The organism is Candidatus Binataceae bacterium (genome assembly GCA_036495685.1).
In the GTDB taxonomy this organism is placed as follows: Bacteria; Desulfobacterota; Binatia; order Binatales; family Binataceae; genus JAFAHS01.
The window spans coordinates 1-55,194 of sequence record DASXMJ010000029.1 but is presented as its reverse complement, the minus strand read 5'-3'; the positions used below and the strand labels follow the sequence as shown (position 1 = coordinate 55,194).

46 protein-coding genes and 1 pseudogene are annotated in these 55,194 nt (G+C 61.4%); 24 read left to right on the top strand and 23 right to left on the bottom strand.

Annotation, left to right across the window (positions count from 1 at the left end; genetic code table 11):
* Window positions 1-213: hypothetical protein (locus VGI36_03395; GenBank protein ID HEY2484163.1), on the top strand; the 213-nt coding region annotated here is incomplete at its 5' end.
* 427 nt (window positions 214-640) lie between these two features.
* On the opposite strand, the gene VGI36_03390 is transcribed toward VGI36_03395, so the two are convergent.
* A complete protein-coding gene (locus VGI36_03390; GenBank protein HEY2484162.1) occupies window positions 641-1,543 on the bottom strand; it encodes a crotonase/enoyl-CoA hydratase family protein in 903 nt (300 codons plus the stop codon).
* 134 nt (window positions 1,544-1,677) lie between these two features.
* Between VGI36_03390 and VGI36_03385 the strand changes: the two genes are divergently transcribed.
* Genes VGI36_03385 through VGI36_03375 form a run of 3 tightly spaced genes read left to right on the top strand, consistent with a single transcriptional unit; the run spans window position 1,678 to window position 4,374 of the window.
* A complete protein-coding gene (locus tag VGI36_03385) occupies window positions 1,678-2,955 on the top strand; it encodes an acyl-CoA dehydrogenase family protein (protein ID HEY2484161.1) in 1,278 nt (425 codons plus the stop codon).
* Window positions 2,956-2,994: 39 nt separating this feature from the next.
* Complete coding sequence (locus VGI36_03380) at window positions 2,995-4,002, top strand: phosphotransferase family protein (GenBank protein ID HEY2484160.1); 1,008 nt, start codon at window positions 2,995-2,997, stop codon at window positions 4,000-4,002.
* A 15-nt stretch (window positions 4,003-4,017) separates the two neighbouring features.
* Window positions 4,018-4,374, top strand: coding sequence for a DUF6285 domain-containing protein (locus VGI36_03375; protein HEY2484159.1), 357 nt, complete (start codon window positions 4,018-4,020; stop codon window positions 4,372-4,374).
* A gap of 76 nt (window positions 4,375-4,450) precedes the next feature.
* Here VGI36_03375 and VGI36_03370 read toward each other — a convergent pair whose 3' ends face one another.
* Complete coding sequence (locus VGI36_03370; GenBank protein HEY2484158.1) at window positions 4,451-4,627, bottom strand: glutaredoxin family protein; 177 nt, start codon at window positions 4,625-4,627, stop codon at window positions 4,451-4,453.
* A gap of 41 nt (window positions 4,628-4,668) precedes the next feature.
* Window positions 4,669-5,061 carry a heavy metal-responsive transcriptional regulator gene (locus VGI36_03365; GenBank protein HEY2484157.1) on the bottom strand — a complete coding sequence of 131 codons (393 nt, stop codon included), beginning with the start codon at window positions 5,059-5,061 and terminating at the stop codon, window positions 4,669-4,671.
* A gap of 165 nt (window positions 5,062-5,226) precedes the next feature.
* Here VGI36_03365 and VGI36_03360 point away from each other — a divergent pair, with 165 nt between their 5' ends.
* From VGI36_03360 to VGI36_03345, 4 genes are read left to right on the top strand one after another with little or no spacing between them, the layout of a single operon-like run.
* Entirely contained in the window at window positions 5,227-6,375 is a 1,149-nt protein-coding gene (locus tag VGI36_03360; GenBank protein HEY2484156.1) for an ABC transporter permease, read from the top strand.
* 3 nt (window positions 6,376-6,378) lie between these two features.
* Window positions 6,379-7,188, top strand: a complete 810-nt coding sequence (locus VGI36_03355; GenBank protein HEY2484155.1) for an ATP-binding cassette domain-containing protein — start codon at window positions 6,379-6,381, stop codon at window positions 7,186-7,188.
* Entirely contained in the window at window positions 7,189-8,166 is a 978-nt protein-coding gene (locus tag VGI36_03350; GenBank protein HEY2484154.1) for an MlaD family protein, read from the top strand.
* Window positions 8,163-8,810 carry a PqiC family protein gene (locus VGI36_03345; protein ID HEY2484153.1) on the top strand — a complete coding sequence of 216 codons (648 nt, stop codon included), beginning with the start codon at window positions 8,163-8,165 and terminating at the stop codon, window positions 8,808-8,810. Before VGI36_03350 ends, VGI36_03345 begins: the two co-directional genes overlap by 4 nt.
* On the opposite strand, the gene VGI36_03340 is transcribed toward VGI36_03345, so the two are convergent.
* Genes VGI36_03340 through VGI36_03330 form a run of 3 tightly spaced genes read right to left on the bottom strand, consistent with a single transcriptional unit; the run spans window position 8,786 to window position 10,937 of the window.
* On the bottom strand, window positions 8,786-9,934 hold the full coding sequence (locus VGI36_03340) for a serine hydrolase domain-containing protein (protein ID HEY2484152.1): 1,149 nt from the start codon (window positions 9,932-9,934) through the stop codon (window positions 8,786-8,788). The two genes, VGI36_03345 and VGI36_03340, sit on opposite strands and share 25 nt — an antisense overlap.
* A complete protein-coding gene (locus VGI36_03335) occupies window positions 9,895-10,263 on the bottom strand; it encodes a VOC family protein (GenBank protein HEY2484151.1) in 369 nt (122 codons plus the stop codon). Before VGI36_03335 ends, VGI36_03340 begins: the two co-directional genes overlap by 40 nt.
* Window positions 10,264-10,292: 29 nt before the next feature.
* Window positions 10,293-10,937 carry a GNAT family N-acetyltransferase gene (locus tag VGI36_03330; protein HEY2484150.1) on the bottom strand — a complete coding sequence of 215 codons (645 nt, stop codon included), beginning with the start codon at window positions 10,935-10,937 and terminating at the stop codon, window positions 10,293-10,295.
* A gap of 164 nt (window positions 10,938-11,101) precedes the next feature.
* Between VGI36_03330 and VGI36_03325 the strand changes: the two genes are divergently transcribed.
* Genes VGI36_03325 through VGI36_03310 form a run of 4 tightly spaced genes read left to right on the top strand, consistent with a single transcriptional unit; the run spans window position 11,102 to window position 21,063 of the window.
* A complete protein-coding gene (locus tag VGI36_03325; GenBank protein ID HEY2484149.1) occupies window positions 11,102-11,905 on the top strand; it encodes an enoyl-CoA hydratase/isomerase family protein in 804 nt (267 codons plus the stop codon).
* A 29-nt stretch (window positions 11,906-11,934) separates the two neighbouring features.
* Window positions 11,935-15,504 (top strand): exodeoxyribonuclease V subunit gamma, encoded by a 3,570-nt coding sequence (locus VGI36_03320; GenBank protein ID HEY2484148.1) that lies wholly within the window; start codon window positions 11,935-11,937, stop codon window positions 15,502-15,504.
* Entirely contained in the window at window positions 15,504-18,956 is a 3,453-nt protein-coding gene (locus VGI36_03315) for a UvrD-helicase domain-containing protein (GenBank protein HEY2484147.1), read from the top strand. The genes VGI36_03320 and VGI36_03315 overlap by 1 nt, the downstream gene beginning before the upstream one ends.
* Before the next feature lie 7 nt (window positions 18,957-18,963).
* A complete protein-coding gene (locus VGI36_03310) occupies window positions 18,964-21,063 on the top strand; it encodes an AAA family ATPase (protein HEY2484146.1) in 2,100 nt (699 codons plus the stop codon).
* A 332-nt stretch (window positions 21,064-21,395) separates the two neighbouring features.
* Here the strand turns inward: VGI36_03310 and VGI36_03305 are convergent, their stop codons facing one another.
* A complete protein-coding gene (locus VGI36_03305; GenBank protein ID HEY2484145.1) occupies window positions 21,396-22,199 on the bottom strand; it encodes a sigma-70 family RNA polymerase sigma factor in 804 nt (267 codons plus the stop codon).
* Between the two features lie 437 nt (window positions 22,200-22,636).
* Here VGI36_03305 and tkt point away from each other — a divergent pair, with 437 nt between their 5' ends.
* The 4 genes from tkt to glk all read left to right on the top strand — a co-directional run bounded on the left by tkt (window position 22,637) and on the right by glk (window position 28,478).
* The gene (tkt, locus tag VGI36_03300) at window positions 22,637-24,703 is read left to right on the top strand and encodes a transketolase (GenBank protein HEY2484144.1); all 2,067 of its coding nucleotides are present in this window, start codon (window positions 22,637-22,639) and stop codon (window positions 24,701-24,703) included.
* A 62-nt stretch (window positions 24,704-24,765) separates the two neighbouring features.
* Window positions 24,766-25,782, top strand: coding sequence for a decarboxylating 6-phosphogluconate dehydrogenase (gnd, locus tag VGI36_03295; protein HEY2484143.1), 1,017 nt, complete (start codon window positions 24,766-24,768; stop codon window positions 25,780-25,782).
* Between the two features lie 149 nt (window positions 25,783-25,931).
* Window positions 25,932-27,491 carry a glucose-6-phosphate dehydrogenase gene (zwf, locus tag VGI36_03290; protein ID HEY2484142.1) on the top strand — a complete coding sequence of 520 codons (1,560 nt, stop codon included), beginning with the start codon at window positions 25,932-25,934 and terminating at the stop codon, window positions 27,489-27,491.
* Window positions 27,492-28,478, top strand: coding sequence for a glucokinase (glk, locus tag VGI36_03285; protein HEY2484141.1), 987 nt, complete (start codon window positions 27,492-27,494; stop codon window positions 28,476-28,478).
* Window positions 28,479-28,634: 156 nt separating this feature from the next.
* On the opposite strand, the gene VGI36_03280 is transcribed toward glk, so the two are convergent.
* From VGI36_03280 to VGI36_03270, 3 genes are all read right to left on the bottom strand, one after another.
* A complete protein-coding gene (locus VGI36_03280; GenBank protein HEY2484140.1) occupies window positions 28,635-30,416 on the bottom strand; it encodes an MFS transporter in 1,782 nt (593 codons plus the stop codon).
* Between the two features lie 140 nt (window positions 30,417-30,556).
* On the bottom strand, window positions 30,557-31,960 hold the full coding sequence (locus VGI36_03275) for an amidase (GenBank protein ID HEY2484139.1): 1,404 nt from the start codon (window positions 31,958-31,960) through the stop codon (window positions 30,557-30,559).
* Window positions 31,961-31,963: 3 nt separating this feature from the next.
* Complete coding sequence (locus VGI36_03270) at window positions 31,964-32,728, bottom strand: glucose 1-dehydrogenase (GenBank protein HEY2484138.1); 765 nt, start codon at window positions 32,726-32,728, stop codon at window positions 31,964-31,966.
* A 188-nt stretch (window positions 32,729-32,916) separates the two neighbouring features.
* Here VGI36_03270 and VGI36_03265 point away from each other — a divergent pair, with 188 nt between their 5' ends.
* The 4 genes from VGI36_03265 to VGI36_03250 all read left to right on the top strand — a co-directional run bounded on the left by VGI36_03265 (window position 32,917) and on the right by VGI36_03250 (window position 36,233).
* Window positions 32,917-33,702, top strand: coding sequence for a DUF2092 domain-containing protein (locus tag VGI36_03265; GenBank protein ID HEY2484137.1), 786 nt, complete (start codon window positions 32,917-32,919; stop codon window positions 33,700-33,702).
* Complete coding sequence (locus tag VGI36_03260) at window positions 33,699-34,532, top strand: hypothetical protein (protein HEY2484136.1); 834 nt, start codon at window positions 33,699-33,701, stop codon at window positions 34,530-34,532. The genes VGI36_03265 and VGI36_03260 overlap by 4 nt, the downstream gene beginning before the upstream one ends.
* Window positions 34,519-35,682, top strand: coding sequence for a cobalamin-independent methionine synthase II family protein (locus tag VGI36_03255; protein HEY2484135.1), 1,164 nt, complete (start codon window positions 34,519-34,521; stop codon window positions 35,680-35,682). The genes VGI36_03260 and VGI36_03255 overlap by 14 nt, the downstream gene beginning before the upstream one ends.
* An 80-nt stretch (window positions 35,683-35,762) precedes the next feature.
* On the top strand, window positions 35,763-36,233 hold the full coding sequence (locus tag VGI36_03250; GenBank protein ID HEY2484134.1) for a hypothetical protein: 471 nt from the start codon (window positions 35,763-35,765) through the stop codon (window positions 36,231-36,233).
* Window positions 36,234-36,242: 9 nt separating this feature from the next.
* On the opposite strand, the gene VGI36_03245 is transcribed toward VGI36_03250, so the two are convergent.
* The 12 genes and pseudogenes from VGI36_03245 to VGI36_03190 all read right to left on the bottom strand — a co-directional run bounded on the left by VGI36_03245 (window position 36,243) and on the right by VGI36_03190 (window position 49,007).
* On the bottom strand, window positions 36,243-36,722 hold the full coding sequence (locus VGI36_03245; GenBank protein ID HEY2484133.1) for an MmcQ/YjbR family DNA-binding protein: 480 nt from the start codon (window positions 36,720-36,722) through the stop codon (window positions 36,243-36,245).
* A 16-nt stretch (window positions 36,723-36,738) separates the two neighbouring features.
* Window positions 36,739-38,304, bottom strand: a complete 1,566-nt coding sequence (locus VGI36_03240) for an alpha/beta fold hydrolase (GenBank protein ID HEY2484132.1) — start codon at window positions 38,302-38,304, stop codon at window positions 36,739-36,741.
* A 103-nt stretch (window positions 38,305-38,407) separates the two neighbouring features.
* A complete protein-coding gene (locus VGI36_03235) occupies window positions 38,408-39,463 on the bottom strand; it encodes a methyltransferase (GenBank protein ID HEY2484131.1) in 1,056 nt (351 codons plus the stop codon).
* Window positions 39,464-39,487: 24 nt separating this feature from the next.
* Entirely contained in the window at window positions 39,488-39,958 is a 471-nt protein-coding gene (locus tag VGI36_03230) for a VOC family protein (GenBank protein ID HEY2484130.1), read from the bottom strand.
* A 53-nt stretch (window positions 39,959-40,011) separates the two neighbouring features.
* Entirely contained in the window at window positions 40,012-40,557 is a 546-nt protein-coding gene (locus tag VGI36_03225; GenBank protein ID HEY2484129.1) for a VOC family protein, read from the bottom strand.
* Window positions 40,558-40,561: 4 nt separating this feature from the next.
* Window positions 40,562-42,409, bottom strand: coding sequence for a VOC family protein (locus VGI36_03220; GenBank protein ID HEY2484128.1), 1,848 nt, complete (start codon window positions 42,407-42,409; stop codon window positions 40,562-40,564).
* A 79-nt stretch (window positions 42,410-42,488) separates the two neighbouring features.
* Window positions 42,489-43,046 carry a sigma-70 family RNA polymerase sigma factor gene (locus VGI36_03215; GenBank protein HEY2484127.1) on the bottom strand — a complete coding sequence of 186 codons (558 nt, stop codon included), beginning with the start codon at window positions 43,044-43,046 and terminating at the stop codon, window positions 42,489-42,491.
* A gap of 251 nt (window positions 43,047-43,297) precedes the next feature.
* Window positions 43,298-44,383, bottom strand: a complete 1,086-nt coding sequence (locus VGI36_03210; protein HEY2484126.1) for a zinc-binding dehydrogenase — start codon at window positions 44,381-44,383, stop codon at window positions 43,298-43,300.
* 328 nt (window positions 44,384-44,711) lie between these two features.
* On the bottom strand, window positions 44,712-45,365 hold the full coding sequence (locus VGI36_03205) for a nitroreductase family protein (protein HEY2484125.1): 654 nt from the start codon (window positions 45,363-45,365) through the stop codon (window positions 44,712-44,714).
* 179 nt (window positions 45,366-45,544) lie between these two features.
* A pseudogene (selD, locus tag VGI36_03200) lies at window positions 45,545-46,534 on the bottom strand (selenide, water dikinase SelD).
* A gap of 118 nt (window positions 46,535-46,652) precedes the next feature.
* A complete protein-coding gene (gene selB, locus VGI36_03195; GenBank protein ID HEY2484124.1) occupies window positions 46,653-48,584 on the bottom strand; it encodes a selenocysteine-specific translation elongation factor in 1,932 nt (643 codons plus the stop codon).
* 198 nt (window positions 48,585-48,782) lie between these two features.
* Window positions 48,783-49,007 carry a DNA-directed RNA polymerase subunit alpha C-terminal domain-containing protein gene (locus VGI36_03190; protein ID HEY2484123.1) on the bottom strand — a complete coding sequence of 75 codons (225 nt, stop codon included), beginning with the start codon at window positions 49,005-49,007 and terminating at the stop codon, window positions 48,783-48,785.
* A 120-nt stretch (window positions 49,008-49,127) separates the two neighbouring features.
* Between VGI36_03190 and VGI36_03185 the strand changes: the two genes are divergently transcribed.
* The 3 genes from VGI36_03185 (at window position 49,128) to VGI36_03175 (ending at window position 53,349) form a co-directional block, all read left to right on the top strand.
* Window positions 49,128-50,174, top strand: a complete 1,047-nt coding sequence (locus VGI36_03185; protein HEY2484122.1) for a DUF933 domain-containing protein — start codon at window positions 49,128-49,130, stop codon at window positions 50,172-50,174.
* A gap of 180 nt (window positions 50,175-50,354) precedes the next feature.
* A complete protein-coding gene (locus tag VGI36_03180; GenBank protein HEY2484121.1) occupies window positions 50,355-52,460 on the top strand; it encodes a (Fe-S)-binding protein in 2,106 nt (701 codons plus the stop codon).
* Window positions 52,461-52,533: 73 nt separating this feature from the next.
* Entirely contained in the window at window positions 52,534-53,349 is an 816-nt protein-coding gene (locus tag VGI36_03175) for a phytanoyl-CoA dioxygenase family protein (GenBank protein HEY2484120.1), read from the top strand.
* A gap of 63 nt (window positions 53,350-53,412) precedes the next feature.
* On the opposite strand, the gene VGI36_03170 is transcribed toward VGI36_03175, so the two are convergent.
* Window positions 53,413-54,375: an alpha/beta hydrolase gene (locus VGI36_03170; protein HEY2484119.1), complete on the bottom strand. Its 963-nt coding sequence runs from the start codon at window positions 54,373-54,375 to the stop codon at window positions 53,413-53,415.
* A 302-nt stretch (window positions 54,376-54,677) separates the two neighbouring features.
* On the opposite strand from VGI36_03170, the gene VGI36_03165 reads away from it, so the two are divergent.
* Window positions 54,678-55,194: hypothetical protein (locus VGI36_03165; GenBank protein ID HEY2484118.1), on the top strand; the 517-nt coding region annotated here is incomplete at its 3' end.

Genomic DNA, 55,194 nt, shown 5'->3' with positions numbered 1-55,194 from the left:
AACCGTGCGGGGAGCGGGCAGACCGTGCGGGTATCGACGGGCGACTACGGCATACTTCACCTCACTACCCCGGACGGTATAACCGAAGCCGCCAACTCGCAGCTCGTGTCACAGTGCCAGGGTAAGCTTACCAACGCACAGACCCAGCTCTATATGCGCGAGTGGATTCTAATTCAGTGGTATACGGTTGACGCCGTTGCCGTGTGCCAGTAGAGCAAGCGCCGTAAGGCCGTTTGGCCGATGGCCCTCGGTGCAGCGAAGGACGTGCGTGGCACGACGCGCGGACAGGCATGCGAGCTTATCGTCCCTCCCGTGTGTAGCCGCGAAGCCGTCACGACGTCCCGCGTTGGCGCCCGTCCAACCCAATGGCTTCGCCCAATTCTGGCGAGCGGAGTCGGTCGTTCACCTTTTTACGAAATCGGTACCGGAGCCGCGATCATGAAGCGGCTATACCTAGTCTGTTAGAAACGGGGAGCAAATCCCGCGCAGTGCACTGATGCTGATGCGCTTACCCGGGTGCCGCTGTTTATGCTTTGCCCCTTTGAGGAGCTCGCGCGCGCAACCGGCAAGGTGTCACGGAGAAGACGAAGATGCTGCAAAGCCTGGTGGCACCGCGCAGCACCCTCCCCTGGTGGATTACTCAGCTAAACTTGCGCTCGGTCCACCACGGGAAATAGGCGGGCATTCCGGTCGATACGCGATCGGAGAAATGGGGCGCTCGTTTCTCCAGAAATGACATGACCCCTTCGCGCGCGTCGGCCGATGAGCCGCGCGCGTAGATGCCACGGCTATCGATCTTGTGTCCCTCCATCGGATGGTCCGCGCCGAGCATTTTCCAGAACATCTGGCGGATCAGCGCGACCGAGATCTGCGAGGTGTTGTCGGCGATCTCTCGGGCCAACGCGCGGGTGGCCGGGAGCAGTTCGTCGGGCTTGTAAAGTTTTTTCACCAGTCCACCTTCGAGCGCTTCCTGCGCGGAAAACACGCGTCCGCTAAACGCCCATTCGAGGGCCTGCGAAATTCCGACGATGCGTGGCAGAAACCAACTTGAACACGCTTCCGGGACCAAACCGCGGCGCGCGAACACGAAGCCGAACCGCGCGTTCTCCGAGGCCAGCCGGATGTCCATCGCAAGCTGCATGGTTACCCCCACCCCGACCGCGGGACCGTTCACCGCCGCGATGACCGGTTTCAGACAATCGAAGATCCGCAACGTCAGCAGGCCGCCGCCGTCGCGAATCGATTCGTGGCTCCAATCGACGGTGCCATCGGGCTTCAGGTGCGGTTTGCGATCCGGGCGATCTTCGCGAGCTTCGTAGTTGAAGGTGTTGGCCCCGGCCGACAGGTCGGCACCGGCGCAGAAGCCGCGCCCCGCGCCAGTTACGATGATCGCGCGGACGTTGTCGTCCGCGTCGGCCCGGCCAAATGCGTCGATCATCTCATTCATCATCACGCCGGTGAATGCGTTTAGCTTCTCGGGGCGATTGAGAGTGATAGTCAGGGTATTGTCTGCGACCTCATAGAGGATGGTTTGATAAGGCATTAATGCTTCTCCCGCAGCGGACTCTATCACGTCCCCCGTTACCGTTAACTCTTGCGCTTCTGCTAGATTTGCCCTTTTGTTAAACGCCCGTTTAGCTCGTATCAAGGACTCTGCGGAAGCAAAGGAGAACCACCGTGGATTTCGAAATTCCCGCCGATATCCAGGCCTACCTGAAGGAACTCGACGCCTTCATCGAAAAGGAAATCAAACCGCTTGAGCGCGAGAACGACAACATCCGCTTCTTCGACCACCGCCGCGAGTATGCGCGCACCGATTTCGAGCGCGATGGGCTTCCGCGCCACGAATGGGAAGCGCTCCTGGTCGAGATGCGCAAGCGAGCCGACAAGGCGGGGCATTGGCGCTACGCCTTGCCCAAGGAATACGGGGGCAAGGACGGAACCAACCTTGGAATGGCAATTATCCGCGAATACCTGGCCGCCAAGGGGCTCGGCTTGCACAACGACCTGCAAAACGAAAGCTCCATCGTCGGCAACCTGCCGACGGTACTGATGTTTCGCGACTTCGGCACCGAGGAGCAAAAGAAGAAGTTCATCCCCGGTATTCTGGATGGCTCGATTCGAATCGCTTTCGGACTGACCGAGCCGAATCACGGCTCGGATGCGACCTGGATGGAAACGCGCGGGACTCGCGACGGCGATGGGTGGCGAATCAACGGCGCCAAAATGTGGAACACCGGATTGCACGTGGCAACTCACGACTTCATTTTCGCGCGCACCTCGGGCAAGGACGGGAGTCCGCGCGGCATCACCTGTTTCATCGTTCCGACCAAGAGCGAGGGCTTCAAGATCGAAGAGTATCTGTGGACCTTCAATATGCCGACCGACCATCCGCGCGTGTCGTTCAAGGACATTTACGTGCCCGCGGGCGAGCATCTGGGCGATCCGGAAAACGGACTTGCGGTCGCGCAGCACTTCGTGCATGAAAACCGCATCCGGCAGGCGGCCTCGTCGCTGGGCGCCGCGCAATTTTGCATCAACGAGTCGGTGAAATACGCCAAGGAGCGCAAGCCGTTTGGCAAGGCACTCGCGGTCAACCAGGCGATCCAGTGGCCGCTGGTCGAGCTGCATACCGAAGCCGAGATGCTGCGGACGCTCATCCACAAGACCGCGTGGCAGATGGACCGGATGCCCAAACCCGAGGTGGCGCTCAGAATCTCTGACAAGGTGGCGATGTGCAACTACCGGGCGAACCGGCTGGTGTGTAACGCGGCGGATCGCGCGATGCAGGTTCATGGCGCGATCGGATACTCGCGCCACAAGCCCTTCGAGCACATCTTCCGACATCATCGCCGCTATCGAATTACCGAAGGCTCCGAGGAAATCCAGATGCGGCGGGTGGCGCAGTACCTGTTCGGGTTCTTTAAAGACGGGCGGGTCCCTGCGGAGGGTTGAGCGTCTTCGTCTTGGTGAAGGAGCAATCAACGATCATCGATGGGTAACGATTCCACCGCAACTTTGCTCCAGCGCGCGATAGCGCGTCACATGGGCGCGCCCGGGACCGTTTATGATTTGCAGCAGTTGACCGGAGGCGCGAACCGAACCACCTGGTCGTTTGATGCCGATGTCGGCGGCAGCCGGCAGAGACTGATCATGCAGCTGTCGGCGGCCGCGCCGGAAGATGTTCCGCATCCGCTCGCCGAAATCTCGCCGCATCCGACCGCAGAGGAAGGCGCGTGGCTGATGATCGCGGCGGTGAAGGCCGGCGTGCCCGCGCCCAAGATCCGCGCGATTCTGGAGACCTCGGATGGGCTGGGGCCCGGCTACATAACCGAGCGAGTCGACGGCGAGACCCTGGCGCCCAAAATTCTGCGCGAGGCGACATTCGCGCCGGCGCGCGCGAAAATGACGCAACAGGCGGGAGAGATCCTCGCCCGGATTCACAGCATCCCGCTTTCTGAAGTCCCGTTTCTCAAGGGCCAAACCGCCGAAGAGATGATCGACGCGCAGCGTAAGGTGGTCGACTTCTACGACCTGCATCTCCCGGCGATCGAGTGGGGCCTACGATGGGCGGCGGACAATGTGCCTAGGCAAGCGCGGCGCACGGTAGTGCACGGAGATTTCCGCATCGGCAACATGATCGTGGGCGAGAACGACGGCATCCGGCTGGTTCTGGATTGGGAAATCGGCCAAGCCAGCGATCCGATGCAGGATCTCGGGTGGCTGTGCGTCAAGACCTGGCGCTTTGGCGGCAAGTATCCGGTGGGTGGATTCGGCAGGCGCGAGGATCTGTTCGCGGCTTACGAGAAGGCCGGCGGCCAAAGTGTCGACCCGGCACATGTCCGCTTCTGGGAAGCGTTCGGCAGCGTCAAATGGGCCGCGGGATGCCTTCGCCTGGGCATGCGCGGAGTCGAGGAGATGGGAGTCGAGCGCTGTGCGATCGGAAGACGGATCGAAGAACCACTGTGGGATTTTTACGAACTACTCGAGGGCCGCGATTAGCCACGGCAATTTCTCATGCCACTAAGTACACCGAAAGCGACCATTCTGCTCCAGGCCGCGATCAAATATCTGGAAGAAGAGTTGATGCCAACCTTGACCGGCTACCATCGATTCAAAACCCGGGTGACCGCGAACGTGCTCAACACGGTTCGGCGCGAGTTGGAACTGCGCGGCGCGCAAGCCTCCGCCGAGCGGAAACGGCTCGGCGCCTTGCTCGGTCACGATGGCGAGGTCGAGGAGCTCAGCCGCGAGCTCGCCCAGAAGATTCGCGACGGCGCGGTCACCCTAGTTGATCCGAAACTGCGCACTCATATCAGCCAATCACTGCACGATGCGCTGGCGATCAACAACCCGAAGTGGTTTGACCGGTAGATCGAATCCCGGCAGGAAAACACCGCTGCAACGGGAGGGGGACCACTCGGAACAAGAGCTCGGCCAAGACCGCAGGTCAGATACCGAGCAGCTTGCGCAGTTGGACCGGACTGAACCCGACCACCGATTGGTCGCCTACCTGAATTACCGGGACGGCGCGGAATCCGGCGTTGTTAAGCTCGTCGTGGGCTGCGGGATCGTCACCGATGTTCCGTTCCACGAACGGAATGCCGTGCTGCGAGAGAAGGCTCATCGCCGCGTGGCACGCCGATCAGCCGTGGTTGGTGAAAATCGTTACTTGTTGCATATAAGTCCTCGGTTGGCACGGCGACCTGGATCGATGCATCCGTGGCAGTCGCGGATCATTTTGCACAGCGTGCGCCGCAGCCGTTGCAGGCGCGCGATTTCTTCCATCATTTGGGAAAGCTTGGCCTCCGCCTTGCGGGTAATGGGTCCGCATTCCCGGGTCGATTTTACTCGCAGCATGAGCAGTTCCTGGATCTCACGCAGAGAGAAGCCCAACCCTTTCGCGTCCTTCACAAAGCGCAGCCGGTCAATCACGTCGTCCGAGTAGTTTCGATAGCCGGATAGCATGCGCCGCGGCTGCACTATCAAGCCTTTGCGCTCGTAGAAGCGCAGGGTATCGACGCTGACACCTGTCCTGCGCGCTAGCCGTCCGATGGTCATTGGTTTACAACCATAAACCTTGGAGTATAGTCCCGGGTCAAGATCAAAAAACTCCCTGATAGCCTCTTCTGACCATAATTGGCGTGGTATAAAGTCAAGGGATTGAGGGCGGTGGCCCGGCAGTCCGCGAATTTTTGGCAAAAGAGGGGAACTCCCACGGGTTGAATGGAAGCTGAAGCAGCCACAGAACAGGTGACGGACCTGAGCTTCGAGCTCTCGCGAGATTCGTCACTGATCATCCACCTCGTCGGAAGCTGGCGGATGCATCACGGGCTTCCATCGGTGGGGCGGGTGCTGCACGAAGTCAATCAGACTAAACCCCGAAGCATTGGGTTCGAGACGAGCCGGCTGGGTGCCTGGGATAGCGGCCTGCTCACGTTTGTGGCTCGCACCACCGAACTGGGCCGATCGCGCAACATTCCCGTCGCCCTTGACGGCCTGCCTGAGGGGCTGGTGCGGCTGGTCGAGCTGGCCGAAGCGGTACCCGAGAAAAAGGACGCGCGGGTAAAGGCGCAATCTGCGCCACTGCTCCAGCGGGTTGGGACCGCGACCATCAACTACGCCGAGGGCAGCGAAGATTTCCTCGCCTTTCTGGGTAGCGTGGTGATCGCGATCGGACGGATGTTCAAAGGCCAGGCCCGCTTTCGGAACAGCGACCTGATGATCGAAATCCAGGACGCCGGCGTCAACGCCCTCGGCATCGTGGCGCTGATCAGCTTCCTGGTTGGAACCATCCTGGCATTCATGGGCGCGGTACAACTCCAGCAATTCGGCGCACAAATCTACGTGGCGGACCTGGTTGCGATAGGCATGGTGCGGGAGATGGGCGCGATGATGACCGCGATCATTATGGCCGGCCGGACCGGGGCCGCCTACGCGGCGGCGCTCGGGACCATGAAGGTAACCAAGGAAATCGACGCGCTCACGACCATGGGAATTTCGCCGATGGAATTTCTGGTGCTGCCGCGCATAGTCGCACTCATCCTGATGATGCCGCTGCTGTGCGTGTTCGCGAATGTCTTTGGGGTGATGGGAGGAGCCTTCGTCGGAGTGGCAATGCTCAAGCTCGCACTGTCGACCTTCTTGCGCGAAGCTTGGAACGCATTGACTCTCGGCAATCTGTTTGGCGGTCTCTTCAAGGCGATGGTCTATGGCGTAATAGTCGCAATCTCGGGATGCCTGCGGGGTTTCCAAAGCGGCAGCAGCTCCTCGGCGGTCGGCGACGCTGCCACCCGGGCGGTGGTGACCGGAATCGTGTGGAACGTCGTTGCCTGCGGCATTATGGCCTTCCTATTCAACCTGCTGGGGATCTGACCAGTGAGCACGAACACAACCCGCTCCGCGGTAACCCCTGGGGTAGTGGGCGAGCCGCACATAATCGTGCGGGACCTCACGATGGCATTCGGCGATTTCGTGCTGATGCGCAATCTCAACTTCACGGTGAAGCGGGGCGACGTGTTCGTGATCATGGGCGGCAGCGGCTGCGGCAAGAGCACACTGCTCAATCATCTGATTGGACTGCTGGAACCCGCCACCGGTGAGATTTTCTACGAAAATTTTAACTTCACCAAAGCGCCGCCCGAGGCCCGCGAGCGGATGTTGCGACGGTTTGGCGTGCTCTATCAGGGGGGTGCGCTGTGGAGCTCCATGACGCTGGCGCAAAACGTCGGTCTTCCGCTCGAAGAGTTCACCGATCTGTCGCCCAGGGAGATTAATGCGATCGCCTCGATCAAGCTGGCGCTGGTCGGGCTGCGCGGGTTCGAAGACTATTATCCAAGCCAGATAAGTGGCGGCATGCAGAAGCGTGCCGGGCTGGCGCGCGCCATGGCGCTCGATCCGGAGGTGCTGTTCTTCGATGAACCGTCGGCTGGCCTCGACCCGATTAGCTCGCGCCTGCTTGACGATCTGATCCTGGAATTGCGTGACGGACTCGGGGCGACGGTAGTGGTAGTTACGCACGAACTTCCGAGCATTTTCACCATCGCGAATAACAGCATCTTTCTCGATGCCGAGACACGGACCATGATAGCCAGTGGTAACCCCAAGGAGTTGTTGGCGCATTCGCCGGACCCGAAGGTACATCGCTTCCTGACGCGCGCTGCCGAAGACGAACATCCAGGTGAGTGAATGGGCAAACGAGCCAATCCAACTATGGTCGGGGCCTTCGTACTGGGCGCCCTCGCAATCGTAATCGCCATCGTCATCGGGCTGGGATCAAGCCACCTGTTCACGCGTCAACATAAGTTCGTCATGTTTTTCAGCAGCGACGTGAACGGCCTCAGCATTGGAGCCCCGGTCAAGTTTCGCGGGGTTGAAGTCGGATCGGTAACCAACATCCTGTTGAGCCTCGGCGGCCTCGGTGCTGGCGGTATTCAGCAGAGCGCGCAGATACGAATCCCGGTTATAATTCAGCTTGACTCGCGAAAACTGTTCGCGCGCGGCGCCGAACTAGATCTAGACGATCCCAAGCAGATCTCCGCTGCCATCCAACTGGGCTTGCGCGGCGAACTTAAGACCGAAAGCATGCTGACCGGGATCGCCTTCATCGACCTCGACATGCATCCCGACACGCCGGTCAAGTTCTACCTTGGGCGCAACTCCCCCTATCCGGAAATTCCGACGGTCCCGACCCCGCTCGAGCAGGCACAGACCGCGATCATCCGGATCATGGCCGCGCTTGAAAAAGTTGACTTCGAAGCGCTGACAAAGAGCCTCACCCAGACCTCAACTTCGATCAACGACCTGGTGAAGTCCCGTCAGGTCCGCGAGACCATCGCATCCCTGGACCAGGCCGCGACCAGCTTGAACGGGACCGCGCAAAGCATCAAAAAAACAAGTGATGACCTGAACAAGCAGGTCGGGCCAGCGGCGGAAGATCTGCGCAAGACCACGGCGTCAGCACGGGCCGCCCTGGAACAGGCCCAGGAGACGCTGGTCGCGGTGCGAAGCGTGCTGGGACCCGGCTCTCCAGTGGACTATCAACTCACCGAAACCCTCGAGCAGACCAGTGATGCCGCCCGCTCGCTGCGCCAGCTGACCGACTACCTGCAGCGCAATCCAAGCTCGGTGATACGCGGCCGCTACGAAGGAGACGGCGGCCAATGAGACAACACATAATAGTCCTTGCACTGTGCACGATTACGATCGCGGGTTGCCTCTCGCCCCGGCGCGACGACTCGAAGTTTTTCGTGCTCTCTCCGGTGGGTGCCGACCCGGCGAGCGCAGGTTCGCGCCAGATCCTGGTCGGACTCGGCCCGATTAAGATGCCCGCGTACCTCGATCGACAGGAGGTCGTCACCCGCGTCGCACCGAACCGGCTCGAATTGTCGCGCCAGGACCGCTGGGCCGAGCCCTTGGACTCCGATTTTACCCGGGTACTCGCCCAGAACCTTTCTTCCGACCTGGGAACTCAGCGCATAACGTTTTACCCCTGGTACAACACCACGCTCGTGGACTACCAGATCAAGGTCAACGTGTACCGGTTCGAGAGCGACAAAGACGGCAAGGTTGATCTGACTGCTCATTGGCAGGTGCTGAACGGAACCGGAAAGCTGTTGATCGTACGTGATTCCACCTACACGGAGACGGCCAAGCCGGGTGACACCTCTGATTCCGCTGCGGCGATGAGCCGGGCGCTCGGGCGCCTGTCGCGGGACATCGCCTCGGCAATCGAAGCCACTCCCGCAAACACGGCGGGCGGGGTGGGCGTGAAGCCGGAAACCAATCAGCCGAGTTTCAGGTCCTCGTAGACAGCATCGATGGCGGCGCTGATTCTCGCGTCGTGCCTCGCCGGCGCCGCATCCAGCATGCCGTTGAAGACCAGGACGATCGCAAGACCATATTCGGGATCGGCAAAGCCTACCGAGGATACGTAGCCCGCATGGCCGAAGGCGCGCGCCGAGCAACGGCTTCCGTACCAGGCGGCTGCGGGGCCGTATTGTTTGGAATCGATTACGAACCCCAATCCGCGGTCGAGCGGAAAATTAAAAATTCGATCTTTGAGTCCAACTGTATGGCGGGCGGTCAGAGTTTCGATCGTCTCCCTGCTTATGATGTTGCGGCCTCCCTCGAGCAACGCTTCATAGAAACGGCCCAACTCACGAATCGGGCCGCGGCCGTTCCCCCCGGGGCGGCAATTCGCCAACGCCTCAGGAGCGTCGCGAAAGTATTTGTACATGTGAGGGATGGGTAGCGCGTTGCCATCGGCAAAGTGCATCGGCACGATGCGCTCGCTGAAATCATCGTAACGATCAACGGGCAGGCCCAGCCACGAGTCGTTCATGCCCAGCGGTTCGAAAATCGCTTCCCGCACGTAGCGATGATAAGGGCGCCCATCGAGTCGGCGAACAATTTCGCCCAGCACATACCAACCTGAGGCGACGTGATACCCGCAATCGCGACCGGGTATCCATCCGGGTTCCAGCGGGGCATCGCAGATCTCCGCGATGATCTTCTCCCAGGGATCATACCTCCACGGGCCGACCGCTCTCGGAAATCCGCCGGTGTGGGTCAGGACGTGGCGGATAGTGATCGGCCCCTTGCCTTTGATTGCGAACTCGGGAATGTACTTCGCGACCCGGTCATCGAATGCGAGCCAGCCTTTATCCCGCATCTGGCCAATCGCCACCGCGGTTACCGGTTTGGTCGCTGACATCCACAGCGTCAGGTGGTCGGGGCGCATCGGTACTCCGTGGCGCGCCTCGCCGAGAGCAAGATCCGCAATCGTCCGACCGTTGCGCGATACGTAGAGCTGCGCGCCGAGATGCAGGTTCGCGGCGATCCCGTTCTCGATGCTCTGGACGGTGCGGGTCAGGTTGGGCTGGGTTGCGATGGTTAGCTCCCGCTCTTGGTGCGCATGCTGACTTTGTCCCACAAATTGATCTGGTAGCCGTCGGGGTCGGTCAGCTCGGCGCCGTATCCCCACATCAGCTTCTGCGGGGCATTCATGAACTTGATGCCCTTGCGCACAAGTTCGCGATGTTTGCGATCAACATCCTTGACCTGAATGACCAGGGTGCATTTTGCCCCTGCAATCTTGTCTGCAACCTGGTTCAGGAAAATCGTGAATCCCGCTTGATCCTGGATGGCGATGGTTTTGGTCTTGGGATTTTCGAACTCGACTTTGAATCCCAGAGTTTTCAGATACCAATCGCGAGACCTTTTGCAGTTCGCCACCGGCAGCGCCAGGTGATCGAATTTCAACATCTTGGCTCCTGGTTTCTGCGCACGGCTCACAGCTTGCGCGTGAATCGGCGCAGACCGGGTGACCCACAGGCCGCTTCATGATCCGGATGACGCTTTTCGGCCTCGAAGGTAAATCCGGCTTTTGCATACGCGCGCTCGGCCGGGTCGTTGCCGATGAGAAAGGTAATTTGAGCCTCGCTGAATCCTCGCCTGCGCCCTTCGACGAGCGCGTGTTCTATGAGGATGCCGACGAGTCCCCGGCCCCGAAACTCCGGCAGCGTCGCGACATTCTCGATGGTCCAGCGGTTGTCGTCCCCTGGCAGGATGCAGGTGAAAGCATAGGCGCCCCGCTGCCACATCGCCTTGAGTTCCGCCTCGCTCCATTGGTAACTGGCAACCACTTCCGTCATCGCTTTCTCGGACAAAGGATATCCTTCGCCGGCTCTAAACCGGCACAGCGCCGACGCCGGCTTGCCATCGACTTCCGCGATCAAGAACAGTGAGTGGTGCCACCATGAAGGGGTCTTGGCGAGAACCAGCCGGCGAACAAACTCGAGACACTCCGCTTCGGGCCGCGCCAGCAGGATGTCAAACCAACCTTTCTTAAGGTGGGAGCGCATGGCCGCCTGAATGGTCCATGCGACGAACTCCACGTCTCCCGCGATTGCCGGTCGAATTGTTGTCTCGCTCATCCCAGGGCACCTCCGTCCAAAGGCTCGGGGGCAAGCGTACAATGGGGACCGGACGACGTCATCACGTAAGCTAACCGCGCAAAGGGGCGGAAGGTTATGGTGGGCGGTTGTACCTGGTCGCGGGGGCGCATATTTAGAGAAAACCATTCATCCAAAGGTACATGATGGATACTCACGAATTTCAGACGATTAAAGCCGAGGTCGAAGGCCCCCTCGGGCGGCTCACGCTCAATCGACCGGACCGATTGAATGCGATCGGCGCCGCGATGCTTCAGGAACTGGCCGAGGCGGCCCGCTGGTTCGATACCCATCACGATCTGCGGGTCGTCATCATGAGCGGTGTGGGGCGCGCATTCTGCGCCGGCGCGGATCTAAAAGATCCGCCCGCGGCTGGGCAGCTGGGCAGCGAGAAGAGTTGGTTGTTTAGGCGCGAGGCCGGGCAATATGGACTGCGCGCCGCCGACGCGCTCGAGCAGATGCGCGCGGTAACCATCGCTCAGGTGCAAGGCTACGCGGTCGGCGGTGGCGTGGTGCTCACCGCGGTATGCGATCTTCGCGTAGTGGCGGAAGACGCGTGGTTCTTCATTCCGGAAATCGATCTCGGGCTGCCGCTTTCGTGGGGTGGAATTCCACGCCTGGTGCGGGAAATCGGGCCGGCCATGACCAAAGAATTGGTCATGACGTGCCGGCGCTTCGGCGCGGCGGAGGCAAAGGCTTTGGGGTTCGTCAATCGCGTGGTCCCGCTGGCCCGGCTCGTGACTGAGGTCGAAGAGCTAGCCCGCGAATTGATCGCCAAACCTTCCGTGCCGGTGGCGATAACCAAGGAACACGTGAACGCGGTGACCCGCGCGGCGAGCGCCGGTCTCACTCCGTACGCCGACGGCGACGTGCTGATGTCGACCCTGGGCGAGGAGGAATCGCGCGCGGCCGCCCGTGCCTACCGCGAAAGGATTCTCGGCAAACGCTAGACCGTCGCGGCCGCGCGACGGATGCGACGATGCTTCAGCTCCACTACGCGAATTGCTTTGAAAATCTGCTTGGGCCGCTGGCGCGGGCGGTTGAGCTTCATCAGCGGCGGGATCCGCTCGCGACGCTGCCAATTATGGTTCCCAGCCGCGCGATCGAGCAATTCGCGAAATATGGCATCGCGGAGCGGCTCGGAGTCGCGGCAAACCTCGCGTTCCCATTCCTGCGCCGTTATCTGGCCAGCATTGCAGAGCAGGCCGACCCAAGTATTCGGGTGCTCGAAGTTCCGCAGCTGCAGGTCGCCCTATTCGAGTGCCTGCGCAGCGAAGCGCAGCGCGACGACGACGCCTTGCGAGCGGTTCGCGAGTACCTTGCGGCGGCCAACCCCGCCAATGACGCTTTAGGGGAACTGCGGCTCTTCGAGCTGGCCGGCCGGGTAGCGCACCTGTTCCAGGAGTATTCGATTTCGCGAAGCGGGATGCTCCGCGCTTGGAACTCGGGCAGTTCGCCCGCAAGGTCGGACGAAGAGCTCTGGGAGCGAACGCTGTGGACCATAGTGTTCGACCGCGAGGGAGCCGCGCGCGCCCCCTGGGCCTTTGACGCCGCGCATCGGTGGATGCTTCTCCCGCAGGCGCTCGCGGCGATACCCGATAATCGCCTGCGGGACGTGCTTCCGCCCGCACTGCAGATTTTCGGTCTGGCATCGCCGGGCCGTGTTTTCCTGGAAATCTTCGCGCGCATGGGCAGACTCACCGACCTTTTGGTGTATGCGGTGAACCCGTGCATGGAGTTTTGGGAAGACGTCGATGATTCTGCGGCGGCCCGTGCTTCGACCTGGCATCACCGCGCGGAGAAAGTCAGTACCGCGCTCGAGGATGGCGACGACCCCTTTGAGCTCGCAACGCCGAGCGACTCGCGGGCGCTTCAGCTGTGGGGACGGCCGGGTCGCGAATACATCCGGATGCTCAACGAACTGACGCAATGCGATTTTCAGCCGCACTTTACCCATGCCACGGGCGCATCACTTCTTGCACGTTTGCAAGAAGACATTTTGGTCCGCGCGGGTAGCGACCCCGACCACCGAAAGACGAGGTCAGAACTCCGGCCCAAGAGTATTCGCTTCATCGGCGCGCCCGGGCTCCGGCGCGAAGTAGAAATCATCGCCAACGAAATTCTCCGGCTGGTTTCCGATGCGGAAGGAACGGCCAACTCGCCGGTGCGGTTCCACGAGACGGCGGTTCTGGTTCCGGATGCGGTGGCCGATGCTTATCTGCCGCAGATCGAAAGCGTGTTCGCGTCGCAGTTCGCGATTCCAGTTGAAGTAGCCGGGCGGCGTTCTTACCAAAGCCGCGCGGCGGAGGCGATCGCGCTGCTGCTTAAGTTCCCGCTCGGGCGAGCGACGCGCGCGGAAATCCTGCGCCTCCTGACTCACCCTGTGATTGCCGGCGCCCAAGGCGAGCTGGATATCGATCGCCTGAGCGCGTGGTGCGAGGAGCTGGGAGTTTTCTTCGGGGTGGATGCGAGCGATCTTGCCGACACTTATGTGCCGGCCAACCTCTTTCAATGGGATCAGGCCCTGACGCGTATTACTTTGGGCGCCTTTATGGAGGGCAGCCTGGGCGAAGGTCACAATCTATATCAAAGCGAGTCGGGTGCTTTGCTGCCGTTAACGCTGCTGCAGGAGGAGGTCCCGGCGGCGGCGCGCTTTCTCAAGACCGCACGGACCCTTTTGGCCGACACCCGCGAGATCCGATCGCATCGCCTCTCGCTGTCGGATTGGGCGGTACTGCTCGCCGAACTCATCGGCACGTATGTTCGGGCCAGCGCTCCCGAAGATCAGTCGTTTCGCGACCAATGTCTGGAAATTCTCCAGGCGATGCGCTGCCTTAGGACCGATCGGGTCGGCTATGAGGTCGCCCATTCGTTCGTAAGCGCATCGCTCTCCGAGCGCGCCGCCCGGCAAGGCGGGTTTTCGGGTCGTGGTGTCGCAGCCGGCTCGCTTGGGACGCTTCGGGCCCTGCCGTTTCGGGCGATCTTCGTAGTGGGCATGAACGAGGCGACCTTTCCGGAGCGAGATCGTCGCGATCCGAGCGACCTGCGGCTTGCGCGCCGCCACCCGGGTGACATCAGTCCGCCAGAGCGCGATCGTTATTTATTCCTCGAATCGATTCTGGCGGCACGCGAGCGAATTGTTTTTTCATGGGTCGAGCGCGATCCACAGACGGGAGACCGACTCGAGCGTTCCACCACGGTGCGTGAACTTCAATCTATCCTGCAGGGCTACCTGGACGGTCCAGAGCAACTCGGCGAGCTGACGACCTCTCATCCCGTAAGCAGCAACGACCCCGACTACTTTCCCGACCTGGCGCCCGTCGCGCGGCCGGATTCCGGTGCGCCTCGCGACCTCGTGAGTTTCGATCCGGCAGCACGCTGCGGTGCCCGGATGCGTCGACTGCGCGAGCACTTGGCCCTAGGTTCTCGCGACCAAATCCTGCCCCCCCGAGATGCGCTCCTGGAAAGACTTGGCCCGGGCGTACGCGCACGTCTGGCAGGGAGTCTGGGATTGTTCGAATTGCCGGTTAAATCCGCACCCAACGCCGACGAGCTCGACTTACCCCTGGCCGCGGTACGGCGTTTCCTCGAGTGCCCCCTCCAGGGCGCGGCAAGGTATGCCTTGGGTATGGTCGAGGACGACGGTCCGCCAGAAGATGCGAGCGACGAGCCAATCGCGTTGTCGAGACTCGATCATGCCCTGATTCTGCGCGAAGCATTCTGGACTGCCCGGGGTAAACCGGAACTCTTCATAGACGCATACCGAGGAGCAATCGCCACGGCGCAAATGAAGGGCGCCGCTCCGGCCGGGCCCTTCGCCGACGCTGCGATCGAGGCAGATTGCGAGCGTTTCGCGCGATGGTGCCGCGAACTAGATGCCGAGCGCCGCGACCTGGGCGAATGGCGAGTTTTCAGGATGGGCCGCGGCACCGAATCTTCCCGGGCGGACCGGGTCTTGTCGCCGTTACGTCTTGATGTTTGCGCCACCGCTCGCGGGGGGAGCGTGTTGGTCCGCAAAGTAAATCTGCATGGATCGCTGGGTGCATTTTCGCCGGCGCTCGACTGTTCGCTACGCCTGGTCACGCGCTCCAAGCCGAAACCGCAAGACTTTCTCGAGCTGTTCATCGCGGCAATCGCGCTGCGCGCCGCCGGGGAGCCGGTCGCGAAGAAGTTCAAGGCGCTGGTGCTCGGCGATCCTGCACGAACTTCAAGTAAGGCGGCTTTTTGGAGCAGGGAGCTGCGCATGCCGGAGCCCGACGCGGCACGCGAGTATCTCGTGCAACTAGTCGGCGAAATGATAACCCGTGCTCACGACTATTTCCTCCCTATCGAGGCGGTCGCAGAGGCTCGCCGCGCGATCCGGGGCGGCAAGGACGCGCTCGACCGAATCGACAATGTCCGCGAAGGGCTCGGTTCCTGCGCCTCGGACTACGGCCCGGTCCGCAACGCTCGCGACTATGAACCGCCGGATGAACGCGAGGTCGTCGCCATCATTGGACGGCGTTTCGGTCCAGTCGAGGCGATTTTCGAAGACCGGGACGACGGGTGATGAACCGCTACTACTGGCGTCCCGATATCGTCGAGCAGGTTCCCCTGGACGGCCATTGCGTCATTGAGGCCAGCGCCGGGACCGGAAAAACCTTCGCCATCGAACACCTGGTGGTCGAGATTCTGCTCAACTCGGACACTCGTCTCGACCAAATCCTGGCGGTGACCTTCACCGAGAAAGCGGCCAGCGAATTGCGCGCGCGCATCCGCGCGACAATCGAGAAACCGCTCCGTGCTGAAGTGGAGGCGGATTTAGGAGCATGGGTACCGCTCGATCTCGAGAAGGCGGGACGGCTGGAGCGGGCGCTCTTTTCCTTCGAACGCGCACCGATTCACACGATCCATGGCTTTTGCCATCGGACGCTGGCCGATTTTGCGCTTCTGAGCGGTACCCGTCTGCAGCTCGAAGTTGCGGATGCGCGAACGATGTTTCACGAGGCGTTCCGCTCCGAGCTGCGCGAACACTTCGCGGCGGACGAGTGGATAGGCCCGCTGCTCGAGGAATGGCTGGCCGACGATCGCGGCAGCGATCGGTTGGAAGCCCTGCTGTTCGATGCCAATGAGCGCCACTATCTCGATTCGGGCGCGTCGGTGCGAAACTCCGCCGCTGCCGACGAACTCGTGGCAAGTTTCGATTATTCGCGGCTCAGGCACGAATTGCGCCCCCGGGCGAAAGGCGCGGCGTCCTTGGATCTCGAAACGATCGCCGAGGCGATCAAACGTTCAGCCCACGATACGTCGCGTCTGCGCCGCGACCTTGATGCTCAGGCGCTCAGGCGGATTGCCGCGTTGGAGCACTCGCCCGGTCTGTCGCCGGAGACCCGGCGACTCCTCAATGCCCTTGGGCGGATGCAGTTCGCTGTGCCCCTTGAAGCGCGCATCATCGATTGTTTTCTTCCTCCGGTCGCGCGGCGGCTCGATCGCATCAAGCGCGAACGCGGAGTCATCGACTTCGGCGATATGCCGCGCTGGCTATGGTCGGCGCTCGATGGACCCCACGGTGCCCGGCTGGCGACGATCCTACGCGAACGATTCCGCGTCGGACTGGTCGATGAATTCCAGGACACCGACGATCTTCAATGGCGCATCTTTCGCAGGATCTTCGTCGAAGGTGTCGGCACTCGGTTGCTGGTAGTTGGCGATCCGAAGCAGGCAATCTATGGTTTTCGCGATGCGGACGTTTTTACCTACCTGAAAGCGAAAACCGAGTTGCTGGAAAAGCACGGCGCCGCTTTCGTTCCATTGGTTGAGAACTTCCGCTCGACGGCCGACGCGATAGATGCTGTTAATCTGATTTTTGAGCCCACTCCCGCGCCGGCTTTCTTTGTCGACGGCGACATCCGCTACGACCGTCCGGTCACGTGCGGTTCCTCTCCGACGGGCGGACACCCACCTCCTATAAAACCGATCTCGATCTTCATCCTGCCTCCGGGCGCGAAGCTGGCGGCGCGACGTTACCGTGCAATGCTCGGCAGAAAAATCGCTGCGAGTTTGAAGAATCTGTTCGACGAAACGCCACCTGAGGGCACTGGCCAGACTCCCCAAAGCGCGCCCGATGTTTTCGTGCTGACCCGCACCTTGATGGAAAGCCGCGAGATTGCCGGGTACCTGCGCGAGGCCGGTGTCCCATACGCATTCTACAAGCAGGATGGTCTATTCAAGACCCGCGAGGCGGGGCACATTCTCGACGTGCTGCGCGCCGTCGCGGAACCGCACCGGCGCTCCCATCGGCTCAAGGCTTGGTCGACACCGTTTTTCGGCGTGGCGCTGCGCGATCTGCCGGGTCTCGAAGAAGTAGACCCGGCTCATCCGCTGATGGCGCGGTTGCTGCAATGGAAAACGCTCGGGGATGAGCGACGGTTCGCGGAGCTCTTCAGCGCAATGCTCCATGAGAGCGGTATGGCAGCGCGCGAGTTGCTGCTGGCGGATTCCCAGAGAGAGCTGACCAATTACGAGCATGTTTTCGAAATCCTTGTGGAGAGAGCGCTCTTAGCCGCACCCGACCTTTTCGACCTGATTCAGATGCTCGCGAGCTGGGTCGATGGGGACGATCTACCGCCCGGCGAAAGTCCCGGCGTTCAGCGGCTCGAAAGCGAGCGCGATGCTGTCCAGATAGTGACGGTGCACAAAGCTAAGGGCCTCCAAGCCGACATCGTGGTGCTGTTCGGCGGATATGCGCACGCGCCGCCACAACGTGACCGGGTGTCGGTCTTCCACACCAATGGGGAAAGACAGGTAATTGCCGGACCGTCTGCCCGAAATGCAGCAAAGGAGCAGCTCGCAAATGAAGAACGCGCCGAAAACGAAAGGCTGCTCTATGTCGCTCTAACTCGCGCGAGAAAGAAACTTTACCTGGCAATGTTTCCGCCGGATGCGACTCTGCGCAAGCTTGACGGCTACTATCGCAAGTTGAACGAGCGACTTATCACGCTCGCCGGCGCTGAGGGCGAATCTGGCAGCCGGTTTGCGAAGCTGGTCGAGATAGTTCCGCTGCGCGCGGGCGGTGCGCAACAAACGGATGAGGAGTTGGCGAACAGCAACGGCGCCGGCTTCCAGGGGGTACCCGAGAGGTTACTGAGCGACGACCAGGATCATCGGCTGGCGCGATCGCTTCGCGAGATCGTAGCTCGTCACCGCGCACTTTCTATTGATTCCTACACCTCCCTGCAGCGGCGGGCCACACTCGCTTACCAGGCCGATCCATCGATTTTCAAATATGACGTCGACCCGGCGGCGGCCGAGCCCCCGTTTCGTGACGACCTGGCGAGCGGTCGAGCGGTGGGAATTTTTCTGCACGAAGTAATCGAACAGCTCGACCTGCGCGCGCTGGCCAACGCGCCCGACCTCGAGACCTGGATGGCGACGACTGAGGTGCGAGAGACAATCGCCGCGACTGCGCGCCGCCATCAGGTGTCGCAGGCCGAGGCCGGGCTCGCTCGGGGAGCGCAGATTGTATTTAACGCGTTGCGCTCGCCGCTGGCGCTGGGCAACGAAACCGTTCCGGCGTTGGTGAATTGCGAGGGCGCTCGCGAGATGGAGTTTACCTTTCCGATTCCGGCACCAGACCATCCGCTACTGGGTCTCGGCAGCCGCGGCGAGTGGACCATCGAGCGCGGGTTGCTGGTCGGATTCGTGGACTTCGTCTTCCGCTTTCGCGATCGGACCTATTTTGCGGATTGGAAGAGCGACCTCCTGCCTTCCTACGATCCGGCGACCATCGCGGCCCACGTCTCCGATCACTATTTGCTTCAGGCACGCATCTACACGGTGGGAATTGTCCGCTTGCTGCGGATTCGCGAGCGCAGCGAGTACGAAGAGCGGTTTGGCGGCCTGGTCTATGTCTTTCTGCGTGGCCTGAAGCCGGATGGCGACGGCCGCGCGGGGGCTTATTTTCATCGGCCGAGCTGGGAGGAGATCCTCCACTACGAGCGCGATCTGATGACGGCGGGGTAGCTTTCGCATGGAGGCTGCGCACGACAAATACCAACGACTTGCCTTGCGCGGCGCGTGGCGCCGGTTTGAGATTTCAGGCGGCGGGCGAACCGGCGACCTCGAGAACCGGCTGCGCGCGCTGGAGGAAAAGGTCGGAGACCTCAACCTCGAGCGCGACGCGGTTCATCTGGCGTCGGAATTGGCAGCGCTGGAGCCGCACCTCGACGATGACGCGCGCTTCGCGTTGATCGTCTTGACCATGGTGACCCTGGCCGCACTTGCCCAGGGCAGCACCCGTTTTCCGGTCACCGGTGAGACCGCTCGCGAGCCGATGCATCACCTACTCGGTGCACTGGTCGGGACCGACGCGGCCGCAGGCGAGAAAGTCCGTCGTTCGATAGAAGACCTGCTTCTCAACCGGCGGGTCGCAAACGTAATCAGCCGTACGGACCTGGATCGGACGCCCTTGCTGTTTCTAGAGCCGTTCATCTTACACGCGAGGTCACGCGCCCTCGAACGGCGGCTGGTGGACAGTATTACGGCGCGGCGTAAGCGCGCGGAGCCTTTGGAGGCGGCGCGCATCGAGCGCGCCCTAGATGATGTTACCGAACGACCGGCCTACGCGGGCGCCGCGCGGATCGAACTCTCCACCGAGCAGCTAAGCGCGGTCCGAACCGCGGTGGGCTCTCCGTTGGCGCTGATTTCGGGTGGACCTGGCACCGGCAAGACGTCGATCGTGGTCGCCATCCTTAGAGTGCTCGCACGGCTTAAGGTGCCGCCACGCGAAATTACCCTGGCCGCGCCCACCGGGCGCGCCGCGTTCCGCCTGCGGGACGCGGTGACAACGTCGCTGCTGCGGATTGCCACTCCATCGGCAGAAGATGAGCAGCTTTTGGCGGCAGCTCCCGATGCCGTAACGGTTCATCGTCTCCTCGGCTACTCTCCCGATCGCAGCATATTTCTTCACCATCGCAACAATCCGATCGCGGCGCGCGCTGTGATTGTTGACGAAGCTTCGATGCTCGACCTCGCGATGATGGAACGCCTGGTCGGAGCAGTGGCAGCCGAGGCGCAACTCGTATTTCTGGGCGACGTTGATCAACTGCCGTCGGTTTCCGCGGGTGCGGCGTTTCGCGATCTGGTGCCGCTTGATCGCGTCCATCCACTCTCCAACTCAAGCGTACGACTGTCGCGCAACTATCGAACCCCGAGCAGTAGCCCGACCGGCGCTGCCATCGTCGAGGTATGTCGGCGCATCAACGCGGGCGACCAAACGCTGGCATCGGGGGTCAATTCGGGGGGAAAACTGGCGCCGCAGCTGCGATCGAAGGTTGACGAGATTGAATTCAATGGCGTGGAGCTGCTGCCTGCTCCGCCCGGTGGGCTGGACGAGTTCCTGGATCGATGGGAGCGCGAGCAGATCGTTGGGGGCGCCGAGACCGATTCCTTGGTGAACCATGAGTATGCGATCGGCGAGGAAACCATTTCCAACGAGGATCACACGAGCCTCACGCAGTTATGCGACTACCGCGCCAGAACCAGGATCTTGTGTGCGACGCGCGTGGGGCTGTCGGGCTCGGATGCGATCAACGCGCGCATGCATCGCCAGATGTTGCACAATCGGGCTGGGCAAACGATACGCGGAGTACCGATGATCGCAGGGGACCCGGTAGTCGTCGTGCGCAATGACTACGATCGCTCGCTGTTCAACGGCGATCAGGGTGTAGTTGTCAATGCGCTCGATTCCGACGGAAGGCACTACGGTGCAGCGGTCTTCGTTAGAGGGAGCGATCTTGCAGTGTTTCGCCTCGATATGCTCGGTGATCTGCTCGAACTGGGTTATGCGACAACGGTTCATAAGGCGCAGGGCTCCGAGTTCGATATTGCCGCCGTGATGCTTCCGGAGCGCGATTTGCCCGTGCTGACGCGCGAACTGTTGTATACGGCCGTAAGCCGTTGCTGCCGCGGGGTGGTGATTGTGGGCGACCCCGGCTTGCTTAGTGCCGGCATCGCGCGAAAAGCCGTTAGGTATTCTGGCGTGGCGGCGGAGTTGGCAGCGCGGTTTCCTCCTGGGGTCCCGGAGCAGTTGGAGTTGCCGCTGGCTCGGTCTCGTTCCCGAGATACATAGGCCTCGCCCGTGCTTCCTGGCTTTGGCCGAGGTTTATCGACCGGGCCGACTTACGCGCTCGCCGCAACCCGTCACTCGCATCGAAAAAGCCCTTGAAATGATCACTGGGGCCCCCGAGTTGCGGGTGAATTCTGCCACTGGGTAGTGGCGTTTCAGACTTGTCCACGGGAGGTTCGACCCGGCGATCATTCTCTGGAGCGTGGCTGGGTCCTGATGGTATCTCCGCGGTGCTGCGTTCACCCCGAGCTCAGAAGCAATTTCGTCGATCGTCTCCGGGCAGTAGGCATATTCGCGTATGCGTGCGATTACCCCATCTTGTTCTTCAAAACGATTCACGCCGGCCAGGACACGCTCGGAGCCTGTTCGTCCCAGGTAATGACGATCCACTCACCCTGGTACATCAACGCCTCGGATCTGAACGAGGGGTGCGAAAGCGAGGCATGGACCCAAATCATGTTCTTGCCGCGCTCGCCGCCCACGCCTGGTACCTCGAGGGTCACGTTCTCCAGTAGCAGGTCCGTCATTGCATCGACGTCACGCGCGTTGAATGCCGCGACGACGCGATCGATGAGCTCCCTTGACGGGGTGCGCGGTGAGGCAGGGACCTCGTGCCGCGGTTCCTGCAGGTTTGTGCGTCCACGATGAAGCGCTGACTTGACCGCGCCGACCGTGGTCGACAACATCACGGCAATCTCTTCGGCGGTAAAATCGAAAATGTCTTTTAGCACGATGGCCGCACGCTGCTGCGGCGAGGCCTGAGTAAGCAGCTTCGCAGCCGCTTCGCGCGTCGCGACGGCCTGCTCTGCCGTGGGTGAGGGCTCGGGAATATCCGGCCGGCCAGAGCGGACTTCGTTGTGGCGAAGCTGGTCAATCCAGAGATTGGTCGCGACTCGGAATACGTAAGCGCGCGTGTCTTTCACCCGGCTGCCATCGCCATGCAGATCACCCCGCCCTATGGCAGCGAAACCTCGAAGCAAGGTTTCCTGTAACAGATCTTCTGCATCCCACACGTCGCGCGTGAGACGGCGACAATACTGATACAGGGCGGGGCGAACCGGTTCGATCGTGTCGAGATATGTGAACCAGGCAGTTCGCAGTTGCCGGGCCATCTCGTCGGATGCAGGCTGGTGGCTCATTGTGCGAGTCCTCTGGAAAATAGGACGGCGGGGTCCCCGGAAAAGATAGCAGGCTCGAGTGATTGCCGGTTGCGAGGGTCGAAGTTAGGGACTGGGTATCAACCCCCATATCGTGAGGCGCGGCTTATGTGTTTCTTTTGCCTGTGGTTTCAGAGGTTGGAGACCTCCAGAGCGCCATCCGTGCCGAACGGGAGACGAACTGTCCGTGGACTCGACACGTGGCAGCAACCTTTATGACACAGCAGCGTCATCGCGCTCTACTATATAGGCAACTGCACTCGGCGCGGGCACCCGTCCGGGGCGGCGGCAACTCAATTTTGGGATGCTAGGGCCGATTCGCCGTATCGAGCGAGGCCCTGTATTGTCGATAAGGACAGCGGCACCGGCTTGCATGCCGATTTTTAGCGATCACAGCCTTCACTAATGAGGTGACAGCCGTGGCAAACTCCCAGATCGATCAGTTGTGCATCAACACCATCCGCACTCTATCCATCGACGCGGTCCAGCAGGCCAACTCCGGTCATCCCGGGACCCCGATGGGAATGGCGCCGGTGGTCTATTGCCTGTGGCAGCGCTTCCTGCGGTTCGATCCGAAGGATCCGATTTGGCCCAACCGGGATAGGTTTGTGCTATCTGCCGGCCATGCGTCGATGCTGCTCTACTCGATGCTGCATCTGACGGGCGTGCTCGCGGTCGACCCGCAATACGAGATAGTCGGGAGACCAACCGTCTCGCTCGATGACATCAAGCATTTTCGGCAGCTGGACAGCCGTTGCCCTGGCCATCCCGAGTATCACTGGACTTCCGGCATCGAGACGACCACCGGGCCTCTCGGACAAGGCGTCGCGACCAGCGTTGGGATGGCGATCGCCGGGCTCTGGCAGGCCAATCACTTCAACCGCTCCGATTTCGAGATGTTCAACTACAACGTCTACTCACTCTGCGGCGACGGTTGCATGATGGAGGGCGTGTCGAACGAGGCCGCATCGCTGGCCGGCCATTTGAAGCTGCCCAACCTCTGCTGGATCTACGACAACAACCACGTAACCATCGAAGGCCACACTGACCTAACCTTCAGCGACGACGTTGCGACCCGCTTCATCGGTTACGGATGGAACGTTACGCGAGTCGGCGACGCCAACGACCTCGAAATGCTCGAACGCGCGTTCCACGTCTTCCTGGACACGAACGACCGCCCGACTCTGATCATCGTCGACAGCCACATCGGATACGGGTCACCGCACAAGCAGGATACTAGCGAGGCGCACGGAGAAGCGCTCGGAGAAGAGGAAGTCAAGCTGGTCAAGCGCAACTACGGATGGCCGGAGGATGCGAAATTCCTGGTGCCGGACGGGGTACGCCAGAACTTTGATGCCAACGTGGGCAAGCGCGGTAGCGAGTGCAGCTCCGCGTGGAATGACAAGCTCGCGCAGTACGCAACCAAGTTCCCCGACCTGGCCGGGCAGATTCATCGGATGCAGCGGCGCGAGCTGCCCGATGGGTGGGACAAGGAGATTCCGAGTTTTCCCGCCGATCCGAAGGGGATCGCGACTCGCGACTCCTCGGGCACGGTCCTCAACTCGCTCGCGAAAAGTGTCCCCTGGCTGATGGGTGGCGCCGCCGACCTCTCGCCCTCCACCAAAACGCGGCTCACCTTTGCGGGTGTCGGCGATTTCAATGCCACCAATCGCAGCGGTCGAAATTTTCATTTCGGGATCCGCGAGCACGCGATGGGCGCGGTGCTCAACGGGATGGCGCTGAGCAAGATCCGTCCCTTCGGCAGCGGCTTTCTGATTTTCAGCGACTACTGCAAGCCCGCAATTCGCCTCGCCGCGCTAATGGAAGTGCCGGTGATCTATGTGTTCACGCACGATTCGATCGGCCTGGGCGAGGACGGCCCGACCCATCAACCGATCGAACAGATCATAGGACTGCGCGCGATCCCGAACCTGATTGTGCTGCGGCCCTGCGACGCGAACGAGGTGGCCGAGGCGTGGCGGGTGGTCATGCAATTGCAGCATGAGCCGGTCTGCATGATCTTGAGCCGCCAGGCATTGCCGACGCTTGATCGGACGAAATATGGGCCCGCCAGCGGTGTGGCCAAAGGCGCTTACGTCCTGGCCGACGCCGCCGGCGGCAAGCCCGAGGTGATCCTGCTCTCAACGGGAAGCGAAGTTTCGCTGTGTGTCGATGCATTCGAGAAGCTCAAGGCGGACGGAGTTCGCGCGCGCGTGGTGAGTATGCCGTCGTGGGAGCTCTTCGAACGGCAGCCGGAAGCTTATCGCTCGCAGGTATTACCGCCCGAGGTGCGGGCCCGGGTGTCGGTCGAGCAGGCATCGGTCGTAGGATGGGCCTATTATACTGGCGCGGGTGCACATGGAATCGGAATGCACACCTTTGGCGCGTCCGCACCGTTGAAGGCGTTGCTGAAAAAATTCGGCTTCACTCCCGAAAAGGTCGTAGAAGCCGCCAAGGAAGCCATCGCGAGGAACGGCAGAATTTGAGAAAACCTCCAACGCGACGGCGGTCGAACACTAACTCCTGGAGCGGTTAAGGAGAGACACCAATGCAGATGGGTATGATTGGCCTCGGCCGAATGGGCGCGAACATGGTACGACGGCTGCTCAAGGGCGGTCACGAATGCGTCGTGTTCGACATGAACAAGAGTGCAGTTGCGGAGCTGGTCAAGGAGGGTGCGATCGGCGCCGCATCACTCGATGAGTTGACCACTAAGCTTAAGAAGCCGCGCACCACCTGGATGATGGTTCCGGCCGGGGTGGTGGAACAGACCCTGGCGGACCTGAATAAGCGCTTTGAGAAGGACGACATCATCGTCGATGGCGGCAACTCCTACTACATCGACGACCTGCGCCGCGCGAAGATGCTCCGGACCAAGGGCATTCACTATGTCGATTCCGGCACCAGCGGTGGAGTGTGGGGACTCGAACGGGGCTATTGCCAGATGATCGGTGGCGAGCCCGACGTGGTGAAGCATCTGGATCCGCTGTTCAGTACGCTGGCGCCGCCGCTCGACTCCGCGCCGCGCACCCCGGGTCGCGAAAAGTCAAAGCCGACGACCGCGGAACACGGCTACCTGCATTGCGGCGGCAACGGAGCGGGCCATTTCGTAAAGATGGTTCACAACGGAATCGAATACGGCATCATGGCGGCATACGCCGAGGGCCTGAACATTCTGCGCCACGCCAACGTCGGCAAGCTTAAGGAGACAACTGACGCGGAAACGACCCCGCTGCGCGACCCCGAACACTATCAATACGATTTCGACCTGACGGAAATTGCCGAAGTGTGGCGGCGCGGGAGCGTGATCGCATCGTGGCTGCTTGATTTGACGGCACAGGCGCTGCTTGACGATCCAAAGCTCCAGAAGTTCACGGGAAAGGTTTCAGATTCGGGCGAGGGACGCTGGACGGTGGATGCCGCAATCGATGAGGGCGTACCAGCGTACGTTCTGAGCGCAGCCTTGTACGAGCGTTTCAGCTCGCGTGGCGCCGCCGAGTTTGCTGACAAGCTGCTGTCGGCCATGCGCTATGAATTCGGCGGGCATCTAGAGAAGTCGAAGTAAGTAGTGGCCGCTGCACTTGCCCAGCAAGTGCATCAACCTGACCTCTCATCGAAACGGACAGGAGGCCGGGGAGTTTTGGCTTTCCACGCTCCTGGTTCCGCTTTCTTTTAGGAAGCCAGCGGCGGTCAGTTGATTGCGAACAACCGCTGATGGACCGGCAAATAGGGAAGGACATGGCGATTGCACAGGAGAGTCCCGTTACTATGGCTGCCACGGCGCGCGTCGGTGACCCCTGCCTCGTAGTGATTTTTGGTGCGGCGGGTGATCTCACCAAGCGCAAGTTGGTCCCCGCGCTCTACAACCTGCTCACCCAAAAGCTGCTACCCGACCGGTTTGCGGTGATTGGAGTGACTTCGGCCGAATATTCGGATAGTGAATTTCGCGCAAAGCTTTCAGCCGATATCCGCGAATTCGCGACCACCAAGGTGGACGAGCAGCTGTGGAGCTGGTTCGACGAACGCGTGCACTACGTGGCCGGCGATTTTCACGACCCTAATCTGTACCAAAAGCTGAAAGCGTCGCTGGCGGCGGTCGACAAGCAGCAACGCACCGCCGGAAATTACCTCTTCTATCTCGCGACCGCGCCGCAGTTTTTCGGCGAGATCATCGGCCAGCTTGGTCGCGCCGCGCTTACCACCGAGGAAAACGGCCAGTGGCGCCGCGTGATTATCGAGAAGCCCTTCGGCCGCGATCTTGATTCCGCGCGCGCACTCAACAAGGAAATCAAAAAGACCCTGGATGAAAGCCAGATCTACCGCATCGATCATTACCTCGGCAAAGAGACCGTGCAGAACATGCTGGTGTTCCGGTTTGGCAACGGAATCTTCGAGCCGGTGTGGAACCGCCGCTATATCGACCACGTGCAGATAACCGTCGCCGAGACGGTCGGGGTCGAGTTGCGCGGCGGCTACTACGATCAATCGGGCGCGCTGCGCGACATGGTCCCCAACCATACACTGCAGCTGGTCGCGATGACCGCAATGGAACCGCCGATTTCGTTCGACTCCGAAGCGGTTCGCGATGAGAAGGCCAAGGTCTTGCACGCGATCCAGATACTCTCGCCGGAAGCGGTTCTCACCCACGCGGTGCGCGGCCAATACGGTCCCGGAATCACGGACGGCAAGCGAGAACCCGGCTATCGCACGGAAGCGCAGGTCAATCCGCAATCCTCGACCGAAACCTTCGTCGCGGTGCAGCTAGCGATCGACAACTGGCGATGGGCGGGGGTGCCGTTTTACGTGCGCACCGGTAAGCGACTGGCGAGACGGGTTACCGAAATTGCGATTCAGTTCAAGCGCGCGCCCAAGCTGCTGTTCAAAGAAGCGGGCATAGACGAGATGTCCGCCAACATGGTGGTGATGCATATCCAGCCGGATGAAGGAATCTCACTGCGCTTCAGCGCCAAGGTTCCGGGGCCGACCGTAACGCTGGGCGCGGTCAACATGAACTTCGAATATTCACAGTACTTCGGTGCGGCACCGGCAACCGGATACGAGACACTACTGCTCGACTGCATGATCGGCGATCCGACGCTGTTTCAGCGCGACGACATGGTCGAAGCGGGGTGGCGGGTGGTGGAACCAATGCTCGATGTATGGAAAGCACTGCCGCCGCGGGATTTCCCGAACTACGCGTCAGGCACCTGGGGTCCGTCCGAATCAGATCATCTATTGGAACGTGAAGGCCGTCACTGGCGCATCATTGGCTGAATGATCCTCGCGGGTGATATCGGCGGGACTCACGCACGAATCGCCACCTTCACCCTTGACGGCGGGCGGGTCAAGCTCGCCCGCGAACAAATCTATCCCTCGCACGAGCACCAGAATCTCGAAAGTGCTCTCAGGGTGTTCTTGACCACTCATAAGGTAACGGTAACCACGGCTTGTTTCGGGGTTGCGGGACCGGTGCGCAAAGGAATTGCGGTGCTGCCCAATCTCGGATGGACAGTAGATGCATCGTCGCTTGCGCATGTGATCGGAATCGAACGGGCGGGCGTCATCAACGATCTCGAAGCCAACGCCTACGGGATCGCTGCGCTCGGTGCTTCCGACTTAAGCGTCATCAACCCCGGTGCTGCTGATGCTATCGGCAATGCGGCGGTGATCTCCGCGGGAACCGGGCTGGGCGAGGCGGGTCTCTACTGGGACGGAAAAATCCTGCGGCCCTTTGCGTGCGAAGGCGGCCATGCGGATTTCGCACCGAGCGACCCGTACCAGACCGAAATGCTCGCGTGGTTACAGAAGCAGTACACGCATGTGAGCTGGGAACGTGCGCTCTCGGGCGAGGGAATTTTCAATGTCTATCGCTTCCTGCGGGACACCGGGCGGGGCGAAGAGCCGGTCTGGCTGAGGGAAGAACTTAAGAATGGGGACCCGCCCCCGGTCATCACCAGAGCGGCCCTGGAAAAAAGGTCCGCGTTATGCGAAATGGCGCTCGATCTGTTCATCATCCTGTTAGGCGCCGAGGCCGCGAACCTTGCGCTCAAGATCATGGCCACCGGTGGCGTCTATCTGGGCGGCGGGATAGTTCCGCGCATTCTCAGCAAGCTTAAGGAACCGGCCTTCATGCGCTCATTCACCCACAAAGGGCGGATGAGCGATTTGTTAAGCGCGATTCCCGTCAAGGTCATCCTCAACGACAGTGCCGCGTTGTTGGGCGCGGCCCGCTGCGCAGCACTAGCCGCCGGACTGCTCTGATTCTCTCCCCGCGCTGGGCGGGTCAGGGAAGCTGGAAGCGCGCGAAAAGCCGACCAGCGGCGCCAAGCACATCGACAACGGTGATTGGACTGTCCGAGCGTGTGTCTCAGGGTCAGTGGGCCGGTTCAACCGGCGGGGGTCCGGCTCGGAGCGCGGTCAGGCCGCACCATCCAGATGGGCGCGGATCGCAGCCGGTGGGACGTTGCCGGTGCTTAGGCGCAGAGCGGCGCTAATACGCAGGAGGTGGAATACGAAAACTGCTAGCGCGAAGCCCGCGGCGACCACGCTGAGTGACGCGAGGGCTCCCGGGTCGGTTCCAGGGGCGCGGGCGCAAGAGATCGCGTAGATCGCAGCAAACACCGACAATGCGATCGCCCCGGCGGCAGACACCAACACGTCGCGCAGCGAAGAAAGTCCACGCTTCTTCAAATGGCGGCGTAATTCGCCAGCGGAAAAGTTATCGAGGAACCATCCGGTTGCTTCGTCCACCGGACCCGCTTGGGGAGGAGGCACGGTCCGCCCGGTAAGCGGATCAATCGCGTCGAGACCCTGTGCATGCCGATCGACCCCCTCGAGTATCGCGCGATGGACCTTTTCCGTGATGGGAAATCTCCACGCGATCATAAACGCCAGCACCGCGCACAATGCCGGCAACAACGCGAACATCGCCTTGATTGCAACTATCACTTCCGGCGATTGCACCGCGTTGGGCAGGTATCCGAGTTCTCCGAGGATCGCGATGGGGACCACTGCGCTCGGAATTGCGACGAACTTCGGGAGGATGCTCCAGAACGCGGTGTACTGGGCCTCCCGCCGCTTGCCGGTATACAGCTCGTCGTAGTCGATCACATCGGCCTGCATCGAAGGCCCCAGAAACAAGCCCGCGCCGAATGCGGCACCTGCCCAAGAAATCAGGACTATCAATGCGGTCGTGTCGCCTTTGCCAAGAAAGTACATGGCGCCGCCGCCCGTCACATTCATCGCGAAGCTGGCGAGCCAGGCGGGAAGCTTGCCCCAGCGCCGGGCCGCGGCAACCCACAACGGCAGGCACAGGAAGCCGACGCCGAAGTAGCCGAGCAACTCAAACGAGAGCCACAGCCCGGGGTTTTTCGGCTGCAGTACGTAGGCATTGAAGAAAGGCAGCAGGGTGGCCGGAATCGCGCCGGTGATCGACGAAACTACGTAGCTGGCGAGCAGGATGATAAACGGGCGGTTGCGCAGCGCGCGCCTTACTCCGGGTACGAACGGGTTGGATTCGCGCATCGAGAAGTCGGGGCGTTCGCGCACCTGCCACGCCAACAGCCAGTACAAGACAGTGAGGATGATCGCGAAGGTGACGCCGAGCACACGAAAGACATGCCGCTCGTCCCAGCCAAACGCTTTCATCATCACGCCCGGGGCGGCGGCCGCGACGATGGTGCCCAAAATGGTAAACGACTCGCGAACCCCGAACAGGCTAGAGCGTTCGTGGTAGTCGAGAGTGAGTTCGGGACCCAGCGCGTAGTGCGGCAGGTTGTAGATCGTGTGAAATATGAAATACAGCGTGAAGGTGACCCCGAACCAAAGCGCCGCCTGGTTTCCGGTCAAGTGCTGCGGCGGACTTAGCATCTTCCAGAATGCAAGGCCGCAAAGCGGCGCCCCTAGGATGAGATAGGGGCGGCGGCGGCCGAGACGGGTGCGGGTACGATCGGAAATCCATCCGACGACCGGATCGCTGATGGCATCGAGCGAGCGCGCCAGAGCGATCGCGATCGCCAGGAAGCCGAGCGGCACCAGGACCACATCGGCGTAGAACTTGGGCATGTTGACGAGAATCGGAATGATGAGCGCGGCGCCGGCGAAGTTGGGCGCGCCGTAGAGAAGCTTGATTTTCCAGGAAAGGCGCTCGGAATTGACCCGCGGCGCTTGAACGTCCGCCGCGCTTTTCTGGATAGCCATGTGTTGGGCTGACGGCAATGCGGGAGGCTTACCCCGCCTCCCGCGGGGACTAATTAACCACAAAGACCCCCGGTTACCAAGAAAGGAACACCGACGCAGGCCCTATCCTCCCTGAGTTCATTGTGCCGGCCGGTTTAATTCTACTGACCGAAGAGCGGCGGGCGTCGGTGTTTCCAGGGACGTGCCGTTTCGTAGGCGGCCGCAAGCGAAACAAGCTCGAACTCGCCATGCGGCCGGCCGACGATCTGTAGTCCTATCGGAAGACCGGCGCTCGAGACTCCTGCCGGCACCGTGATTGCGGGTTGGCCGGTCGCGTTGAACGGGTATTCGAATGCGATCCAGGTCCAGAGCTCCTCCAGGTAGCGATCCGGTCGCGACGGAAAGGTGCCGTTGCGCATCGCCGGCTTGGTCATGGTTGGGGTCAGCAGCGCATCGTAGGGGTCGAGCCGCTCCACGATGGTTCGCGCGGTGTTGTGCATCACCGCGACCAGGTTGACGTATTCGGCGGCCGTCAGTTTGTGGCCCTCGCGGAACATCTCGCGAACCACCGGATCGACCCACTCCATGTTGGTGATGGGAATGGCCGCGATTCCCACGCAGATGAGCGAGCGCGCGCAATCGAGCAGCATCGCACCGGGATCCAGATCGATGATTTCCACGCCGTGTCCCATCTCGCGCAGCGCCGTGCACGCGGAGTCGAACGCGTGGGCGACGTCGGCGTCGACCGGACCGAGCGTGGTTTCGGGGATTACGGCCAACCTGAGTTTGCGGGGCACGAATCGCACCGCCTCGACAAATGGGCGCTCGGGAGGCGGCGCCCAGTACGGATCGCCGACCACCGGGCCCGCCAGCACATCGAGCATGAGCGCAGCATCGCGCACGGTTCGGGCGATCGGTCCACGGGTGGCGAATCCGCCCCACGCTTCTCCGCGAAACGGCGCATAGGTGAGGCGGCCGCGCGAAGGTTTGAGGCCTACCACGCCGCAATTGGAGGAGGGCCCGCGAATCGATCCTCCCCCGTCGCTGCCTTCCGCGAGCGGTCCCAGCCCCGCGGCCACCTGTGCGGCAGCGCCGCCACTGGAGCCGCCGGCATTATGGTCGAGATTCCATGGATTGTGTGCGGTGGGACACAGCCCGCCCTCGGTGGTCGGCCGCCCGCCGAATTCAGGCGTGCTGGTCTTGCCCAGCAGGATGCCGCCGGCTTCGCGCAGCTTGACCGCGATTGCGGCATCGTCCGTCGGTTGTGCGGTCGCGTAGTTACGCGAGCCGCTGGTGGTGATGATGTCCTTGGTCGGTGTGAGATCCTTGAGCGAGTAGGCGATGCCATACATAGGCATCGAGGCCGCGCTCGCGCGGTCAGCTTCGATGCGCTGCGCATCGGCCAGCGCGCGCTCTGCGGAAACGGTCATGTACGCGCCCAGGGTCGGGTTGTAGCGCACGATGCGGCCGAGGAAAAACTCGGCGACTTCACGAGGGCGTAGATCGCCGTCGCGCACCATCTCGCGCAGTTCCCACGCCTCGATGAATGGATCGAAAGCGGCCATCGGCTAGGCCGCCGTGAGGCCGCCATCCACCGACATCGAAGTGCCGGTTACGAACGACGCGCCGTCGGAGCAGAGCCACGCGACCGCCTCGGCAATCTCGGCGGGACGAGCCTTGCGCCCGATGGGTTCCACCTCGTCGAGCCGCGCGGCGAGTTTCGGCTTGCCGGCAACCATCCCTTCGACCAGCGGCGTATCAACCACGCCCGGACATACATCGTTGACGCGGATGCCGGCGCGCGCGTATTCGATGGCGGCGCACTTGGTCAGGCCGACCACGCCATGTTTGGCCGCGGTATATGCCGGCATGGAATGCGATGCGACCAGGCCGGCGGCGGAGGCCGTGTTCACGATCGCGCCGGGCGAACGTTGCGCCATGAACTGGCGGATTTCCGCGCGCATGCAGAGCCATACGCCTTTCAGATTGACCGCCATGATGCGGTCCCATTCGTCTTCGGGGTAATCGGCGGTGCGGCACTGGCTGCCGGCGATGCCGGCGTTGTTGAAGGCGCAATCGAGACGTCCGTAAAATTTCACCGCGGCCGCGACCAGCGCATCGGCGTCCGCGGCCCGGGCGACATCGCAAGCGGCGAACTCCGCAGTGCCGCCTTGCTCGCGAATGAGGCGCACGGTTTGCGAGCCGGCTTCTTCAGATACGTCAGCGGCAATCACCCGGGCGCCTTCGCGTGCGAATACGAGGGATGTGGCGCGACCGATTCCCGATGCCGCACCGGTGATAATCGCAACCTTGCCGTCGAGAAGACCCGCCATCGTGATGCCTCCGGATTGTGGCGCAAGTTTGCCACCATTGAGAGAAATCTACCAAACCATCAGATTTTCTCGATCGGTCGCGGTCCTTAATCTTTCCCCTTCAACTGGGAGGGAATGGGGAACATAGGACCAAAGGCCAAGTTCTCCTGGCCCGGCACTTTAGTAGAATCCGGCCAGGAGTTCAGACCATGAACCTTCGGCAGGCGTTGCTTAAAGTCGCATGGGTAGTGCCCATCATTGTGGGCGTAGGTTGGAGCGCCGTCGCGCTCGCTCAATCGAGTGCTTCCGCTCCCCCACCGGCGCTCGATCAGGCGGCGGACAAAATTCTGGCCAAGGCTTGCCAGACACTGGGCGCGGCGGACGCGTTCAGTTTTCACGCCGACGTCATGTTCGACCAGGTCCTTCCCGGTGCAGTAAAGGTTCAGTACGGGGGAGCGATGGACTACGCGGTTCAACGGCCGGGTGAATTGGCTATCGTGTACCGAAGCGATTTGGGCGGAAAGGATCTTTGGTACGGTAACGGCAGCCTTACGCTGTTCGACCCGAGGTACGGCATGTATGCGACTATTGCGGTGCCGTCGACGATCGACGCGATGCTCGACCAGGTTGCGGACAAGCAGGGGTTGACGATGCCGCTTTCGGACCTGGTGTATTCAAACCCATGCGCGCGGCCGAAGAAAATTGCCGTCTACAGCGGCTATCTGGGAGTCCATCCGGTCGAGGGCGTGCCGTGCGATCATCTTGCGCTTTCATCCAGCAAGGACGACTTCCAGATATGGATCGATCACACGGGGAAGCCGCTTCCGCGTAAGATCGTGATCAACCATCGCAGCGAACCGGGTTCGCCCGAATACATCGCGATTTTGTCGGGCTGGAAATTCCCGAAAGACATCGCATCAAGCCGCTTCCAGCCGCAGCTTCCCAAAGATGCCAAGCAAATAGCATTCACGAAGGCCGAGGAGGCAAAGCCATGAATCGCACCGCCACCCAACGCAGTTCGGTAGGTTTGATAGCGAAAGCACTTCTGGTGATGCCTCGGTCGGCCTCGCCTACGCTCCTATGGTGCACGCCCGCGGCTTCGGCGGTCGGGGCGGCGGTGATGGTTTCGATCGCGGCAGTTTTGGCGGAGGCAGGTCCGGCGGAGACTATGGACAGCACTCGTCCAGCGGCGACTACGGGCAACACTCTTCGAGCGGAGATTATGCGCAGCACTCCTCCAGCGGAGACAACTGGCATCCCCCCAGCAGCGAATCGTCATCGAGTTCGAGCTCCCAGCAATCAGAATGCCAGCAACGACTACAACACGTACCACCAGAACCAGACGGCCGAGCAGCAGTCGCGCTACAACGAGGCCAACACCCTACAAGAGAACCAGGAACAGACTGAAAAGCAGATGCACAACTCAACCATGAACACGGTCAACAACAACGCGGGTGATTGGGGCGGTGGCAACAACAACAGCAGCAGCTCGAATACCGGTGTAGCGCTGGGCGCGGCGGCGTTGGGCATGACCGGTGGGATGGCGCTAGGCTCAATGATGAATCGACCTCAGCAGAATCCCTACGCGTCGGCTCCGCCCCCCGGATACGGTTCCTATCCACCTCCCAACTACGGCGGTGGCTACGCACCACCCAGCTACGGCTACGGCGGCTATCCTCAGCAAGCCGAATATCGGCCGCCGCAATATGGCTATCAGCAGCCGCCGCCCCAGGGTTATCAGCCCTATACAACGGCAGCCAGGTGCAATACGCTCCGCCTTCCCCGCAGTACTAGACGGAGAACGGTGAGGTATGCTGCGAAGTGAAAGGCGCATCCTGACTACGCACGCCGGCAGTCTGCCACGCGCCGCCAGCCTCAAGGATTTATTCGTGCGCAGAAGCCGCGGCGAGAAGATCGATGTCGCGGAACTGGAGCGTGAGGTCGAGCAATCGACCCGCCGCGTCGTGGCCAAGCAGCTCGCAGCCGGCATCGATATCGGCAACAACGGCGAACAGCCGCGCGAGAGCTTCTTCACTTACGTCCACGACCGGATGAGCGGGTTTGGCGGGCGCAGCGAGCGGCCGTTCATGCGCGACCTCGTGCAGTACCCCTCGTACCTGGAGAAAATGCGGATCGGCGATCGGCAGATGGTCGATCTGATGCACGCGCCAATGGCGGTGGGCGAGGTTCACTACGAGGATCGCGAGCCGCTTAAGCGGGAATGCGCTGACTTCAAACGCGTGCTGGCAGAGCAGGGACGGTCGTTCGCAGAGCCGTTCATGACTGCGCCATCGCCGGGGATCATCGCTGTCGCGATGCAAAATCGACACTACGACAGCCTCGAGAAATACGTGTTCGCGCTCGCCGATGCGCTGCGCGTCGAGTACCGGCACATCCTCGATAACGGTTTCGTGCTGCAGATCGATGCCCCCGACCTTGCAATGGAAAGGCACACTTCATATGCCGATCGTCCGCTGACAGAATTTATCGACTTCGTCGATATGACGATCGCGGCGATCAATCAGGGCATCGAAGGACTTGCGGCAGATCGCGTGCGGCTGCATGTGTGCTGGGGAAATTACGAAGCGCCGCATCATCTGGATGTGCCGCTTGAGGAGATACTGCCGCATCTGTATGAGGCGAAGGCGGGCGCGCTGGTGCTGGAGGCCGCCAATCCGCGCCATCAACACGAATATCGATGCTTCCGTGCCAATCCGCTGCCCGATCACATGCTGCTCATCACCGGGGTCATCGACACCAAGACGAACTATGTGGAGCATCCTGAAGTGATTGCTGAGCGGCTCCAGCGGGCGGCCTATGCGGTCGGCGATCCGCAGCGGGTGATCGCGGGGACGGATTGCGGGTTTGAGACCACGACCGGTCTCGGCGAGGTTGCGGAAGAGGTGGTGTGGGAGAAGTTAAAAGCCATGCGCGCGGGCGCGGACCTCGCAAGCAAAGTCCTCTTTGGCGGGTGAGACCCCTTCGACCCCGCCGGTAGCCTGCAAGAACACCGTTCGTGGGAACCTTTGTGGCGAATTGTCGGTTGATTCTGAAGATGCGAGCAATACTAGTGACCGGTCTTGCCCTTTTCGGCGCGCTGCTTCTTCCTTCCCTCAACGGCGCGCGAGCGGCGGCGAACCTTCAGCTTGCGCCAGGCCTCTCTTTTAATGACGACTCAAGCGGGAAGTTTCCGATTGCCGGATCAGGCCTGGCCGCGGGCCCGGTGGCGGGGAAGGCCACGGTTATTTTCTTTGGAACATCTCACTGCTGGAACACCGCGCGCGAGGCGGAGCGGTTGGTTAAACTCTATCCGCAATATCGCAACCAGATTGATTTTGTCGTGGTCGATCTCAACCGCGTGTCTCCCGAACAGCAGGAATTGGTGTCCCGATACTATCGGGGTGCGATTCCCACGGTCGCGGTGCTGGATTCGAAAGGCAATCTGATTTACGACCGAGCCGGCGAAACCGCGGGCAACCGTGGGGACACGAGCAATCTGCAGAAACTGCTCGATTCCACACACTAGCCAGCCCATTCAGCGATCAGACGGCAGCTTATCACTTGCCCTTGCAGAGGGCGGCTTCATGCTTTGACGCGCCTTGCTCACCGGCGATACGACGCGCTTGGAGCGGGACGCGGTGCGCGCAGCTTTTCTCACCGGAAGCGAAATCTCGTACCCATCCTTGAGAATCGCGGTGAGCTGCTCCCAGTCGGGCTTGCTATCGATCCGCACGCCGACCCACCCTTTGTGACCCATGTAGGGCGGCTTGAAGAATCGCTTGGAATCGGAGCTGATCAGAATCTCCTGCACCATGGCGGGCGCCTTGACCCACACGGCCACGTGACCGCTTTGGTGATGGTTGTTGTCGGTCATCGCGAACATCGAGCCGTTGACGACGCGAAATGTGCATTCGCCCCACGCTTCCTTTTCGACCACATCGCCGAGAGCAAGGCAGACGGCGCGCAGTTTTTTTATCGCGGGATTGGAATCCTCGTACATGCGCGGATGTGCCATGGATGAATCTCCCTGGTTACAGCATGAATGTGATTGGGGCGGTGGCCGCGATGGTCCACGCGAACCACATCGATTCCACCAGCGCGATTAGCACCAGGTTGCGTGACGAGCTGTAGGCTGAGGCCGCGAGGATTTCGACCGTTACATAGATGAGGACGAGGTTCGGCAGGATGAGCATCAGGACCCCCGGCAGCACTTGCAAGAAGATGCCTACCACCAGCATCGCGATTATCAGCGCGCGACCCACCGTCGCACGAATCGTGGAAACGACCAGGTCCCCGCGACGTAGCATGAATTCAAAGCTCAGCCAGAACGGGAGCAGGAGCAAGGTTCCCACCACGGTGAAGATAAGCCGCTCGGGAGTCAGCGCCAGAGTATGGAGCGTAACCTGGTCCGCGACCTGGCACAGGTAGATGATCGTCATCACCAGCAGCGCGGCGAAGACGGTCGCGCCCAACCCGTCGCGCAACCGGCGCCATTGAAGCACCTGTGCCAGGATCAGGACGACGGCGAGGATCAAGCCGGCCACCCAAAACCAGGCCACCTGAAGGTCGCCGACCACCAGCGGAAAGAACGCGGTGGGAACGATCATCGCCACCACCGGCATGGCGGCCAGCAGCGCCAGCACCAAAATGGCAAGTCCGGGCCATCCGCCCAAGCCGCCGAGCTCCTCGGACCAGTTACCCGCTATTTCTCCGCCGATCCGGCCGAGTGGAATCAGCAGCACCACGAACAGCAGCAGGGTGAGAATCGCCGCTCTGCGGCGCCGCTCTCTCAGGTTGATCCCGCCCGTGCGCGTGGTTCCAAAGGCGCCGTCGAGCCATTTCACCATGGTCGCCGCAGCCTCAGGGGAATAAGCAATCGTCACGTGATTCACGCCGGGAATCTGGAGCGCCTCGATGGCGTTGCCCTGCGCAAACTCGCCGTAGGTCTTTCCGAGTTCGATGTGCGGCACTCCGGCCAGATGAGAGGCTATCTCGGTCGAAACGGACTGTATGAAGGACGGATCGTTCTGCGCGAAAATAAATAGTGCGTTCTTGGGGCGCTCAGGGCCGGTCAAGCCGAATCCCCCGGAAATCATGATCGCGCCCTTCAGCGCAGGGTCGACGGTAGCGTAATCGAGCACTGCGCCGGCGCCCATCGAATGCCCCATCACCACGATTCGTGAGCCGTCGACGAATTGATAACTGCGCAGGAAGTCGACCGCCTTCTTTACATCCGTCCGCAGCGCGTCAGCATTTGCCAGGCCGCCGGGAAACGGATTGCGATTCGCACCGTGACCGCTGACATCGATGGCCAGCACAGCGTAGCCGTTTTGTGCAATACGCCGAGCGAGGGTGCTCATGAACTGGCGGTCGGCCATAAACCCGTGCACCATGACGATCGCGGGCGGGCGACTGGCCGGTGGAAAGACGCGAAAGAATGGATTTCCTTCACCCGGTAGATACAGGGTTGCCGGTTCCTGCCCTGGCAGGTTCACGAATTCATGCGCCGGGCCGCCCGCATCAAGTCGTGCCAGCCGCGCGAGGGCCAACAGGAACAGAATCGCGACCACCAGTGCAAAGGTGTAGAGCGGCCTCATCTAGTCACTCCCAAAAAATGCGCGTGCAACCATCCACTCCCGCTGTTGGCGAGACCTCCTGTTCACTTGAAAAGAACGACCCTCCCGGTTTGGCTCGCCACGCTCAGGCCCGCTCGCCCTCGATGACGCAGACCCGGGCTACGGTCGGAACGATGTTGGTCAGGCGAAATCCTGCACTTTGGTAGAGGGCACGGAACTCCGCTTCGGACCTTTGCCTGCCGCCGGTGCTTACCAGCATGTTGACGTCGTTGAAAGCCGCGCCGCGGCTTTCGAGCGATTGGTCGATTCGCTCGGGGTAGACGCCCTCTACCAGCAGCAGTTTTGCGTCGGTGCCATCCATCGCGCAGTGGCAGGTTTTCAGGATCGCGATCGCATCGTCGTCGTTCCAATCATGGATTATGTGTTTCAGCAGGTACGCGCCCGCGCCCCGCGGCACTTCTCTGAAGAAATCACCGCCAACCGCTTTGCAGCGGGCCTCGAGGCCGGCCTCGGCGATCCGTTTCCCAGCGCGCTCGGCGCTGGGCGGCTGGTCGAATACGATTCCCTGGAGCGCGGGGTTGCCTTTAAGGACACCGATCAGCAACGCGCCGTTGCCGCCGCCGATATCGGCAAGTTTCCCGAACTTTGAAAAATCATATGCCGCAATCAACGCCAGCGCCGTTTGCGCGCTGAACGCTGCCATCGCCTCATCGAAGTTTGCTTGAGCCTGCGGATCTCTGAGCCCATCGAAGGCGTTGTTGGCACCGGGTGAAAGCTTGCGAAAGGCCGGCTGACCGGTTTTCACGCAATATTCCAGCTCGCCCCAGGAAGCCTGGATGGCTTCGCCGGCAAATAGCAGGACCGCTGCGCGCATCGAACCCGGCGCGTCGCTGCGCAGCAAGTCCCCGAGCGGAGTGAGGGCAAACATCCCACCCGCTTGCTCGTCGAAAATACCGGCGCTGGCGAGTAGACGCATCATTCGATTAAGGGAAGGTGGATGCGCGCCGAGCTCCGCGGCCACCTCCCTGTAATGGCGGGCGCCGCTTCTCAGGCAGTCTGGAATACGGAGCTTGGTGGCAAGGCCAAGCGCTCGCGAGAGGTAGTGACCGGTGGCCATCTGGTAGAGTTGCATTGGCGGTGGTATCAATTCCGCCGCCCTGGTTGCTGACGATATCGACATGACTGCTTCCTCTGGACCGCGCGGCTAGCTCGGTTGTTTGGCGATATTATCGAACCGCTTTTGCATTTCGTCGGCTGACACTTCCTCGATGCGAGTCGCAAGGAACCACGAATGGCCGAACGGATCGCGGATTTGCGCATTGCGATCCCCGTAGAACTGATCTTCGGGCGCGCGCTGCGAAGTCGCGCCCGCGGCCAGGGCGCGTCGGTAAACCGCATCGACGTCTTCGACATAGAGATGAATCGAGACGGGCGGGCGTTCCGCAGCCTTGGGGCCGAGGTAGCCCATTTCCGGATACTCGTCGGAGAGCATGATGGTGCCGCTTCCGAGCTTGAGTTCCGCGTGTCCGATGCGGCCGCTCCCGGGTTCGGCGAAGCGCATCGTCTCCTTGGCGCCGAACACGTGCTGGTAGAACTCGAGCGCCTTGGTCGCGTTCGCGACGCACAGGTACGGCGTCACAACGCTGACTCCCTCGGGAATTGGTTTTGCTGCCATGATGATTCACTCCTTTGCGATGGAGCGTGCGCAGCGCGCAGGCAACCCTCGCGTTACTTGTCGGAATTCTCCTTGAACCAGGAGCGCTCCCGCTTGTGCATTTCCGGGGCGGGAAGCGACTCGATCTTCGTCGAAAGCAACCACAGATGGCCGAACGGATCCTGCAATCGGCCTGCCCGTTCGCCGTAGAACTGATCCTGGACCGGAAAGATTACTTTCGCGCCGGCGTCGATCGCCCGCTTCGCGATCGTATCGACGTCGTCGACTTCCAGATGAATGATCACCGGCGAGCCGCCCAGTGCTGAGGGGCTGGTCGCGCCGACGCCTTCCCATTCATCTGCGAGCAGTATCGATGCGTCACCGATTTTGATTTCACAGTGCGCGATTCTGCCGTCCGCGCCTTCCAGGCGAACCACTTCGATTGCGTCGAACGCGTTGCGGTAAAAGTCGACCGCGCGGCCCGCGTCCTTGATAATCAGGTACGGAGTCGCGCGCGGGCCGGCGGGTACCGCAAGTCGAGACGCTCTCGCCGCCGGTTGCGCCCGCAGCGCCTTGTGTCCTTTAGAACCTGCTGGCCGTTTGCGCTTCGTCTTCTTCATCGCTCTAGCGCCGCACGTCTTTGAGCGGCGTGGCGATGTACCAGATGTGGCCGAACGGATCTTTCACGCCGCCGCAGCGGTCGCCCCATTCCTTATCTTCCATCGGATCGACCATCTCGGAGCCCGAGTCGAGCGCGCGCTGGAAAGCGGCATCTGCATCGGGAACATATACGTAAAGATGCAGAGGCGTACCGCCGAGCTGGTGTGGAGTCCTCGTATAGCCTTTGGCGACGTACTCCGCGACATGCTCCGTGGTTGCATCGCTCAGCATCACGCGCGTGGTACCAATCGCAATCTGGACATGGCTTGCCTTGCCGTGCTCGAACTCGCGGTGGAGCTCGGTCGCTTCGAACACTTTCTTGTAAAAGTCGGCGGCCGCTCCGGCATCTTCGAAGTACATGAACGGCATGATCGCGGGCGTTAACGTAGGCGCGGCTTGCGGCGCAGTCTGCGCGCTCAGTGCCGCGCGTTTCTCGGGATGTTGGTGGGTTGCGATGTACCAGACGTTGCCGAAGGGATCGGTCACGCCGCTGGCCCGATCGCCGTAGGATTCATCGCGCGGGGCGTACAGCGATTCCGCACCGGCACGCAGTGCTCTCTGATAGGTCGCATCGGCATCGGCAACATAAAGGTGCAGCGCCGGCGGCATCGGCGGATACTCTCCGTGCGCCTCGCCCATCGCGACTATCGAGTCGCCGATCCTGAGCTGTGCATGTTGTACCACGCCTTGCTCATCGGCATGGAACTCAGCCTCTTCGGCACCGAAGGCGTCCTTCAGGAAGTCGATGAGCTTGGCTGCGCCCTTCGGATGGAGATATGGAGTCACCGAACGCAGTTCCGGCGACCACGGTTCGGCCGTCTCAAGGCGCTTTGCGAGATACCAATGGTTGCCGAAGGGGTCTTTTACGCTCGCCTCGCGATTCCCGTAGTCCTGGTCCACCGGACCATGAATCGACTCGGCGTCGGCATCGAGGGCACGTTGGTAGGTGGCATCCACATCATCGACGAACAGCCAGATAGCAGTCGGATTCGGTTTGAATCGCTGATTCGCGTCGGCCAGCTCCACGACCGAGCCCGACACTCTCATCTGCGCATGGCCGATGGTTCCGTCCGGCTGATTGACCCGCATGACTTCCTCGGCGCCAAACGCGCGCTTGAGGAAGTCGATCAGCTGTGCAGCGCCATTCACCTGCAGGTATGGCGTGATGCTGTGATGGCCCTCGGGCTTTGGAATGGACTTGGCTTTTTCGACCGCAACCGAGCGATCCCAATCCGCCTTCATCTGTTCGAGGGTGACATCGTGGCGGTGCGTCGCCACCATCCACACGTGGCCGAAAGGATCGACGAACTTGCCGCGCCGGTCGCCATACGGGTAATCCTGCGGCGCTTCCAGCACCTTGGCGCCGCCCCGCTCGGCGCGCCGCGCGAAAGCATCGATATCGTCGACATACAGGTGCACAAATGCGGAAGAACCGCCGAGCGAATCGGGACTCAGGTTGAAATAGCTCGGCTCCTCCTCTGCGATCATGATGGGAGCGTCGCCGATTTTGATCTCGGCATGCGCGATGTGCCCGCTCGGATCCGCCATCCGCGACATCTCGGTGGCGCCGAACGCACGCTTGTAGAAATCGATCGCACGCGACGCATCGCGAATCATCAAGTAGGGGGTCGCGATGCCGTGGCGGCGGCGCGTCGTTAGGGAGGCCTCGGAGGGTGTCGCCAGTGCGCTCTTTTTCAGGCTGGCGTTTAACTGCATCTTGAACTCCTGGCGCGGCAGCCCGCGCAGCTCGCCCGCGATTTCGAGCAGCGCGGCGATGCCCGAATTCACGCGTGGGGGCCTGGCGTCTGCCATGGTCGCCTCCACTGCCTGATCGAGCTGCTCGGTCGGGCTTCGCCTGGCCGTTTGGCTGCGATCGGCTCTTTGCCTTCGCTTAGCCATTCTGGTCACCCATCCGCAGGCGCAGATTCTGCAACCCGCGAAATTGAAGCTGCTTCACGGCGCCTTCGGTGCGCTTAAGTTGCTGGGCAATTTCGCGGATGCTCCTTTCCTCGGCGAAACGCAGAGTGATTACGCGGCGCTGATCCGAGGGCAGCTGGTCAACCATCCGGAACAGGCGCGCGCGGTTTTCAATTTCTTCCCAACAGGGCTCCGGGGGATCATCGGTGGGATCGAGCCGAGGTTGCCGCACGGTTTTTTGCGATCGATCCACGATCTCGTTGCTTGCGATTTTGTAGAGCCATGCCGCGAACGGAACCCCGCGCCATTCGAAACGGCCGATATTCTTGAGGGCCAAATGGAATACCTCGGAGGTCAAATCTTCGGCTTCGTGGCGGTCCCCGACGCGGCGGACGATGAAGGCATAGATGCGCTCGAAGTTGCTTTCGTAAAGGTCGGCGAAGCGGCGCGAGTCGCGCTGTGCCGCCTCGATTTGGCGGCGTTCGTCAGCCGCTTCCGGACTGACCTTTAATGCCGATGCCCTGCGCACCATCGTCTCACCGATATAAACCATCGGGCGGGGAAAAGGTTACGGCGCGAGCAACCTCCCAAACTCCGGAATTTCTCGGAAATTTCGTAAAGTGGCCTTGGGGTGGTTTGTCAGAAGAAGCCCAGAAAAGAAACTGCGCACCCCTGCCGAGCAGCTGGTCTCGCCACGCTCAGAGAGCGGGTGGGAGGCGACATGAGCCAAGCATTGCCACTGGCCCCTGCCGGTGGGAAACCAAAGGCTACGATAGCTAAATTCTAGCTACGCCAGGGTTCTACCAGAATTTTCGCATGGTGCTCCGGGGAACCCAGGTCTTCGAACGCTTGCGCTACTCCTTCCACGCCGACTTTGCCCGTGATGAGCGGGTCACCGTTGACCTTGCCTTCCGCCAGGTTGCGTAGCGTGTCGGCGAATTCCGCGGCTGAGTAACCGAGCACGAATTGGATATTCAGCTCTTTGTTGATACCGAACATTGGCTCGAAGGAGTCCTGTTCCATGCACACCCCAACCACGACCACGCGCGCGGCCGGCGCGGTCGAGGCCATGATCGAGTGAATTACCCCTGGAACCCCCACGCACTCGAAAACCACTTGTGGCCGTCGCGCAGGCCCCGGCATCCAGGGTGGCAGCGGCGGCGCGCTCTTCGGATCGCTGTATACGGCCATCTCCTTCCAACTCTCGAACGGAGATCGCTGTTTGGGATCGGTCACCACGTCGGCACCCATCCCTTGCGCGAGCTCGCGACGGCGCGGTGAGAAATCTGCCGCGATTATGGGATGCTGGCCCTTGAGCTTGAGTGCCGAGATCACCGAGAGGCCGACGGGACCGCATCCGATCACCAGCGGCACGTCACCCTTTTGAAGGCGTGCTTTTTCGACCGCGTGATAGCCAACCGCCATCGGCTCGGTGAGCGCGGCCCGCTCGGTGGAGAGGCCGTTGGGGACTTCCAGGAGCAGGCCTTCAGTTAGTCGCATCAACTCGCCGTAGCCGCCGGGATTTTCATTGGAGTAACCGACCGTCTCGACACCGGTCGGGCGAATCAGCACCGGCATCGCGCATGCGCGCTGTCCGGCTTTGAAATGTTTTTGAGTGTTGGGTCCAAAGTCGACGATCTCGACGCAGAACTCGTGGCCCATCACGATGTCGCGCTGCAAATCCATCACGAACGCACCGCCGGAGCGCCGCGCACCTTCGACCAGCTTTTCGGCGTGTTTGAGCGTGTGCAGGTCGGAGCCGCAAATTCCGCAGGCCAGGGTTTTTGCCAGCACCTCGCCCGGGCCGGGGGTAGGGACGGGAATATCGTCAACGACGAGCCGTTTGTTTCGCATTATGGCAGCACGCATGGTTCAACCCTCCACTCGAATCCGAGCTACTGTAGCATCCGCTTCCCTCCCCTTGTCCAAGGGAGGCGTCGGGGAGGTAATGCACTTCTTCGCAGCGTTCGGTGGCTTGGCAAAACCGGCTCACCAAAATCCCTGGATTTAGTCTTCGCCGGGCATTTCTGAACGAGCGTATGCCCAAGGGAGTGGGCCCGGCTCCAGCTCGCGAGCATCTTTTCGGCACGGCCGCGGGTTGAGCGGATTTCCGAAAGCGAGTTGGCGCGCCACGTTCCCGTGACCTCGGGCGGGCGCGGGAACTCGGTTTACCGCGGTAAAAAGGTACCTCGCAGCTTTACGGTCGCCGCTGCCACCCACGTGACCAGTGGCCGTCGTGGACTCTAGACCAGACCGGCTTGCGGAATGGGCGCTTGAAGCCCTCGGCCGGATAGCCCATCGGGATAAGCGCGATGAGCTGGTAGAGGTCCGGCACCCCGAGCAGCGCTCTGGTTTCGGCTTCGTGCGGCGAGAGCATCGTGGTCATCGCGGTGCCCACGCCAAGCGCACGCGCCGCGAGCATCATCAGCTCGATCGCAGGGAACACCGAACCATAGGTGGCACCGAAGTTGGTCAGGTCTTCGGGACTGCCGCGCACCACCCGCATCTTCGGGCGATCCAGGAAGACCACCACATGAACCGGCACAATCGCCAGCGATGCGGAAAATTCATCCCCCACGCGCAACGCCTTCTGCGCGCGGACCGAAAGCGTGGCGCGCCCGCGGATGATCGCGCTGTCTTTGTAGGGCACCCAGGCGAGCTCGTAGAGCTTCTGAATCTCACGGCGGGCGCCAGGATCGCGCACGATTACGAATTCCCACGGCTGGGCGTTGGAGCCCGAGGGCGCCATGTTGGCAGTTTCGAGAATTCGTTCGATGGTTGTTGGATCGAGTGAACGATCCGAAAATCGCCGGACCGTCGGCATGGTGGTCGCAACTTCGAAGAAGTCCATTCCTGTCCTATTAGAGGCTGCCGGCCGCAGCATGGGGCACTCGGTCGCGGCGCTCCGGTTCAAAGCTTCGCCTTCACGCGATTCCCTCTATATCGGCGAGGGCGGAAAGACTCGGTCACTCCGCATCTTTTGCCGTGGTAGATCTGCAATTCTTCCCGCCAGAGCAAGTCGCAATCCGTCTAGCCCAGCTCCAGCGGGAGATCGCCGCGCGGTTCGACGCGGCCGACGATGGCAGCGTCGGTGCATTCTGCCCTATGCAGTTCCGCGAGCATCGCGACGGATTGTGACTCGGGTACCGAAATCAAGAGTCCGCCCGAGGTTTGCGGGTCGAAAGCCAGCGCGACCATCTCCTCCGACACTTCATCGGAGACTTTCACGTGCGGCGCGTAGTACTCGCGATTGCGGGTGCCGCCGCCGGGAATCATTCCGGCGCGCACCTGTTCCAGCGCACCCTGCAGAAGAGGCAGGTCCGATTCCTCGAATACCAGGGTGATATTGCTGCCGTCGGCCATCTTGAAGGCGTGACCCAGCAGGCCAAAGCCGGTCACGTCGGTGGCCGCGTGCACCTCGTGGTTCAGCATGATCGTCGCGGCACCTGCATTCAGCTGCACCATCGAATTGACGGCGCTGGTGTAATGCTCAGGGTTGAGCGCATCGCGTTTGAACGCGGTCATCAGAACCCCGGTGCCCAGAGCCTTGGTCAGGAGCAGCGCGTCGCCCACTCGGGCGCCGACGTTGCGCACTATCCGGCGCGGATCGATCACGCCCGTCACCGCCATCCCGAATTTGACCTCCTCGTCGGCGACGCTGTGCCCGCCCACCACAACCACGCCCGCTTCCCGTGCCTTCTCGGAACCGCCGCGCAAAACCTCGGCCAGCATCTCGCGCGGCAGTCCCGTTTGTGGCCAGCAGACGATGTTCAAAGCACTCACCGGTCGACCGCCCATCGCGTAGACATCGGAGAGCGCGTTGGCCGCAGAAATCTGCCCGTAAGTGTACGGGTCGTCGACGACCGGCGTGAAGAAATCGACCGTACTGACTATGGCCAGGTCGTCGCGCAAACGAAACACTCCGGCGTCGTCGCCGGTAGAGATGCCGACGAGCAAATCAGGATGGCTCGGCAGGTCAAGCCGCGCCAGTACATCTGCAAGGTCCGCCGGACCGAGCTTGCCGGCTCAACCTGCGGCTTTGCAGCGTGCCGTCAAGCGCACCAACTCGGTGCGCGACGGATTGTTGTCCTTGTCCCTGGCCATTACCCTGCTATTTTCGCCCATCGAGAACCCCAAGTCAGCCCATGCGAGCGCGCAGCCGCCGCTGGTCCCCGACGCGGGTCGTCACCCCACTGTGATCAAAATGGTCCAGCAGCGCGATCGCAAATTTGCGCGATGCGCCTAGTAGATCGCGGTAAGTCGCCGCAGTGATTTCGGTATGCGTGCCCAAATACTCGACCAGTCGCCGGCGGGCCGCATCCAGGGCGGTCCGGCCGAAGTAAAGCTCCGTAGCAATCTTGACGACCCGCCCCTCGCGTTCCATCGCGGCAAGCACGGTGCGGAGTTGCGCCGCAGCCCGGGGCGTCAGCCCGAGCTGCTCGGCTAGTTGCTTCAAGTCGGGCGGTTGAAACTCCGCGCGACTCAGCGCCTCTTCCACCCGCGCGCCGAGCTCCCCAGCGTCGCCGCCCAGTTTGACCTTGTGACTTTTCAGACGCAGCAGGCTCTCTTCGCGAACGATTTCGGCCTCGCGCCCGATACGGTCGATGATCGCGCGAAACGCTCGCGCGCTTACTTCATAGGGCAATCGAGTCCGCAGCGATTCCATTTCGAGTCCCGCAGAGAGCGGCGCCCCCTGGTGATGTGCATCCAGGGTGGCGAGGGTAAATTTTTTAATCTCCTCCCACTTGGAGCGGGTGGTGAAACCTTCCTCATCACCCATCGAGAGCTTGATAAACCGGGCATCGGATACCACACCTTCGATCTCCGCGAGCGGACGATTCATCAGGCAGGCGAGGCGGCCGGTGGGCAGGGCGAGACTTTCCTGGAGGTTGAGCAATGCCTCCACCGCCTCTGCGCCCTGCGATCCGCGGATGGTGGTCAGGCGGTCGCGATACTCGGCCAGCGGTTTGCGCGAGCGGCGCGCGATCGGGTTCAGGACGACTCCTCCGCCCAGGGTGCGGACATTGGTTTCATCGCGAATGACAAACCGATCGCCGAATAAAAGCACCGCCGGTTGTTCGGTAACGATTTGCACCAGCCCGCGTTCCTTGGGCGGCAACTCGTCGCGCTCCTCAAGCAGAATCACGCGACCCAGAATCTCGCTGGTCCCGACAAACAGGCGCAGGCGCGAATGGTTCTTGAGCGGGCGCTTGGCGGCGGGACGAATTTCCAGCCACGCGTCGAAGCGCGAGGTGGTGAAGTCCAACCGCTCATCCGCCAGCACATGCCCGCGCCGGAGTTCCATCCGCTCCGGCCCGGCAAGGTTCAGCGCCACCCGCTGGCAACGTCCGGCGCTCGGTACCGACTCTGAATGGACCTGGACCCCACGCACGCGGACCTCTTCGCCGCCCGGCAGGACGCGCAACTTCTGCCCGACGCGGACCTCCGCGCCCATCGCGGTGCCGGTTACAATGGTGCCGTGGCCCTTGATCGCAAAGGCGCGGTCTAACGGCAAGCGAAAGACCCCGGTTGCGCGGCGCGCATCGAAGCCAACCAGCTGACGTGCCATCTCGCTGCGAAGTTCCTCGAGTCCTGCGCCGGTAAGCGACGAGACCGCGATGGTCGGTGCGGCAGCCAGCTGGGTACCGTCCGCCAGCAGCTCGATTTCGTCGCGTACTTCCTTGAGTCGATCCGCATTTACCAGGTCGGCCTTGGTGACCACGAAGATGCCGCGGCTCACGCCGAGCAGGTGGAGGATGTCGAGATGCTCCTCGCTCTGCGGCATGACGCCATCGTCGGCAGCCACAGTAAACAGGACCAGATCGATTCCATGGGCACCGGCGAGCATATTGCGAATGAACCGCTCGTGCCCGGGAACGTCGATAACTCCCGCGCGGGTACCGTCGGGCAGTGTGAAAAAGGCGAACCCGAGATCGATTGAAATTCCGCGCTCTTGCTCTTCCTTGAGACGATCGGTCTCCTGACCGGTGAGCGCGCGAATGAGCGCGGTCTTGCCGTGGTCGATGTGACCGGCAGTGCCAATGATCGCGTGGGCCACAGCAGATGGCATCAAGTGAAGCTTATCGCGGCCGAGCGAAATTGGAGAAATGGTCGTGCTCGTTGGGCGTGCAACGCGCGACTGCCTCCTCGCCCTAAAGGAAGGCTCGCGAACCGGTTCCCGCAGGGTAAGCCTCTGCCGCCGTGAGTCCATCGAGACCTTGGTGCTCCGCGCTCGGCATTGGTTCGATTTGAAGGTCGAAGCGCGGCGTTAATTGTCGAGCCGCATCCCAAGAGACAATCCCAAGTCAGCGAGGATCGCTTTGATCTCATTGAGCGACTTGTGGCCAAAGTTCCTGATCTCCAGCAGTTCCTGTTCAGTGCACTGCACCAGCTCGCCAACATATTTGATATCGGCGCTTCGCAATCCGTGAGACGTACGCACCGAAAGCGACAATCCCTCGACTGGGCGAAGAAAGATCTCGTTCATCGGCATGGGCGCGATCTTATCCCTGAACCAGTTATCTCTGGCAAAGAGGGCCAACGCCCCGCGCTCGGACGCTTCGCCTGTGATCTTCGAACCGTGTAGACTTCCGTGTTTCGAGGTGGTTTAGGCTTGAAGACCGGGATTATCGGTGCGCGCGGGGCAGGCAAATCGACGGTCTTTCACGCGCTGACGGGATTGACGCCGATTCCGGGAACGGCGGAAGGCAAAGCTCGCGCGCGGCCGGGACAGATCAAGGTAGCCGATCCACGGCTGGATTTTCTGGAAACGACCTACGGGTCCAAAAAGAAGGTTCCGGTCGAGCTTACCGTGCTCGACTTTGCACCCAATCCGAAAGAGCAGAAGGAGGGCGCCGCGCTCGACGTCAGCCTGATTCCGCTGATTCGCGACCTCGACGCGCTACTCATCGTGGTCGCGCAATTTGGCGGGCTGAATCGGGACCTCATGCCGACGGTCGAGAGTATCGAGAGTGAGCTGGTCTTCGCCGATTTCGATCAGGCCGAGCGCCGGATGGAGCGGATCAAGAAGGATCGCAGTGCGAGCGATTTTGAAAAAGCCGCGCTGGAGAAGGTCATCAAGTGGCTGGAAGAGGGAAAGCCCCTGCGGCTGATGGAGCTTTCGTCGCAGGAGTTGCAGACCTTTGCGAGCTTCGGCTTTCTGTCCCGCAAGCCGGCGCTCGCCGTCGTAAACTGCGAGATGGAGGCTGCGGCCTCCGCACTCACGAAGGCCGAACTCGACGCCATCCACGCGCGCGGCCTCGAAGTGTTCTGCCTGGCCGCCGCATTTGAGTCGGAGCTATGGGAGCTCGACGCGGCGGGACAAAGCGAGATGTTGCGTGAAGCAGGCCTGGAGGCGCCGGCCCGCGATCGTCTGATCACGGCGCTGTATGAGCATCTGGGGTTGATAACCTTCTACACCGCGGGCGAGCCAGAGGCACATGGTTGGTCGCTGCGGCGCGGAGAAACCGCGCTGGCAGCCGCCTCGGAAATTCATACTGACATCGCACGCGGATTCATCCGCGCCGAAGTGGTCAGCTATGAAGACTTCGCAGTGCTCAAGTCGGATGCCAAGGTCAAGGAGGCGGGAAAACTGCGGCTGGAGGGCAAAGACTACGTGATGCGCGATGGCGATATTATTCACATTCGCTTCAAAGTCTAGCCTTGAGCGATCCCACTCCTGACCCTACCCGCTTCGCGACGCGAGCGGGAGCAGGCCCAAAGGGGGCAGACGGTTCACCCGTCTATTATTGAAAACACTCACGCGGGTCTGATTTAACCTCTGTTGTGCACCGCGGGCGAGGCGCACGGCGATTCGCCGCGACCTGCGGGCCGACACCACATGAACGAGCACGTCACCCGACAGATCCTCTGGAACATCCCGGTACCTTTCATCGTCCTGATGTACGCGCTGCTGGTTGTACTGTTCGCCTGCTACGCATGGGCGGGGGTCAAGTGGTTCAGGATGATCCGGCTGGGGACCGCCGAGAACCGCCTCGACCAGCTTCCACAGCGGGTCTTTCTTGCCCTGCGCGACGCGTTTGGTCAGGGCTACGTGGTGCGCGAGTCGTGGGGGTGGATGCACTATGCATTCTACGTCGGCTTCGTTGGATTATTCATCGGCACCACCATCGTTCTGATCAACAGCGACCTGCGTGAATTTCTCGCGCTGTTCGGTCTGAATCTCTACTTCTACTACGGCGACTTTTATCTGGTGTTCAAAGCCGCGATGGACACCTTCTTCCTGATGCTAATCCTGGGCGTGCTGGCAGAGGGTGCGCGGCGCCGGGTTCGTAAGCCCAGCATCCTTAGTCCCACGCCGCCCGAGAAGGTCAACAACAACTTGGAGAATCGGCTTGGCTACTGGTTCCCCATGACGATGATGGTCCTGGTCGCGATTTCGGGCCTAATGCTGGAAGGCGCACGCATCAACGCGGCCCATCCTGAGTTCACCGAATGGGCTTACGTGGGTCGCATCATCGGCAGAATCGAGGGGGGTCTGGGCGCGGGCCCCACGTACCATCGATGGCTCTGGATGGTGCATGTGTTGTTGGTCTACGTGCTGCTGGCGTGTTTCGCCTTCACCAAGTTGCGGCACCTGGTTTTAGGGCCGCTTAATCTGTTCTTTCGCAACCTCGGTCCGCGCGGCCGCCTGGCGCCCATCAAAGATTTCGAAAGTGCCGAGACCTTCGGCGTTTCGCAGGTGGAGCAGTACACCTGGAAGCAGTTGCTGGACATGTCGGCGTGCCTCGAATGTGGGCGCTGCACGATCAATTGCCCGACGGTGAACACCGGCAAGGTACTCAACCCGAAATTTCTGGTTATCGAGCAACGCGAACACCTGTTGCAAAAGGCGCCCATCCTGCTCGCCGCACGGGCGGCGACGGCCAACGGCACTGGCGTCGAGGCGCAGGCGTGGAACGGCCCCGACATGATCACCCAGGTCGCGACGGAAGCCGCGGTATGGGGCTGCACCTCGTGTGGATGGTGCGAAGAAGGATGCCCGGTCGGCATCGAGCATATCCAGCGCATCGTCGATATGCGTCGCTACCAGGTCCTGATGGAGAGCAAGTTCCCGACCGAAGCGACCAGCGCGTTCAAGGGAATCGAAAACCAGGGTAATCCCTGGGGTCTGGCGGCCGAAAAGCGGGCCGACTGGGCGCAAGGGCTTGAGATTCCGGAGCTGGCAGAGGTCGAAAACCCCGCGGACCTGGACGTGCTGTACTGGGTCGGATGCGCGGGATCGTACGACGAGCGTAATCAAAAGGTGTCGCGGGCGTTTGCTTCGCTGATGAAGCAGGCGGGAGTGCGCTTCGGAATTCTCGGCAAAGAGGAGATGTGTACGGGAGACCCGGCGCGGCGGCTCGGCAACGAGTACCTCTATGCCACGGTGGTGCAGCAGAATGTTGAGACGTTAAATCGTTACAAGCCGCGGCGCATCGTCACGCAGTGCCCCCACTGCTTTCACAATCTCAAGAACGAATATCCGGATTTCGGCGGTGATTATAACGTCATGCACGAGGCGGAATTTTTCGCCGAGCTGGTGCGAGCGGGGCGCCTGAAACCCAAGGAAGTGTTGCGCGCGCGCGTAACCTATCACGATCCCTGCTACATGGCGCGACACAATCGCCAATGGGATGGCGCGCGAGAGGCACTGCGTGCGATTCCCGGTGCGGAAGTCGTAGACGTCGATCAGTCGAAGAATCGCACCTTCTGCTGCGGTGCGGGCGGCGGGTGCTTCTGGAAGGAAGAACACGAAGGGACCCGCATCAATCAGAAGCGTTTCGATCAGCTGAGCGAGGCGAAACCGGAGTGCGTCGCGGTAGGATGCCCGTTCTGCATGACCATGATCGAGGACGCGGTGAAGTCGCGTTCGCTGGAAGAATCGGTGCGGGTTCGCGACCTCGCCGAGCTCATGGCCGAAGCAACCGGGGCGCAAAAGAAGTAAGGGAACGGACAGAAATCCAAAGCTGGTGCAGATGAGGCTGCCGGGTTCTGCAAAAAGCTGCGAATGCATTCCGATGGGTTTGGAACTTCATCCTTATAATCGCGGGTTTGAGTGGACGCGGGTGCGAGGGCCGTTTCGGCGCATCACGCAGGCGCAGGCGGATTCCTTCAACCGGCGCGGGTTCTTCGTGTTGGAAGACGCGCTCGATTCGGAGATGGTCGCCCGCGCCGTCGACGCCATCCGGCCGTGGGAAGCGAAAGTGGAGGCGTCGCTTCGGGCTACCCCGGGCCGGCGGATGTTTATCGCCGAGGCCGAAGGAATCAGCTTCACGGTCCATCTGGTGAAGCGCTCGCAGGTGCTGCGCGAGCTTTCGGCGGCGCCGGTTTTCGCGGACCTTTGCTGCGACTTGATTGGTTCCAACGTGCGCCTTTATTGGGACCAAGCGGTCTACAAGAAGCCCGAGTATGAGAAGCCGTTCCCGTGGCATCAGGACAATGGCTACACCTATATCGAGCCGCAGGCGTATCTGACCTGTTGGGTCGCATTGACCGATGCGACGGAACGGAACGGCTGCCCGTGGGTAGTACCGGGCGGGCATCTGCGGGGAACCCTAAGGCATCACCTGACCGAGCTCGGATGGGTGTGCCGTGACGAGGATGGGCCGGAGGCTATTCCGGCGCCGGTGCACGCCGGAGGTGCGGTGGTGTTTTCTTCGCTGATGCCGCATCGAACCGGACCCAACCTCACGCGGGAGGTACGCCAGGCGTACATCCTGCAATATGCGCCCGATGGGGCGCGCGTCGTGGAATCTAACGCGCCGTGCAACGCGCCCGACCGCCAATACTTCGTGGTGCGGGGCGGCGCGCGCGTTGCGCCCCCACTGCTCTGATTCAAATATCTGCAGCCTGTTTTCCGGAAACCTGGCGCCACGGGGCTGCGGTCTTCGCCGCGATTATTTCTTCAAGTCCGCGAGAAACTCCACCAGCGCAGCGTTTACTTCGAGCGGCTTCTCCTGTTGGGTCCAATGCCCCGCGCCCTTGACCAGCACCGTTCTGCGCAGGTTGGGGACCCATTCTTTCATGCCTTCGGCCATCTCCGGACGCAGGACTACATCGAGCTCGGCGGTAATCATCAGCGCCGGCTGATTGATGCGTTGTGGCAGGCCCGCGCTGTCTTCCCAGTTCTGGTCGATATTGCGGTACCAATTGAGACCACCGCGAAAGCCGGTTCTGGTGAACGCGCGCACGAAGACCTCGAAATCCTCGTCGGTGAGAAATTTGCCGTACGGACGATCGGGAAGGCGGTCGAGGAGGCCGCCGCCGGCTGCGCCAAACACGCCGGGCGGCGCAGCACGCATTGCGGCGGGGTCAAGCTTGGGCGGGTCCTGGTAGAAGCCGCGCAGCGCGCGCGACACGTCGCGCTCAAGTTCGGCCTCTGCAACCCCGGGAGTCTGGAAATAAAGAACGTAGTGAAAATTGCCCCCGGCCATCTGCCGCATCAGGTCGGTCGGTTTCAGCGCGGCGCGCGGCAGGAAAGGCGTGTTGATGCCGATGACGCGCTGGATGCGATCGGGGTACATTAGCGCCGCGTTCCACGCGGTCATCCCGCCCCAATCGTGACCCACGATGGTGCAGGTGCGGAGGCCAAGCGCATCGAGCATGCCGATGATGTCGGCGATGATCAGCTTCTGGCTATACGCGGCGATCGGTCCCGGACAATCGGTCTCACCGTAGCCGCGCTGGTCGGGTGCGATCGCACGGAACCCGGCCTCGGCGAGCGCTTTAATCTGATGCCGCCACGAGTACCAGACTTCCGGGAAGCCGTGGCACATCACGACCGGGGTACCCTGGCCGGACTCAGTCACGTGCATTTTGATACCGTTGGTCTTTACGAAGTGATGGGTGATTTCGGGCATCTCAGTCCTCCCTCCCTGCAGGCCACCCAAATCATGCGTAAATCGGACCCGTGAAACCAGCGTGGTCGATTCCGTAATCGGTCCTGATTGGGTTCGACAAAAGTACCAGGGCATGCAGTTGCGCTCCGCGGAGAGCTTCCCGGGATAAAAGCTGAATGAAAGCCTCTTGATCTGCGTCGTTGCGTTGGCGTTCGCTAAGATAGACCTTGTGGACTATACACGGTTTGACATTCCTCGATGGTCCGCCTTATTCTCGACTGCTAACCCTAAATACACATCGAAGAAGGGCGGAGGTGCCCACCATGAGCCGTGATTTTGAATTCAAAGCGCTACTGCGCGCATACCGAAGCGGAGTTATCACCCAGCAGACTTTCGAGAGCGAGATCGCGATGCTCGAGAATGGCGCCAAACCGGCCAACGGCAACGGGGCCGGGTTCAAGGCATTCGGCCGCACCTATAAGAACGAGCGCGATGCTATAGTGAGCTTTATCGACAAAGTCCGTGCGGGCGAGGCGAACGGCGGACAGGCGTTCGCCGCTTGGGCGGAAGTCTGCACGACCGATTGCATCAAGACCGGCATCCGCATGATCGCCGAGCGCGAGGCCTATCATTCGCGCATCTTCGCGAAGCGGCTTGCCGAACTGGGCGGCCAACCGCGAGCCGAGAACACCGAAGACGGGCGCAAGTTCACGGCCTATCTTGGCGACCCAAACATCGCGGACAACGTGAAGCTGCTCAAGTTTGTCGAGCGCGTGGGTAAGCCCGAAGAGGCGATCAAACCGATCTGCGATTTCGCCGCGCTCATCAAGGAGGACCTGG

What these genes read in the sequence shown, in the direction of transcription:
- VGI36_03390 (HEY2484162.1), bottom strand. Translation starts at nt 1,543, where the DNA reads ATGCCTTATCAAACCATCCTCTATGAGGTCGCAGACAATACCCTGACT.
- VGI36_03380 (HEY2484160.1), top strand. Translation starts at nt 2,995, where the DNA reads ATGGGTAACGATTCCACCGCAACTTTGCTCCAGCGCGCGATAGCGCGT.
- VGI36_03375 (HEY2484159.1), top strand. Translation starts at nt 4,018, where the DNA reads ATGCCACTAAGTACACCGAAAGCGACCATTCTGCTCCAGGCCGCGATC.
- VGI36_03370 (HEY2484158.1), bottom strand. Translation starts at nt 4,627, where the DNA reads ATGAGCCTTCTCTCGCAGCACGGCATTCCGTTCGTGGAACGGAACATC.
- VGI36_03365 (HEY2484157.1), bottom strand. Translation starts at nt 5,061, where the DNA reads ATGACCATCGGACGGCTAGCGCGCAGGACAGGTGTCAGCGTCGATACC.
- VGI36_03360 (HEY2484156.1), top strand. Translation starts at nt 5,227, where the DNA reads ATGGAAGCTGAAGCAGCCACAGAACAGGTGACGGACCTGAGCTTCGAG.
- VGI36_03350 (HEY2484154.1), top strand. Translation starts at nt 7,189, where the DNA reads ATGGGCAAACGAGCCAATCCAACTATGGTCGGGGCCTTCGTACTGGGC.
- VGI36_03345 (HEY2484153.1), top strand. Translation starts at nt 8,163, where the DNA reads ATGAGACAACACATAATAGTCCTTGCACTGTGCACGATTACGATCGCG.
- VGI36_03330 (HEY2484150.1), bottom strand. Translation starts at nt 10,937, where the DNA reads ATGAGCGAGACAACAATTCGACCGGCAATCGCGGGAGACGTGGAGTTC.
- VGI36_03325 (HEY2484149.1), top strand. Translation starts at nt 11,102, where the DNA reads ATGGATACTCACGAATTTCAGACGATTAAAGCCGAGGTCGAAGGCCCC.
- VGI36_03320 (HEY2484148.1), top strand. Translation starts at nt 11,935, where the DNA reads ATGCTTCAGCTCCACTACGCGAATTGCTTTGAAAATCTGCTTGGGCCG.
- VGI36_03315 (HEY2484147.1), top strand. Translation starts at nt 15,504, where the DNA reads ATGAACCGCTACTACTGGCGTCCCGATATCGTCGAGCAGGTTCCCCTG.
- VGI36_03310 (HEY2484146.1), top strand. Translation starts at nt 18,964, where the DNA reads ATGGAGGCTGCGCACGACAAATACCAACGACTTGCCTTGCGCGGCGCG.
- VGI36_03305 (HEY2484145.1), bottom strand. Translation starts at nt 22,199, where the DNA reads ATGAGCCACCAGCCTGCATCCGACGAGATGGCCCGGCAACTGCGAACT.
- gnd (HEY2484143.1), top strand. Translation starts at nt 24,766, where the DNA reads ATGCAGATGGGTATGATTGGCCTCGGCCGAATGGGCGCGAACATGGTA.
- zwf (HEY2484142.1), top strand. Translation starts at nt 25,932, where the DNA reads ATGGACCGGCAAATAGGGAAGGACATGGCGATTGCACAGGAGAGTCCC.
- glk (HEY2484141.1), top strand. Translation starts at nt 27,492, where the DNA reads ATGATCCTCGCGGGTGATATCGGCGGGACTCACGCACGAATCGCCACC.
- VGI36_03280 (HEY2484140.1), bottom strand. Translation starts at nt 30,416, where the DNA reads ATGGCTATCCAGAAAAGCGCGGCGGACGTTCAAGCGCCGCGGGTCAAT.
- VGI36_03275 (HEY2484139.1), bottom strand. Translation starts at nt 31,960, where the DNA reads ATGGCCGCTTTCGATCCATTCATCGAGGCGTGGGAACTGCGCGAGATG.
- VGI36_03270 (HEY2484138.1), bottom strand. Translation starts at nt 32,728, where the DNA reads ATGGCGGGTCTTCTCGACGGCAAGGTTGCGATTATCACCGGTGCGGCA.
- VGI36_03265 (HEY2484137.1), top strand. Translation starts at nt 32,917, where the DNA reads ATGAACCTTCGGCAGGCGTTGCTTAAAGTCGCATGGGTAGTGCCCATC.
- VGI36_03260 (HEY2484136.1), top strand. Translation starts at nt 33,699, where the DNA reads ATGAATCGCACCGCCACCCAACGCAGTTCGGTAGGTTTGATAGCGAAA.
- VGI36_03255 (HEY2484135.1), top strand. Translation starts at nt 34,519, where the DNA reads ATGCTGCGAAGTGAAAGGCGCATCCTGACTACGCACGCCGGCAGTCTG.
- VGI36_03250 (HEY2484134.1), top strand. Translation starts at nt 35,763, where the DNA reads ATGCGAGCAATACTAGTGACCGGTCTTGCCCTTTTCGGCGCGCTGCTT.
- VGI36_03245 (HEY2484133.1), bottom strand. Translation starts at nt 36,722, where the DNA reads ATGGCACATCCGCGCATGTACGAGGATTCCAATCCCGCGATAAAAAAA.
- VGI36_03240 (HEY2484132.1), bottom strand. Translation starts at nt 38,304, where the DNA reads ATGAGGCCGCTCTACACCTTTGCACTGGTGGTCGCGATTCTGTTCCTG.
- VGI36_03235 (HEY2484131.1), bottom strand. Translation starts at nt 39,463, where the DNA reads ATGTCGATATCGTCAGCAACCAGGGCGGCGGAATTGATACCACCGCCA.
- VGI36_03230 (HEY2484130.1), bottom strand. Translation starts at nt 39,958, where the DNA reads ATGGCAGCAAAACCAATTCCCGAGGGAGTCAGCGTTGTGACGCCGTAC.
- VGI36_03225 (HEY2484129.1), bottom strand. Translation starts at nt 40,557, where the DNA reads ATGAAGAAGACGAAGCGCAAACGGCCAGCAGGTTCTAAAGGACACAAG.
- VGI36_03220 (HEY2484128.1), bottom strand. Translation starts at nt 42,409, where the DNA reads ATGGCAGACGCCAGGCCCCCACGCGTGAATTCGGGCATCGCCGCGCTG.
- VGI36_03215 (HEY2484127.1), bottom strand. Translation starts at nt 43,046, where the DNA reads ATGGTGCGCAGGGCATCGGCATTAAAGGTCAGTCCGGAAGCGGCTGAC.
- VGI36_03210 (HEY2484126.1), bottom strand. Translation starts at nt 44,383, where the DNA reads ATGCGTGCTGCCATAATGCGAAACAAACGGCTCGTCGTTGACGATATT.
- VGI36_03205 (HEY2484125.1), bottom strand. Translation starts at nt 45,365, where the DNA reads ATGGACTTCTTCGAAGTTGCGACCACCATGCCGACGGTCCGGCGATTT.
- selB (HEY2484124.1), bottom strand. Translation starts at nt 48,584, where the DNA reads ATGCCATCTGCTGTGGCCCACGCGATCATTGGCACTGCCGGTCACATC.
- VGI36_03190 (HEY2484123.1), bottom strand. Translation starts at nt 49,007, where the DNA reads ATGCCGATGAACGAGATCTTTCTTCGCCCAGTCGAGGGATTGTCGCTT.
- VGI36_03180 (HEY2484121.1), top strand. Translation starts at nt 50,355, where the DNA reads ATGAACGAGCACGTCACCCGACAGATCCTCTGGAACATCCCGGTACCT.
- VGI36_03175 (HEY2484120.1), top strand. Translation starts at nt 52,534, where the DNA reads ATGGGTTTGGAACTTCATCCTTATAATCGCGGGTTTGAGTGGACGCGG.
- VGI36_03170 (HEY2484119.1), bottom strand. Translation starts at nt 54,375, where the DNA reads ATGCCCGAAATCACCCATCACTTCGTAAAGACCAACGGTATCAAAATG.